This is a genomic window from Enterobacter cloacae complex sp. GF14B, from assembly GCF_004136805.1.
GTDB lineage: Bacteria > Pseudomonadota > Gammaproteobacteria > Enterobacterales > Enterobacteriaceae > Enterobacter > Enterobacter hormaechei_C.
The window spans coordinates 1-43,402 of the sequence record NZ_QFRV01000041.1 but is presented as its reverse complement, the minus strand read 5'-3'; the positions used below and the strand labels follow the sequence as shown (position 1 = coordinate 43,402).

The 43,402-nt window shown below is 55.9% G+C and carries 44 protein-coding genes and 1 riboswitch; of the genes, 26 read left to right on the top strand and 18 right to left on the bottom strand.

Annotation, left to right across the window (positions count from 1 at the left end; all coding sequences use genetic code 11):
• The 3 genes from DD606_RS14695 to mntR form a co-directional block, all read right to left on the bottom strand.
• The coding region (locus DD606_RS14695) for an HlyD family secretion protein (protein ID WP_129258800.1) at nt 1–372 on the bottom strand (372 nt) is incomplete at its 3' end.
• Nucleotides 373–473: 101 nt separating this feature from the next.
• On the bottom strand, nt 474–1,583 hold the full coding sequence (locus DD606_RS14690) for an anion transporter (RefSeq protein ID WP_129258798.1): 1,110 nt from the start codon (nt 1,581–1,583) through the stop codon (nt 474–476).
• Entirely contained in the window at nt 1,580–2,053 is a 474-nt protein-coding gene (gene mntR, locus DD606_RS14685; RefSeq protein ID WP_022650657.1) for a manganese-binding transcriptional regulator MntR, read from the bottom strand. The genes DD606_RS14690 and mntR overlap by 4 nt, the downstream gene beginning before the upstream one ends.
• Before the next feature lie 183 nt (nt 2,054–2,236).
• Between mntR and mntS the strand changes: the two genes are divergently transcribed.
• Together mntS and DD606_RS14675 are read left to right on the top strand one after the other, a co-directional pair.
• Nucleotides 2,237–2,365 (top strand): manganase accumulation protein MntS, encoded by a 129-nt coding sequence (gene mntS, locus DD606_RS14680; RefSeq protein ID WP_017384915.1) that lies wholly within the window; start codon nt 2,237–2,239, stop codon nt 2,363–2,365.
• A gap of 269 nt (nt 2,366–2,634) precedes the next feature.
• Nucleotides 2,635–4,218: a phosphoethanolamine transferase gene (locus tag DD606_RS14675; protein WP_129258796.1), complete on the top strand. Its 1,584-nt coding sequence runs from the start codon at nt 2,635–2,637 to the stop codon at nt 4,216–4,218.
• A gap of 115 nt (nt 4,219–4,333) precedes the next feature.
• Here the strand turns inward: DD606_RS14675 and ompX are convergent, their stop codons facing one another.
• Nucleotides 4,334–4,852 carry an outer membrane protein OmpX gene (gene ompX, locus DD606_RS14670; protein ID WP_003858450.1) on the bottom strand — a complete coding sequence of 173 codons (519 nt, stop codon included), beginning with the start codon at nt 4,850–4,852 and terminating at the stop codon, nt 4,334–4,336.
• Between the two features lie 354 nt (nt 4,853–5,206).
• Between ompX and rhtA the strand changes: the two genes are divergently transcribed.
• From rhtA to ybiO, 6 genes are all read left to right on the top strand, one after another.
• The gene (gene rhtA / locus DD606_RS14665; RefSeq protein ID WP_022650655.1) at nt 5,207–6,094 is read left to right on the top strand and encodes a threonine/homoserine exporter RhtA; all 888 of its coding nucleotides are present in this window, start codon (nt 5,207–5,209) and stop codon (nt 6,092–6,094) included.
• A gap of 298 nt (nt 6,095–6,392) precedes the next feature.
• Nucleotides 6,393–6,896, top strand: a complete 504-nt coding sequence (gene dps / locus DD606_RS14660; protein ID WP_000100801.1) for a DNA starvation/stationary phase protection protein Dps — start codon at nt 6,393–6,395, stop codon at nt 6,894–6,896.
• A gap of 361 nt (nt 6,897–7,257) precedes the next feature.
• Nucleotides 7,258–8,001: a glutamine ABC transporter substrate-binding protein GlnH gene (gene glnH / locus DD606_RS14650; protein WP_003858455.1), complete on the top strand. Its 744-nt coding sequence runs from the start codon at nt 7,258–7,260 to the stop codon at nt 7,999–8,001.
• Nucleotides 8,002–8,094: 93 nt separating this feature from the next.
• A complete protein-coding gene (gene glnP, locus DD606_RS14645) occupies nt 8,095–8,754 on the top strand; it encodes a glutamine ABC transporter permease GlnP (RefSeq protein ID WP_003858462.1) in 660 nt (219 codons plus the stop codon).
• A complete protein-coding gene (gene glnQ, locus DD606_RS14640) occupies nt 8,751–9,473 on the top strand; it encodes a glutamine ABC transporter ATP-binding protein GlnQ (RefSeq protein ID WP_003858465.1) in 723 nt (240 codons plus the stop codon). Before glnP ends, glnQ begins: the two co-directional genes overlap by 4 nt.
• Nucleotides 9,474–9,593: 120 nt before the next feature.
• Nucleotides 9,594–11,804, top strand: coding sequence for a mechanosensitive channel protein (gene ybiO, locus DD606_RS14635; protein ID WP_023315681.1), 2,211 nt, complete (start codon nt 9,594–9,596; stop codon nt 11,802–11,804).
• A gap of 43 nt (nt 11,805–11,847) precedes the next feature.
• Here ybiO and rlmF read toward each other — a convergent pair whose 3' ends face one another.
• A complete protein-coding gene (rlmF, locus tag DD606_RS14630) occupies nt 11,848–12,759 on the bottom strand; it encodes a 23S rRNA (adenine(1618)-N(6))-methyltransferase RlmF (protein WP_023315680.1) in 912 nt (303 codons plus the stop codon).
• A gap of 242 nt (nt 12,760–13,001) precedes the next feature.
• On the opposite strand from rlmF, the gene mcbA reads away from it, so the two are divergent.
• The 3 genes from mcbA to ybiJ all read left to right on the top strand — a co-directional run bounded on the left by mcbA (nt 13,002) and on the right by ybiJ (nt 14,201).
• Entirely contained in the window at nt 13,002–13,265 is a 264-nt protein-coding gene (gene mcbA, locus DD606_RS14620; protein WP_023315679.1) for a DUF1471 family periplasmic protein McbA, read from the top strand.
• A gap of 123 nt (nt 13,266–13,388) precedes the next feature.
• Nucleotides 13,389–13,655, top strand: a complete 267-nt coding sequence (locus DD606_RS14615) for a DksA/TraR family C4-type zinc finger protein (protein ID WP_003858472.1) — start codon at nt 13,389–13,391, stop codon at nt 13,653–13,655.
• Nucleotides 13,656–13,940: 285 nt separating this feature from the next.
• Nucleotides 13,941–14,201, top strand: coding sequence for a DUF1471 family protein YbiJ (gene ybiJ / locus DD606_RS14610; protein WP_003858474.1), 261 nt, complete (start codon nt 13,941–13,943; stop codon nt 14,199–14,201).
• Between the two features lie 116 nt (nt 14,202–14,317).
• On the opposite strand, the gene ybiB is transcribed toward ybiJ, so the two are convergent.
• The gene (gene ybiB / locus DD606_RS14605; protein ID WP_023315678.1) at nt 14,318–15,280 is read right to left on the bottom strand and encodes a DNA-binding protein YbiB; all 963 of its coding nucleotides are present in this window, start codon (nt 15,278–15,280) and stop codon (nt 14,318–14,320) included.
• A 255-nt stretch (nt 15,281–15,535) separates the two neighbouring features.
• Between ybiB and DD606_RS14600 the strand changes: the two genes are divergently transcribed.
• The 5 genes from DD606_RS14600 to DD606_RS14580 all read left to right on the top strand — a co-directional run bounded on the left by DD606_RS14600 (nt 15,536) and on the right by DD606_RS14580 (nt 20,907).
• Nucleotides 15,536–16,072, top strand: coding sequence for a fimbrial protein (locus tag DD606_RS14600; RefSeq protein ID WP_003858476.1), 537 nt, complete (start codon nt 15,536–15,538; stop codon nt 16,070–16,072).
• Between the two features lie 69 nt (nt 16,073–16,141).
• Nucleotides 16,142–16,816, top strand: a complete 675-nt coding sequence (locus DD606_RS14595; protein ID WP_023324355.1) for a molecular chaperone — start codon at nt 16,142–16,144, stop codon at nt 16,814–16,816.
• A gap of 26 nt (nt 16,817–16,842) precedes the next feature.
• Nucleotides 16,843–19,386: a fimbria/pilus outer membrane usher protein gene (locus DD606_RS14590; protein ID WP_139158318.1), complete on the top strand. Its 2,544-nt coding sequence runs from the start codon at nt 16,843–16,845 to the stop codon at nt 19,384–19,386.
• Nucleotides 19,387–19,408: 22 nt separating this feature from the next.
• Entirely contained in the window at nt 19,409–20,398 is a 990-nt protein-coding gene (locus tag DD606_RS14585) for a fimbrial protein (protein ID WP_003858481.1), read from the top strand.
• 5 nt (nt 20,399–20,403) lie between these two features.
• Nucleotides 20,404–20,907: a fimbrial protein gene (locus tag DD606_RS14580; protein ID WP_003858483.1), complete on the top strand. Its 504-nt coding sequence runs from the start codon at nt 20,404–20,406 to the stop codon at nt 20,905–20,907.
• On the opposite strand, the gene dinG is transcribed toward DD606_RS14580, so the two are convergent.
• Together dinG and rhlE are read right to left on the bottom strand one after the other, a co-directional pair.
• Nucleotides 20,894–23,071, bottom strand: coding sequence for an ATP-dependent DNA helicase DinG (dinG, locus tag DD606_RS14575; RefSeq protein ID WP_129258793.1), 2,178 nt, complete (start codon nt 23,069–23,071; stop codon nt 20,894–20,896). The two genes, DD606_RS14580 and dinG, sit on opposite strands and share 14 nt — an antisense overlap.
• 97 nt (nt 23,072–23,168) lie before the next feature.
• Nucleotides 23,169–24,551, bottom strand: a complete 1,383-nt coding sequence (gene rhlE, locus DD606_RS14570; protein WP_003858487.1) for an ATP-dependent RNA helicase RhlE — start codon at nt 24,549–24,551, stop codon at nt 23,169–23,171.
• 204 nt (nt 24,552–24,755) lie between these two features.
• Here rhlE and cecR point away from each other — a divergent pair, with 204 nt between their 5' ends.
• From cecR to DD606_RS14545, 5 genes are read left to right on the top strand one after another with little or no spacing between them, the layout of a single operon-like run.
• On the top strand, nt 24,756–25,433 hold the full coding sequence (gene cecR, locus DD606_RS14565; RefSeq protein ID WP_003858489.1) for a transcriptional regulator CecR: 678 nt from the start codon (nt 24,756–24,758) through the stop codon (nt 25,431–25,433).
• The gene (gene hlyD / locus DD606_RS14560; RefSeq protein ID WP_129258791.1) at nt 25,430–26,425 is read left to right on the top strand and encodes a secretion protein HlyD; all 996 of its coding nucleotides are present in this window, start codon (nt 25,430–25,432) and stop codon (nt 26,423–26,425) included. Before cecR ends, hlyD begins: the two co-directional genes overlap by 4 nt.
• Nucleotides 26,418–28,157 carry an ATP-binding cassette domain-containing protein gene (locus DD606_RS14555; RefSeq protein WP_129258789.1) on the top strand — a complete coding sequence of 580 codons (1,740 nt, stop codon included), beginning with the start codon at nt 26,418–26,420 and terminating at the stop codon, nt 28,155–28,157. Before hlyD ends, DD606_RS14555 begins: the two co-directional genes overlap by 8 nt.
• Nucleotides 28,147–29,280, top strand: coding sequence for an ABC transporter permease (locus tag DD606_RS14550; RefSeq protein WP_129258788.1), 1,134 nt, complete (start codon nt 28,147–28,149; stop codon nt 29,278–29,280). The genes DD606_RS14555 and DD606_RS14550 overlap by 11 nt, the downstream gene beginning before the upstream one ends.
• Before the next feature lie 9 nt (nt 29,281–29,289).
• Nucleotides 29,290–30,396, top strand: a complete 1,107-nt coding sequence (locus tag DD606_RS14545) for an ABC transporter permease (RefSeq protein ID WP_003858497.1) — start codon at nt 29,290–29,292, stop codon at nt 30,394–30,396.
• On the opposite strand, the gene DD606_RS14540 is transcribed toward DD606_RS14545, so the two are convergent.
• Nucleotides 30,358–30,768: a YbhQ family protein gene (locus DD606_RS14540; RefSeq protein WP_129258786.1), complete on the bottom strand. Its 411-nt coding sequence runs from the start codon at nt 30,766–30,768 to the stop codon at nt 30,358–30,360. The genes DD606_RS14545 and DD606_RS14540 overlap by 39 nt on opposite strands.
• 133 nt (nt 30,769–30,901) lie before the next feature.
• On the opposite strand from DD606_RS14540, the gene DD606_RS14535 reads away from it, so the two are divergent.
• The 3 genes from DD606_RS14535 to DD606_RS14525 are packed head-to-tail and all read left to right on the top strand — an operon-like array spanning nt 30,902 to nt 33,860.
• A complete protein-coding gene (locus DD606_RS14535) occupies nt 30,902–31,663 on the top strand; it encodes an endonuclease/exonuclease/phosphatase family protein (protein ID WP_023315668.1) in 762 nt (253 codons plus the stop codon).
• Nucleotides 31,660–32,898, top strand: a complete 1,239-nt coding sequence (gene clsB, locus DD606_RS14530; protein WP_003858503.1) for a cardiolipin synthase ClsB — start codon at nt 31,660–31,662, stop codon at nt 32,896–32,898. The genes DD606_RS14535 and clsB overlap by 4 nt, the downstream gene beginning before the upstream one ends.
• The gene (locus DD606_RS14525; RefSeq protein WP_003858505.1) at nt 32,898–33,860 is read left to right on the top strand and encodes a YbhN family protein; all 963 of its coding nucleotides are present in this window, start codon (nt 32,898–32,900) and stop codon (nt 33,858–33,860) included. Before clsB ends, DD606_RS14525 begins: the two co-directional genes overlap by 1 nt.
• Before the next feature lie 94 nt (nt 33,861–33,954).
• On the opposite strand, the gene DD606_RS14520 is transcribed toward DD606_RS14525, so the two are convergent.
• The 6 genes from DD606_RS14520 to moaA form a co-directional block, all read right to left on the bottom strand.
• The gene (locus DD606_RS14520) at nt 33,955–34,662 is read right to left on the bottom strand and encodes a Bax inhibitor-1/YccA family protein (protein ID WP_003858508.1); all 708 of its coding nucleotides are present in this window, start codon (nt 34,660–34,662) and stop codon (nt 33,955–33,957) included.
• Nucleotides 34,663–34,720: 58 nt separating this feature from the next.
• Entirely contained in the window at nt 34,721–35,173 is a 453-nt protein-coding gene (moaE, locus tag DD606_RS14515) for a molybdopterin synthase catalytic subunit MoaE (protein WP_003858509.1), read from the bottom strand.
• Between the two features lies 1 nt (nt 35,174).
• Nucleotides 35,175–35,420 carry a molybdopterin synthase sulfur carrier subunit gene (moaD, locus tag DD606_RS14510; RefSeq protein ID WP_129258785.1) on the bottom strand — a complete coding sequence of 82 codons (246 nt, stop codon included), beginning with the start codon at nt 35,418–35,420 and terminating at the stop codon, nt 35,175–35,177.
• Nucleotides 35,413–35,898 (bottom strand): cyclic pyranopterin monophosphate synthase MoaC, encoded by a 486-nt coding sequence (gene moaC / locus DD606_RS14505; protein WP_003858511.1) that lies wholly within the window; start codon nt 35,896–35,898, stop codon nt 35,413–35,415. Before moaC ends, moaD begins: the two co-directional genes overlap by 8 nt.
• Nucleotides 35,899–35,901: 3 nt before the next feature.
• Nucleotides 35,902–36,414, bottom strand: a complete 513-nt coding sequence (moaB, locus tag DD606_RS14500) for a molybdenum cofactor biosynthesis protein B (RefSeq protein ID WP_003858514.1) — start codon at nt 36,412–36,414, stop codon at nt 35,902–35,904.
• 24 nt (nt 36,415–36,438) lie between these two features.
• On the bottom strand, nt 36,439–37,428 hold the full coding sequence (moaA, locus tag DD606_RS14495; protein WP_003858516.1) for a GTP 3',8-cyclase MoaA: 990 nt from the start codon (nt 37,426–37,428) through the stop codon (nt 36,439–36,441).
• A riboswitch (molybdenum cofactor riboswitch) is annotated at nt 37,416–37,549 on the bottom strand. It overlaps the preceding gene by 13 nt.
• 226 nt (nt 37,550–37,775) lie before the next feature.
• On the opposite strand from moaA, the gene yvcK reads away from it, so the two are divergent.
• Nucleotides 37,776–38,684: a uridine diphosphate-N-acetylglucosamine-binding protein YvcK gene (gene yvcK / locus DD606_RS14490; protein ID WP_023299636.1), complete on the top strand. Its 909-nt coding sequence runs from the start codon at nt 37,776–37,778 to the stop codon at nt 38,682–38,684.
• 79 nt (nt 38,685–38,763) lie between these two features.
• Here yvcK and uvrB read toward each other — a convergent pair whose 3' ends face one another.
• Nucleotides 38,764–40,779, bottom strand: a complete 2,016-nt coding sequence (gene uvrB / locus DD606_RS14485) for an excinuclease ABC subunit UvrB (RefSeq protein WP_003858519.1) — start codon at nt 40,777–40,779, stop codon at nt 38,764–38,766.
• Nucleotides 40,780–41,527: 748 nt separating this feature from the next.
• Between uvrB and DD606_RS14475 the strand changes: the two genes are divergently transcribed.
• The gene (locus DD606_RS14475; protein ID WP_045894950.1) at nt 41,528–42,250 is read left to right on the top strand and encodes an ABC transporter ATP-binding protein; all 723 of its coding nucleotides are present in this window, start codon (nt 41,528–41,530) and stop codon (nt 42,248–42,250) included.
• Here DD606_RS14475 and bioD read toward each other — a convergent pair.
• Both bioD and DD606_RS14465 read right to left on the bottom strand, forming a co-directional pair.
• Complete coding sequence (bioD, locus tag DD606_RS14470) at nt 42,213–42,914, bottom strand: dethiobiotin synthase (RefSeq protein WP_072250287.1); 702 nt, start codon at nt 42,912–42,914, stop codon at nt 42,213–42,215. The two genes, DD606_RS14475 and bioD, sit on opposite strands and share 38 nt — an antisense overlap.
• Nucleotides 42,907–43,402: methyltransferase domain-containing protein (locus DD606_RS14465; RefSeq protein WP_129258783.1), on the bottom strand; the 496-nt coding region annotated here is incomplete at its 5' end. The genes bioD and DD606_RS14465, both read right to left, overlap by 8 nt.

Here is a 43,402-nt window from a genome sequence, read left to right as displayed (position 1 = left end):
CATCTGCGCCTGGGCCTGATGCAGCTGCGCCAGCGCCAGCCCAAGCTGGGCCTGAGCCTGATCGCGCTGGGCGGTGGTATCACGCGGATCGATCACCACCAGCACATCCCCTTTTTTCACGCGCTGGTTATCCCGTACGCGAAGTTCTGTGACGTAGCCTGCCGTTTTTGGGGCAATGGTCACTACGTCGCCATCGGTAAAGGCGTCGTCGGTGGTCTCTTCGTTACGGGTTAAAAACCACCAGACCAGCGCCACAATCACCATCACGATGACCACGATACCAAGGATAATTAACGGTTTTTTCCCCGGGCGCTTGCGCTCGTTATTGTTTTGATCCTGCTCGTCAGCAGGTGGGTTTTGATCTTCTGCCATAGTTCAGCAACGGTCCTGTCAGTGAGCGGCATCACACTATGCCGTTCACTAAAGCTAGGACGTTGCTATACATTTGCCAGGAAAAACTGACAAATTGCGCACTATATGAGAAGGAATAGTCCGAAACCGACCGCCGCTGACCAGAACAGCATCGGGATTGACCATAAATGGAAGCGCCACCAGATGCGGCGATCGTTGGCCATCCGCAGGGCGATGAGGTTAGCCAGCGAGCCGGGCAGCAGCCCAAAGCCGCCGACGTTGACCGCCCACGCCAGCAGTACCGTAGGGGGAACATAGTTAAGCAGCAAAATGGTGGACGGCACGTTACTGATCACCTGCGAGAGACCAATCGCCGTCAGCCATAATCCCGGCTGCGACAGACCGCTGACGCTATGGAGAACGTTCTGCAATACCGGGAGCTGGATCAGCAGATGGACGTCAATAAACATCGCCATAAACACCAGCAGCAGCGTCCAGTCAACGCTCACCAGCACCCGCCGGGCGAGGAACAGGAAGCCGCACGCCACCAGCAGCGCGCCAGCCAGCGCCTGGTTTAACTCCAGCGCGATAAGAAAAACGATATACAGCCCCAGGCAGCTCCAGACGAGACGCGGCTGCCACTGGGGGCCGGTTGTACCACTGTGGTACTGCAACGATTTATTCGGGAAAGCAAACCAGCCCACCGCCAGCAGCGACGCCACGATCGCCAGCGCCAGCGGCGCCATCTGCCCGGTAAATGCGGTAAACGACAGGCCGGAGCGTCCCCACAGCAGAATGTTCTGCGGGTTACCGATCGGCGTGAGCAGCGAGCCCGCATTGACGGCCAGCGCTTCAAAGATAATCAGACGGGTAACCGGTATTTCGCACAGTTTACGCAGCGTGAGCGTAAGCGGCACCACGATAAACAACGCCACGTCATTAGTGAGAAACGTCGACAGCAGCGCCGCCGAAAAGACCATGAACAGGGCCAGCTTGCGCTCGGTGGCGAAGCGGCGCACCATTTTGCGCCCCAGCACGTCAAAATAGCCGCTCAGCTCCACGCCTTTGGTGAGCATCATCAAACCGCTCAGGGTAATAATGGTGCGCCAGTCTATGGCCGCCGGCCAGGTGTGCGGCGTGAAGGGCACAAAGACGCTGAGCCCAACGCCAGTGATAAGTAAAAGATGGAAAAAGCGATCGCGTTTCAGGGCCTGCAAGCCGGGGATGTTCATTCAGCGGAGGGACCGTATTTGAGCGTAAATTCGCGGAACTTCACCAGCGTCTCTTCGCTGACGTGGTGTTCCATACCTTCGGCATCCCGACGGGCAATTTCCGGGCTGACGCCCAGCACCAGTAAAAAATTCTCGACGATCTGATGGCGCTCGCGGCTCTCCTGCGCCAGTTTTTCGCCTTCAGCGGTGAGAAACACCCCGCGCCAGGGGATCATCTCGATCAGCCCGACCGACGCCAGACGTTTTAACATTTTGGCAACGGTTGGCTGCGACACCCCAAGGCGTGCGGCCATATCCACCTGGCGCGCTTCTCCAACCTCACGAATCAGATCAGAGATCAGTTCGACATAATCATCAATCAGCTCCCGGCGATGCGCCTCGCGCACCTGGCGGAAGCCTTCCACATGCTCTTCAACGTTCACCAGTTGCGTCGTTTTTTTTGTTGTTGGCTTACCTGCGCGACGGTTCATTGTGCTTCCTCAATGGGGTTGACGCTTCCAGCGCCCTGTAACGGAGCGCACATTGTAAACCATAGCTCTACAAGCACAAAAAATTAACGAATTAGCCATAGCTATACAATATAGCCTGTGCTATATCTGTATGTAATGCAGTCACCCTTCACGGATCGAAGGGATCAGGAATCAGGAGGTCTTATGAATGAATTCAAGAGGTGTATGAACGTGTTTACCCACTCTCCTTTTAAAGTGCGCCTGATGCTGTTGAACATGCTGTGCGATATGTTTAACGCCAAACCCCAGCAGGACGACAACTCTTCCCACTAAGCGGCGTCGCGGTAAGCCGCTTCATTTTCCTGTCACACTTTCGCTGTAAGCTGGCCTGTTCCCGATTATTTTTGCGTATTTGCAGCCCCCTTCGCAAAACATCTGTTTAGCAACTGTTGACCTTAATTCACGCTCGCACTATCTTCTTGCAGCCCTGCACAATTTGCGGCTCGCTGAAGCGGACCTCTCATTCCCTTTCCACGCACTGTCCGGCAGGCTTTGACCCTTGACGCCAGGGTGAGCACATGGCGTTTTCGTGATAGTGATCTATGAACGTAACCCTGATTGATACACTTGTTACCCGCAGCCGGGGCTTAAGCCCGTGGACGGGATTCTATTTTTTGCAATCGCTGTTGATTAACTTTGCTCTTGGCTACCCCTTTAGCCTGCTTTATGCCGTCGGGTTCACCTGTATTCTTCACCTTCTCTGGCGAAGCGCACCGCGCATGCAGAAGGTGCTTATCGGGATCTGTTCTCTGGTTGCTGCCGCCTATTTCCCGTTTGGCCAGGCCTATGGCGCGCCAAACTTTAATACCCTGCTGGCGCTCCACTCCACCAATATGGAAGAGTCCACAGAGATCCTGACGATCTTTCCGTGGTACAACTACGTGGTTGGCCTTTTCATTTTTGCCCTCGGCGTGATTGCGGTTCGCCGTAAGCCCGTCGGGAAAAAAGCATGGGGTAAAATTGAAAGCCTGTGCCTGGCCTTTAGCGTGGTGACGTTTTTTGTTGCGCCGGTACAAAATCTGGCCTGGGGCGGCGTGTTTAAGCTTAAAGATACCGGGTATCCGGTGTTTCGCTTCGTCAAAGACGTGGTGGTGAATAACGAGGAAGTGCTCGACGAGCAGGCACGTATGGCCGAGCTTTCCACCATGAAAGACACCTGGAACGTGCTGGCGGTGAAACCGAAGTATCACACCTACGTGGTGGTGATCGGAGAAAGCGCGCGTCGCGATGCGCTCGGCGCGTTTGGCGGTCACTGGGATAACACGCCGTTTGCCAGCGCCGTTAACGGTACGCTGTTTACCGACTACGTGGCGGCCAGCGGCTCGACGCAGAAATCACTCGGTCTGACGCTCAACCGCGTGGTGGATGGAAAACCGCAGTTTCAGGATAATTTTGTCACCCTGGCCAACCGGGCAGGTTTTCAGACATGGTGGTTCTCTAACCAGGGACAGATCGGCGAATATGATACCGCCATCGCCAGCATCGCGAAGCGTGCCGACGAGGTACAGTTCCTGAAAAGCGGTGATTTCGAAGCCGATAAAAACACAAAAGATGAAGCGTTGCTAAAAATGACGGCGCAGGTCTTTGCTACTCAGCGCACCCAGCCGCAGCTGATTGTCCTGCACCTGATGGGGTCACACCCGCAGGCATGCGATCGTACCGGGGGAAAATATACGGAGTTTGTGCAATCCAAAGAGACGTCCTGCTACCTCTACACCATGACGCAAACCGACGATCTGCTCAGCAAGCTGTACGGGCAGCTGCGCAACAGCGGCGACAGCTTCTCGATGGTCTATTTCTCTGACCACGGCCTGGCGTTTAAGGAGCGCGGTAAAGAGGTGCAGTATCTGGCCCACGATGACAAGTTCCAGCAGAACTTCCAGGTACCGTTTATGGTGCTGTCGAGTGATGACAAAACGCATCGCATTATAAAAGCGCGCCGTTCCGCGAACGATTTCCTGAAATTCTTCTCACAATGGACGGGGATTAAGGCAAAAGAGATAAAAAATGATTACCCGTTTATCTCCGGGAAGAAGGGCCCACCAGTCTACATTACCAACTTTAAGTTACAGAAAGTCGACTATAACCATCTTGGGACGGATATTTTCGATATTAAGAGTAAGTAATTTCTGCCGTTTCGTGCGGGCTAATGCCCTCACCCTGGCCCTCTCCCACGGGGAGAGGGTACAAACAAAAAAATCCGCCTCAAAGGGCGGATTTTTTACTGGCTCACCGAAGTGATTAGAAGCGGTAACCTACGCCCGCGATCCAGGTGCCAACGTCAACATTGCGGATACGGCTCTGCTCATAGGAGAAGTCCAGAGCAACGTTTTCGATTGGGTTGAACTGCATACCTGCGCCATAGGAGAAACCATAGTCGCTGTTGCTTGCAGTACGGTTCAGACCCTGGTTTTCGGTCTGCTGGAATTTACCGTAGCCAACACCTACAACACCGTAGATGCTTGCCCAGTCATTCAGGCGGTAAGCAGGACCCGCGGTGATGCCGTAGTACTGACCTTTATTGTAAGAGCCATTTTCAGTACGATCTTTCTCGGTGTAAGTGAAAGAACCGATCACACCCAGCGGGTTGTTGTCTTGCTCGTAACGGTACTTCAGGTTGAAACCGTTGGTTTTGTTCATCACGCCCTGCATATCGCTCTGAGCGTAACCACCGGTTACAGTAGAAGTTGCCGCTACAGCGGTACCTGCGGAAACAGCCAGAACAGCTGCCAGTGCTGAAAGACATGCAATTTTTTTCATAACCACCTCAAATGTGCTTCAAGTAAGTCCGTAAGTTTTAAATATATCAAAAAATTCTGTGAAACTCTTTGTCATTCACGATGTCTAATGCGACCTTTCCTGTAACAGAACATTTCCAGCACCAGCTATCTCGTTCAAATAACTCCAGATTTTCACCTGTAAATGCTAATAGTGCGCGTCATCGCCATTTAGTTCATCCAGATTATTCCTAATCTTTCAGGCGATAAAATCATCAACGTTTTCTCATTTTACGGATTTTCCCTGGATTTTTTTCAACAGTAGCTCAACCGTTGCAGCATATTTCCATTACACTGCGACTTTTACCTCTTTTGACAAAAATTGACAGGAGAAAGGATGCCAGGTTTACCCCGTAAATCGTCGGTCTGGATGCCGGTGGCAGTCATACTTATCGCGATGATGTCCATACAAAGCGGCGCGTCGCTGGCAAAATCGCTGTTTCCGCTGGTTGGTGCGCCCGGCGTCACGGCGCTGCGTATCGCATTAGGCACCCTGATCCTCGTGGTTATCTTTAAACCCTGGCGGCTACGGTTTAAAAAGGAGCAGCGACTGCCACTGCTTTTTTATGGGCTGGCACTGGGAGGGATGAACTACATGTTCTATCTCTCTATTCAGACTATCCCGCTGGGGATCGCGGTCGCGCTTGAATTTACCGGCCCGCTGGCGGTTGCCCTCTTCTCTTCTCGTCGTCCGGTAGATTTTATCTGGGTCATACTGGCCGTGCTGGGGCTATGGTTCCTGCTGCCGCTCGGGCAAAGCGTTTCACAAATCGATTTGACAGGGGCAGCTCTGGCGCTGGGCGCGGGGGCGTGCTGGGCGGTGTATATTCTCACTGGCCAGCGTGCGGGCGAAGAGCACGGCCCCGCGACGGTCGCCTTAGGCTCACTAATTGCCGCCGTAATCTTTGTCCCAATCGGAATGGCACAAGCGACAGACTCAATATGGCAGTGGTCAATCCTGCCGGTTGGTCTGGCGGTTGCCATTCTCTCTACGGCCCTGCCCTACTCTCTGGAGATGATCGCCCTGACGCGCCTGCCCACACGCATTTTTGGTACGCTCATGAGCATGGAGCCCGCGCTGGCCGCCATCTCAGGAATGATTTTCCTCGGTGAAACCCTGACCCTGGTACAAACGCTGGCGCTCTGTTCCATTATCGCGGCGTCAATGGGCTCCACCCTGACCATGCGCCCGGAACCTAAAGTGCAAAAAATCGATCTCAACTAGGCCTTAAATTCTGCATGGCTAACCCGCCATGCAGAATATACGCCTCGTCAGTACTTCAAATAATTTCTTACAAACTATCTTGTATTGCCAAAATATTTCACCTGCCCGGCTTCCCGAAGAATGAATTAAGATTGATCTGTATCAACTTTAATAAACTACTTATTTTTCAATCAGTTGATAATACAATCTTACTTTCACTATTAAACCAATAGGCAGAGCCAAACCGCAGAGAAAAAATCCGGTGCTATACTTAGTCCCGTAATTACCTGGGACACAAACATCAAGAGGATATGAGATTATGAGTACCGCTAAACTGGTGAAAACGAAAGCGTCTAATCTGCTTTATACCCGTAACGATGTATCGGATAGCGATAAAAAAGCGACCATTGAGCTGCTGAATCGCCAGGTGGTCCAGTTCATCGATCTTTCGCTGATCACCAAACAGGCTCACTGGAATATGCGCGGTGCAAACTTTATTGCCGTTCATGAAATGCTGGATGGCTTCCGCACAGCACTGGTGACTCACCTGGATACCATGGCCGAACGTGCCGTACAGCTGGGTGGCGTGGCACTGGGTACCACACAGGTGATCAACAGCAAAACGCCATTGAAAAGCTATCCGCTGGATATCCATACCGTTCAGGATCACCTCAAAGAGCTGGCGGACCGCTACGCGATTGTGGCGAACGATGTTCGTAAAGCGATTGGCGAAGCCAAAGATGAAGATACTGCTGATATCTTCACTGCCGCATCACGCGACCTGGATCAGTTCCTGTGGTTCATTGAGTCCAACATCGAATAATCCCTGCGGATTTTCCGAATAACCCTCGCCCCTGGCGGGGGTTTTGCACATTTATGGTGCGCACTTTTGCCCGCAACGGCCGCAAAAGTGAATAAAATGTAATAATCACCTCACACAACCGTTAACGGAAGATTGTTTTTTCGTCAGATTCTGCGCTAAATATCCCCCTGTCAGAAGACCTTAACGAAGCGCACCAAAACGGTGCTCCATTCTGGTGCAACCTGGCAGGATTGCCACGCTTTTCGTGCAATGCGTGACATCATCCCCTTTGCAAAACAACAGCTTGTAAAACTGGCATGATTTTTTCATTGTGCCTGAGGTTCTCGCAGGGGATCGCCCCGTGGATATAAAAGGAAATGCTATGAAGTCTGTATTAAAAGTTTCACTGGCTGCACTTACCCTGGCGTTTGCGGTGTCCTCGCAGGCTGCCGACAAACTGGTTGTGGCGACGGACACGGCGTTCGTACCGTTTGAATTTAAACAGGGTGATAAATACGTTGGTTTTGACGTGGATCTGTGGGCCGCTGTCGCAAAAGAACTCAAACTGGATTACACCCTGAAGCCAATGGACTTCAGCGGCATTATCCCGGCACTGCAAACCAAAAACGTTGACCTGGCGCTGGCAGGCATCACCATTACCGAAGAGCGTAAAAAGGCCATCGATTTCTCTGACGGCTACTACAAAAGCGGCCTGCTGGTGATGGTGAAAGCGGATAACAACGATGTGAAAAGCGTGAAAGATCTCGACGGTAAAGTGGTCGCCGTGAAGAGCGGCACTGGCTCAGTTGATTACGCGAAAGCCAACATCAAAACCAAAGACCTGCGTCAGTTCCCGAACATCGACAACGCTTACATGGAACTGGGCACCAACCGCGCAGACGCGGTGCTGCACGATACGCCTAACATCCTTTACTTCATCAAAACTGCCGGTAACGGCAAGTTCAAAGCGGTAGGTGATTCTCTGGAAGCTCAGCAGTACGGTATTGCATTCCCGAAAGGCAGCGACGACCTGCGTAATAAAGTGAACGGCGCGCTGAAAACCCTGAAAGAGAACGGCACCTATAACGAAATCTACAAAAAATGGTTCGGTACCGAGCCTAAATAATTTCACCTGACTTCAGGTTTGTAACGCCCGGTGGCGCTTACGCTTACCGGGCCTACGTTTTTCGTTTTTCACCACGGTATACAGGAATACATCATGCAGTTTGACTGGAGCGCCATCTGGCCTGCCATTCCACTCTTGCTTGAAGGCGCTAAAATGACCCTGTGGATTTCGGTCCTCGGTCTGGTTGGCGGGTTGATTATCGGTCTTGTCGCCGGTTTCGCCCGCACCTACGGTGGCTGGATTGCAAATCACATCGCACTGGTTTTCATCGAAGTGATCCGCGGCACACCCATTGTGGTGCAGGTCATGTTCATCTACTTCGCCCTGCCGATGGCCTTCACCGACCTGCGCATTGACCCGTTCAGCGCCGCCGTTGTCACCATCATGATCAACTCCGGCGCCTACATTGCGGAAATTACCCGCGGTGCGGTGCTGTCGATTCATAAAGGGTTCAGTGAAGCTGGCCTGGCGTTAGGTCTTTCCCGTCGCGAAACCATCCGTCACGTGATCCTGCCGCTGGCGCTGCGCCGCATGCTGCCGCCGCTGGGTAACCAGTGGATCATCAGCATCAAAGACACCTCGCTGTTTATTGTTATCGGCGTGGCCGAGCTGACCCGTCAGGGCCAGGAGATCATCGCGGGTAACTTCCGCGCCCTGGAAATCTGGAGTGCGGTCGCCGTTGTCTACCTGATTATCACGCTTGTCCTGAGCTTTGTTCTGCGTCGTCTTGAAAGAAGGATGAAAATCCTGTGATTGAATTTAAAAACGTTTCCAAGCACTTTGGCCCAACCCAGGTGTTGCACAATATCGATTTGAACATCAGGCAGGGCGAAGTGGTGGTGATCATCGGGCCGTCCGGTTCCGGTAAATCCACCCTGCTGCGCTGCATTAACAAGCTTGAGGAGATCACCAGCGGCGATTTGATCGTCGATGGTCTGAAGGTTAACGATCCGAAAGTGGACGAGCGCCTGATCCGCCAGGAAGCGGGCATGGTGTTCCAGCAGTTCTACCTGTTCCCGCACCTCACGGCGCTGGAAAACGTGATGTTTGGTCCTCTGCGCGTGCGCGGGGCCAGCAAAGCGGCAGCGGAAGCGCTGGCAAAAGATCTGCTGGCGAAGGTTGGTCTGGCGGAGCGTGCCCACCACTATCCTTCCGAGCTGTCCGGCGGCCAGCAGCAGCGCGTGGCCATTGCCCGTGCGCTGGCGGTGAAGCCAAAGATGATGCTGTTCGATGAGCCAACGTCGGCTCTCGACCCGGAGCTGCGTCACGAAGTGCTGAAAGTTATGCAGGATCTGGCGGAAGAAGGCATGACGATGGTCATCGTTACCCACGAAATCGGCTTTGCCGAAAAAGTGGCGTCCCGTCTGATCTTCATTGATAAGGGCCGCATCGCGGAAGACGGTAATCCGCAGACGCTGATTGCGAACCCACCAAGCCAGCGCCTTCAGGAGTTCCTGCAACACGTCTCCTGATAACCACACACAGAGCCGGGCATGCCCGGCTTTTTTATGCCGGATTGTTCCCAAAAACTCCCCTCCGCTCCGCGCGCTCTATACTTATCATTTTGCACGATATTTTTGTCGGAGGACGCCGTGCCGTGGATCCTGTTACTCCTGTTTAGCCTGTTTAGCGCGCCGTCGCTCGCCGTAACCCTTCCCGGCGTCACCACCGGAGCCACCGCCACCCAGCAAAATGCGCCGCCAGAACCGGATGCTGAAAAGAAAAAAGCTGCCTACAGCGCGCTTGCCGACGTGCTTGAGAACGACACGTCCCGGCAGGAGCTGATCGATCAGCTGAGGAAGGTGGCCGCCACGCCGCCTCAGGATCCGGTTCCTGCTATTGCGCCGCCGGAAGCCGAAGAAGAAAAAACGGTGCTGGAAAACGTCACCGACATCAGTCGCCGCTACGGGGAAGCCCTGTCGTCGCGTTTTGCCCAGCTCTATCGCAACCTGGTTGGCACCTCACATAAGCCTTTTAATCCTCACACCTTTTCCGCCGCCGCCACCCAGTTTGCTATTCTGGCTGGTGCCGTCTTCATTTTTTACTGGCTGTTGCGCCTGTCTGTCTGGCCGCTTTACCGGAAAATGGGACAGTGGGGACGCAAAAAGAATCAGCATAAAAGCAGCTGGCTGCATCTTCCGGCAATGATTACCGGGGCGTTCGTCATCGATTTACTGCTGCTGGCCCTGACGCTGTTTGTCGGTCAGCTGCTGGCTGACCGCCTTAATACCGGAAACAAAACCATCGCGTTTCAGCAGGGACTGTTCCTCAATGCGTTTGCCCTGATTGAGTTCTTTAAAGCCCTCCTGCGGTTGATCTTCTGCCCACGCGTGCCGGACCTTCGCCCCTTCGCCATTTCGGATCAGAGCGCCAAATACTGGGCGGTGCGGCTTAGCGTGCTGAGCGGGTTGATTGGTTATGGCTTGTTGGTTGCCGTGCCGATTATTTCCAACCAGGTTAACGTGCAGTTCGGGGCGCTGGCGAACGTGCTGATCATGCTGTGCATTACCGTCTGGGCGCTGTACCTCATCTTCCACAATAAAAAAGCGATCACCGACAGCCTGCTGCACCTGGCCGATCGCTCCCTCTCCTTTTTCAGCCTCTTTATTCGCGCCTTTGCGCTGGTGTGGCACTGGCTGGCCAGCGCCTATTTTATTGTGCTCTGTTTCTTCTCCCTGTTCGACCCGGGCAATAGCCTGAAATTTATGATGGGGGCGACGTTCAAAAGCCTGGCGATTATCGGCATCGCGGCCTTTGTCTCTGGCCTGCTTTCCCGCTGGCTGTCGAAAACGATCACCCTGTCGCCGCAGGTTCAGCGTAACTACCCGGAACTGCAAAAGCGGGTGAATGGCTGGATGACCGTATCCCTGAAGGTGGCGCGTATTCTGACGGTCTGCGTGGCAATTATGCTGCTGCTGAACGCGTGGGGGCTGTTTGATTTCTGGAACTGGCTGCATAACGGCGCGGGGGAAAAGACCGTTGATATTCTTATTCGTATCGCGCTGATCCTGTTTTTCTCCGCCGTCGGCTGGACGCTGCTGGCAAGCCTTATCGAAAACCGTCTGGTGTCGGATGTCCACGGCAGGCCGCTACCGAGCGCCCGCGCCCGCACGCTGCTAACCCTGTGCCGCAACGCGCTGGCGGTGATCATCAGTACCATCACCATCATGATTGTGCTGTCGGAAATCGGCGTGAATATCGCCCCGCTGCTGGCGGGTGCCGGTGCGCTGGGGCTGGCGATCTCCTTCGGTTCTCAGACGCTGGTGAAGGATATTATCACCGGCATTTTTATCCAGTTTGAGAACGGGATGAATACCGGGGATCTGGTGACCATCGGTCCGCTCACCGGCACGGTCGAGAGGATGTCCATTCGCTCCGTCGGCGTGCGTCAGGATACCGGCGCGTACCACATTATTCCGTGGTCATCGATCACCACCTTTGCCAACTTTGTGCGCGGCATTGGTTCGGTGGTGGCGAATTATGATGTCGATCGTCACGAAGATGCAGATAAGGCGAAGCAGGCGCTGCGGGATGCGGTGAACGAACTGATGGAGATGGAGGATATTCGCGGGCTGGTGATTGGTGAACCATCGTTCGCGGGCATCGTCGGGCTGACGAACACTGCCTTTACCCTGCGCGTGTCGTTCACCACCCAGCCGCTGAAGCAGTGGACGGTGCGCTTCGCCCTCGACAGCATGGTGAAAAAACACTTCGATCTGGCGAACGTGAGAGCGCCGGTGCAGACGTATCAGGTATTGTCGCCGCCCGCTTCGCCGCTCCCTCCGCAGGAGCCGACGCTGTAAACGAGCCGGGTGGCGGCTTCGCCTTACCCGGCCAGAGAAACGATTATTTGCGGCGTTTGTTATCGTCCATAAAGGACCAGGCAATAAAGCGGCTCTGCTTCTGGCCCTGCGCCATCTCTTTTTTAACCACTTTCACCGCGCCGACGTCGGTCAGCGCGCGGTAAAGCGGCGGCAGGTTATCGCCACGGGAGACCAGCGTGGTAAACCATTTCACCTGACGACCGAAGCCCTTACTCTCGGCAATCATGCGCAGAATAAATGCCACTTCCCCGCCCTCGCACCACAGCTCCTGCTGCTGGCCGCCAAAGTTCAGCGCGCCATCTTCAGCCTGGCCCAGGTTACGCCGTTTGCGTTCACTTCCCGCACGAGCAGAGGCGGCGGAGTCGTGGAATGGCGGGTTGCACAGGGTGGCATCATATTGTTCGTTCTTATGAATAATGCCGTTGAAAATAGCAGCGGCATCCTTCTGACGACGCAGACGAACGGCCCGGCTTAACCCCGGGTTAGCGTTGATAATGGCCTGCGCGCTGGCGAAGGCCTCAGCACCGATCTCGCTGCCGGTAAACCGCCACTGATATTCATGTGCGCCTATCAGGGGGTAGATCAGGTTCGCGCCCGTACCGATATCAAGCACGGTGGCCTGTTTTGGCACCACGCCGCCATTGTCATCCGCCAGCAGATCGGCAAGATGATGGACGTAATCCGCACGTCCTGGCACCGGTGGGCAGAGAAAGCCATCCGGGATGTCCCAGTGCGTAACGCCATAAAAATGGGCCAGCAGCGCTTTGTTCAGCGTCTTAACCGCCAGCGGATCGGCAAAGTTTACCGACGGTTCACCGGCTGGTGTCTGAACAATAAAATCCTGCAATTCGGGGCAGCTCAGGCACAGGGCTTTCATGTCGTAGCGGCTACGGTGGCGGTTACGCGGGTGCAATCCCGGCTTTTGGGAAGTCATGGCATTCTCCTTTAAACAGCCGCGTAAGATACCCTGTGACGGCGCGGGGGTAAATAACTGTCTGAGACGCACAAAAAAACGACAAAAATCAGTGACCTGTATGTCTATGATCTGTCAACAAATTGTCAGAATTTATCGTTCAAAAAATAAGCAGATCATCATCAAATTTTTGCGCTAAATCACACGCGTCAGGCTTCTAAACTTAAGAGGAATCACCTGTTGTTTCCCCTGAGGATGTGATTATGAAAAAATATCTGACCTTTATTATTGCGGGTGCGCTGGCAGGCGCATCGTTCTCAGCCTGGTCCGTTCAACCTCTGACAGACAGCAACGATACCAGCCAGCTACGTGCGGCGGGGACGGTCTCTGTCAGCCGGGCAAGCAACCTTGATGACCTTCAGAACAAGCTGGCCGAAAAAGCGCGTCAGGAAGGGGCTAAAGGCTTCGTGGTGAACGCTGCCGGTGGCGATAACCATATGTACGGCACCGCGACCATCTATAAATAATCGATTTCCTTCCCACACTGCATCTGCCAGGCAGATGCAGTTCTCATTCCCTTCCTTCGCCTTGACTGTGCGTTTTTTAACCCCATATTAAGATGAATGGCTTAAACAGATCAGGAGAACATGATGGCTTCCGGCTGGGCGAATGACGACGCCGTTAACGAACAGATCAACAGTACTATTGAAGATGCGGTCGCGCGTGCTCGCGGTGAAATTCCACGCGGCGAAAGTTTGACGGAATGCGAAGAGTGCGGAGATCCGATTCCTGAGGCACGGCGTAAAGCCATTCCTGGCGTACGGCTATGTATTGCCTGTCAGCAGGAGAAAGATTCGAAAAATGCGACACATTCAGGATATAATCGCAGAGGATCGAAAGACAGCCAGTTACGTTGACTTTCCTTTACCGAAGTTAACCGCGCCAGCCGTTTACTTTACGCTCACGACTTTTAGCGATACGCGTAGCAAATCGTGCCCTTCCGATGGCTTCTGTAAAGCGCATCCACAAGAAGTGTCAATTCCGCTTCTGAATTTATTAATAATCAATAAGTTATTTGTCATTCAATTTTTTTGAGCAACCACGTCAATTCTCTTCGATTTTATCTTCCGCTAAAAACCGTGATACTTATCACATCGACGGAACATCGTCCCTTTAACAGAATAACCTGCGAGAATTCACCTATGAAAACCATCAAATATGCTGTTGCCGCTGTTGCCCTGTCCGCTCTCTCTTTCGGCGCTTTCGCCGTAGAGCCAGTCTCCTCTACTCAGGCACAGGATCTGAACAAAATCGGGGTGGTGAGTGCTGAAGGCGCGACCACGCTGGACGGTCTGGAAGCCAAACTGGCGGAAAAAGCAGCCGCTGCCGGCGCAAGTGGATACACCATCACGTCCACTAACGGTAATAACAAACTGAGCGGTACTGCGGTTATCTACAAGTAATCGAACGAATTATGCTCCACCCTCACCATACCCTCTGGTGAGATGCTCCAACCCTCATTGACCCTGTTGTTGTTACCCTTGTTTGCCCGTCCGCCACTGGACGGGCTTTTTTTTGCTTAAAACGACTGTGCCACGCGCTGCAATCCGGCTTCCACGGATGCCACTTCCCCTGCCGCCAGCAGGCAGCAGGCCATTTGCAGCTTGATCGACTGAGGAACCGGCACCTTTCCGGCCAGACACTGTACGATCCAGTGCGCGGTGACCTGCGGATCTTTTGACTCGGGCAAGATCACATCGCAGTTCTCTTCCCCACGTTCCAGTACGACCCGCGTCCCGGCAGGCTCAATCAGCATCAGCTGTGGACAACGCTGCGGGTTGGCATAAACCTCCCCTTCCGTCCCGTGCATCAGCAGCGCCCGCCCGCCGATTTCGGCAAAAAATTGTCCGACCCGCGTCACGTACTCCGGATGGGAGACGCTGGAAAGACGTAGCGCGGCGTCTTCGGCAAACGGCGTCGCCAGCTTCGCCAGGGTGTGGGCGCTGTTACGTACTCCCATTCGCCATCGCATGTCCAGCTGCTTTTCCAGCGGCGGGCAGAGCGCGCGCACGGGAATATAGACCGGCTGGTTCCCCTCCAGTTTGGCCTGCGCCTGGCCAGCATGGAGAGTAGGTTCGATGCCTAATAATTCCAGAATGGTTTCTGTCAGCACGCGCGTTGGATCTTCGCTCACGCCATGCACCACCACCGGGAAACCGAGTTTCTGCAACAGAATAGCCAGCAGCGGCGTGAGGTTTGCCTGCTTACGCGCGCCATTGTAGGTCGGGATCACTATCGGCATCGGCTTCGTGACGGGCGGGGTTAAACGCATCGTCTGCGACTGCATGGCCTCATAAAAACCCCGCATCTCCGCCTCACCTTCCCCTTTGATGCGCAACGCAATCAGAATGCCGCCCATTTCCAGCTCCGGCACGTCGCCATTCAGCATATGCGTGTACAACGCACGGGCCGTTTCCTGGTCCAGATCGCGAGCATGGTTTTTCCCACGCCCTACCTCTTTGATAATTTTGCGGTAATCCACGACATTTCTCCTGACAGCATCATCTTGTTAACAATATAGCCCGATGGACACGCACCCGATAGTGTTTTGTGATCATTATCAACCTGCTGTTTTCAGATAAAAAAATAAACTCAAGCATTATTTGCAATATTTGTGATTGGGACAAAAGATTCGTCTCTGTCCTTTTTTTGATTAAATAAACATCGAAAAGTCATTAAAGGTCAACGGTGAAAACGTCCAGGCAACGTTTTTGCCAGAAACATATCGGGATTTACTATGAACAAGGTTGCATTAGGGTTGTTTATCGCCGCAACGGTGGGATGTTCTGCATCTGCATTTGCGGCAACCAACGGTGAAGGGCAGATTAATTTCACCGGAGAAATTATCGATTCTGCTTGCCAGGTCGTGAATGGATTAAGTAATCCATTAGATGTTCAGTTGGGAAAAGTATCTAAAACGGTATTTACCGGTGCAGGCTCTACCAGCACATTAACGAAGTTTGATATTAAGTTAACCAATTGTCCGGAAACCGTAACCTCGGCAGCGATTAACTTCGGTGGTACCCCGGATGCGGATAATAATGCCGCGCTGGCGTTAACGCCCGATACCGATGCGGCTACCGGTGTGGCTATTCAGCTGGTTGACACGTCCGGGCAGCCTGTCAGCCTGTATACCCCTTCGAAGCAATATCCTTTAGCCTCCGGCACGGCGGTTAACGATCTGGAGTTCGGTGCGCGTTATATTCAAACCCAGGCGGCAGTCACCGCGGGCCCTGCTAACTCTGTATCAACCTTCACCGTTATTTATAACTGATCTTATCAATCCTGAGATATTAATGCTTTTGCGAGCATTAATATCTCATCTTTTTATTGAGAAATCTTTATGCGCCACGGTTATTTACTGAGCATTCTTTTACTGGTAGCAGCCTCGGCACAGGCGGGGGTCGTGATTAATGGCACCCGGCTGGTCTATCAGGGAGATAAAAAGGAATCATCTCTCGGTCTTTCAAACCCGGATACCACGGATTATCTGGTGCAGTCCTGGGTCGATTCTGGCGGTAAAAACCAGGCCAAAGCCCCGTTCCTGATCACCCCGCCGCTTTTTCGACTGGATGCGAAAGAGGATAACGTCCTGCGCGTAGTCCGTACGGGAGGAAATTTACCGGAAGACAGGGAATCTCTGTACTGGCTGAATATTAAAGCGATCCCGTCCTCGAAGCATGTCGAAGGGGTAAATACGCTGCAAATTGCCATTAATACCCGCATTAAATTGCTCTATCGCCCGTCAGCGGTAAAAGGCAGACCAGAAGATGTGGCCGATAAACTTGAATGGCATCGCGAAGGGAATGATTTAGTGGTGAATAATCCCACACCTTTCTTTATGAATTTTCAGACCGTCACCCTGAATGGACAGAAAGTCAAAAAAGCCACCTGGGCTGTGCCGAAAACTGAAACGCATTTTGCTTTACCTGGCAACGTCGGAGGTTCTACCGTCGCGTATTCCATTATTACCGATTACGGCAGCATCAGTCAGACATGGTCTAAACCCGTTCATTAATCGTATTACCCGGTAATAAAATCATCATGTACAGCCATAAAAAGCCGTTCACCTGCCGATTTTCGTCATTGCTGATGGCTATTTGTTGCCTGGCAATGGCGATCTTTGCGCAGCAGGTTTTGGCTGATGATTATTTTAACCCTGCCCTGCTGGACATTGATAACCCGCAGCAGGGAAAGACCGATCTGTCTGTCTATGAAAAAGGTCCCGGCCAGGCACCAGGTAAATATCAGGTCGCGATCTTTATCAATAACAATAAAATTGATACCCGCGACGTGACCTTCAACTTAGTTAAAGATCCACAGGGCACCAGCACGCTCCAGCCTTGTTTTACACTGGACGAATTAAAGAGCCTCGGGATCAAACCGCAAAAATATCCGCAGCTGAGAGCAGAAGGTCAGTGCGCCGATCTACACGCCATCCCTTCGGCATCCGCGACCTTTCGCGTGCGCAATCAGCAGCTGCTGCTGAGCATTCCGCAAAAGGCGCTCGGTCAGGTACCTCGCGGTTACATCGACCCGAAAGAGTTTGACGAAGGGATCAACGCGGGCCTGCTTAATTACAGCGTCAACGCCAGCCAGAGCCATGCGCGCCAGCAGGGTGAAGAGAATAGCAGCAGCCAGTACGTTAACCTGCGTCCCGGCTTCAACATCGGGGCATGGCGCGTTCGTAACTACTCCACCTGGAATCGCAGCACCACGGGTCATGAGGAGGAACAGAAATTCACCTCCGTTTATACCTATGCGCAACGCGATATTGTGGCGATGAAAAGTGACGTGACGGTGGGCCAAAGCACCTCACCTTCCGACGTTTTTGACAGCGTCCCCTATACCGGCGTGGAGCTAAAATCCGACAGCGACATGCTGCCGGACAGCGAGAAAGGCTATGCCCCTATTATTCGCGGCAGCGCCCACAGTAACGCGCAGGTGGTGGTACGCCAGAACGGTTACATCATTTATCAGAACACGGTCGCCCCCGGCGCGTTCGAAATTAACGATCTCTACCCCACCGGCAGCAGCGGCGATCTCCAGGTCACGGTGAAAGAAACAGACGGCAGCGAAAGCCACTTCGTGGTGCCGTTTGCCTCCGTGCCGGTATTGCAGCGTGAAAAAAACCTGCGCTACAGCGTAACCGCCGGGCGTTATCGCTCTTATGACAAAGACGTTGAAAAGACCCCGTTTGCCCAGGGAAGCGCCATCTACGGTTTACCCTTCGGCTTCACGGTCTACGGCGGCGTGCAGCAGAGTAACCATTATCAGTCACAGGCGATTGGCGCCGGGAAAAACATGGGCGATCTGGGGGCGTTCTCCATTGACGTAACCCGCGCCAGAGCTCTGTTGAAAAAACAGCAGTCCAGCAAGGGCCAGTCATGGCGCATCCGTTACAGCAAAGATTTCGCCGGTTCGGGCACCAACTTTACCCTTGCGGGCTATCGCTATAACAGCAAAGGGTTTTACACCCTGGACGACACCATGGAGTCATATACCCGCTCCGACAACTGGTCTGCACCGCAGCAGCGCCGCGCCCGAACCGAAGCCACCATCGACCAGACGCTGCCGGAAGGCTGGGGATCCGTCACCCTGAGCATGGTGAAAGAGACGTACTGGAGTCAGAGCCAGAACATGACCTCGATGAGCGTCAGCTACAACAATAGCTGGCACGGGGTGAGCTACAGCCTCAGCTACAGCATGAACAAAAACACCCAGGACAGCGATGAAGACGGTAACGAGGTGACAAACGACAACCAGTTCTCGCTGAGCGTCTCGGTGCCGCTGGACCGCTGGATGCATAACACCTGGGCCACCTACAACCTGAACAACACCAAAGACGGCACGACGCAGAACATCGGCCTGAACGGCACGGCGCTGAAAGAGGACAACCTGAACTGGAACATCCAGGAAGGGCTGAGCAGCACCGGCAGCGGCAACTCCACCAGCATCAACGCCGATTATAAAGCGACCTATGGTGAAGTGAGCGCAGGCGTCAGTCAGGATAAATATCAGCAGACCGTGAACGTCGGTTTGCAGGGCGGCGTGGTTGCCCATGCGAACGGAATAACCCTGAGCCAGCCGCTCGGTGACACCATCGCGCTGGTGAAAGCGCCGGGCACGCACGGAACCCATATCACAAACCAGACGGGCGTCGAGACCGATTTCCGCGGCTACACCGTCGTGCCGTTTGTTACCGCGTATCGCCACAACACCATCGCGCTGGATACCGAAACGCTACCGGACAACGCCGACGTCACCCACGCGGCGCAGATCGTGACGCCAACCCGCGGGGCCGTGGTGCGCGCCAGCTTTAACACCCGCGTGGGTAACCGCGTCCTGATGACGCTTACGCAAAAGGGTAAACCGCTGCCCTTCGGCGCAACGGTCACCACCGAGGATAAGGACAGCGAATTTATTGTCGGCAATGACGGCCAGACCTACCTCTCTGGTCTGCCGCAGCAAGGGCATCTCAACGTTTCCTGGGGACAGGGGGCGAACGAGCACTGCGTCGCTGACTATGCGCTAACGGATGAGAAAGAGAAAACCAGCATCATTAACGCTGCCGCGCAGTGTCACTGATCCACCGTTCAGGCTAACGATTATGCAAATGATTAAACAGTGCTTTTTCTTACTGGTTCTGGGAACCGCCGCGTTATTTATGCCGCATGCGAAGGCGACCTGCACCACGCCGGATCTGCCCAAAATGATTAACATGGCCTCCATTTCTGTCCCGACGACGCTGGCGGTTGGTGCAACCATTCCGGGTACAGAGCAGAGCGTTCATGTTGCCGGGCACTGCGATCAGAGTATCGACAGCGGACTGGAAATTGTCTCGTGTTACTACGGTACCGGAGCGGAAATTCCGGGGCTGAAGGGAGTATACGAATCCGGCGTACCGGGTGTCGGGGTCGCATTGATGAACGATCAGGGTCAGCGAATCAGCGGAGCAGGCGGAGTACAGTGCGATTCACGCGGAACGCCTGTTGGCTATGTTTCTGGCGATGGCACACAGTCGTTTAACTTTGACGTCACGCTTGAACTGGTCAAAACAAGCGACGCCGTGACCTCCGGCACGCTGGTGCAGTCTCAGACCGAATTCGGCATTGGCGTTTTCGGTCACGAAGGGATCGGCAGCCCTAACCATATTGCGTATGCAGGTAACGTCATTTTGCATCAGGTCACCTGCTCTGTTTCGCCAAAAAATCTCACCGTTAATTTGGGTGATTTTCCCGTCAGTGATTTTATGAGCGTGGGTTTTTTATCCAGCCCCGCTCAAACGTTTAATATCACCGTTAACTGTGACACAACCGTTCAGCCTGAGCTAAAAATCACCAGTGCTAACGGCTACGAGACGGCATTCGAGGGGGTGATCAAACTGACGAAGCAGACAGGCATGGCAACGGGCGTCGGGGTGAGAATGCTGTTTGATGACCGCATTGCGACCTTTGATACCTACGTCAACACTCAAAGCCAGGCCGTTGCCAATGAAACGCTGGAGATCCCCTTTCAGGTTCGCTACGAGCAGATCAACGATGTGGTGACGCCCGGCCCCGCCAACACCGTAGCAACCATCACTCTCGCCTATAAGTGACCAACATGAAAAAGACAATCGCGTTTCTGACGATGGGCTTACTGGCCCAGGCCCACGCAGACGATATTCAGATCCAGATGACGGGAAATATTTACGCCAATACCTGCATCATTGACAGCGCCAGCCGCAACCTGACGGTGGACTTAGGCCAGACGGTGTCGGGCAGTTTTAAAGACGTGGGGGATACCGGCGAGTGGAAAGACTTTTCCCTGTCAGTATCGCACTGTCCTGCCACGCTGGCGCTTGCCACGGCCTTTTTCTATGGCCAGGCAGACAGCGTGCATCCGACCAAATTTGCCAATATCGGCAGCGCAAAGGGGCTGGCGCTGGAGCTGGCAGACCGGCAGGACAAAATACTGATTGCCCCGCAGGCCGCCTTTAACGCCGCCATCAATCCGAGCGACCACACGGCAACCTTTCCCCTGTCCGCGCGCTACTACGCCACCTCAATGCCCGTCACTGCCGGGACGTTCAGCAGCGTGATTCAGGTGACATTCACTTACCAGTAGGACCGCGCCTCTTTGCACGGATGCTTTTTGTACGCCCGGCAGAGGGTTTTGCCGGGCGTTTTTTTGCCTCCGGCACTTCTGGCTGCTCAATCGGGAAGATCGGCAGCGCATTCAGCAGCCGTTGGCCGTAGTTTTTGGTGAGCAGTCGTTTGTCATAAATCACCACCTCGCCCCAGCAGCCGTGGCTACGGATCAAGCGCCCGACCTGCTGAATAAGGTTAAACGACGCCGCAGGCAGGCTTTGCACTTCAAACGGATAACGGTTCAGGCTTTTCAGCCATTCGCCTTCGGTGATCACCACCGGGCTGTCGATGGGCGGGAAGGCAATTTTGTGGATATGCACCTGCGTCAGGTAGTCACCTTTCAAATCAAGCCCTTCCGCAAAGGACTGTAACCCCACCAGCACGCTGCGCTCGCCGTTATCAATGCGTTTACGGTGGGTTTCCACCAGCCGATAGCGCGGCTGATCGCCCTGCACCAGCAGGAGCAAGCGCAGATCGGTGACGTGCTCCAGGAAGCGTTGCATCGCGCGGCCGCTGGCAAACAGCACCAGCATACCGGGGTATTTTTTACTCTCAACCTGCTCGCGGAAGTAGGCCGCCATTTCCGCAATATGCTGCTCTTCGTTATCGATAAGCGGCTCATAGTTCATGCGCGGGATCACCAGCTTGCCCTGCTCACAGTGGTTGAACGGCGAGTCCAGGGCCACAAAACGGTCCCCCGCTTTCTCTTTCAGGCCGCTCATTTCCTGCAACCTTGAGAAGCTGTTCAGTGAACGCAGGGTCGCCGATGTCACTACCACGTGCGGCACGCTGCGCCAGATCAGCTTTTCCAGCTGATCGGCCACGCGGATGCCCACGCAGTGGAAGAAAAGATGTACCTGCCCGTCTCGCACTTCGCGGGTGGCCCACTTTGTCACCGGCGCGCCGGACGCCTGCGCCATTGAGGCCAGCCGCCAGAGTTTGCTCTGCGCCTCAAACATGCCCAACGCACGGTTCATTTGCAGCAGAATGCGGTGCAAACGCACCACGTCATGGGTACCGGTTTTCTCGCTGAGATCGTTTAAGAACATCTCCGCCAGCCCGCGCAGCTTTTCAAGGTGCTTCGCCAGCTGCTGACAAATTTCCATCACTTCCTGCGGCAACTCCCCCATCGCAAAGCGGTGTTCCGCCTCCTGGGTGGCGGGGAGATACAGGTTAAGAATGTTATTCAGCGAGGCGATGAGGCCGTACACCTCTTCACAGTGCTCGCTCAACCGCTCCGGAACTGCCAGCGGCGGCGTGGTTTTCGGGCGGAACTGCTCCATGCAAGTTGCCACCAGCTTACAGAACAGATCCAGTTGCAGGCGAAACCACGGGGCGGTAATTTCCGCGCTCATCTCCAGCGCATCCCGCGCCACGTCGGGCAGATGATGACCTTCATCGAGCACCAGCAGCAGGTTTTTGGGCTCCGGCAGGACCGCTTCACTCTCCAGTGCGGCCATCACCAGCGCATGGTTGGCGACAACCACCTCCGCTTCCTGAATCTCACGCCGAGCAACAAAGAAAGGGCATTCGCGGTAGTAGTGACAGTTGCGGTTCAGGCAGCTCGCTTTATCGGTGCTGAGCCTGCGCCACAGGTCGTCGCCGATCGCCTGGCTGGTGTGATCCCGCAGGCCGTCCCACCTGTAGCTGTCGAGATCGGCCTTCAGCTTTGCGCACTGCTCCTGCTCCGCCTTGTTATTTGGCGTCAGCTCGTCATCAAGAAACGCGAGCAGATCCTGCTGGGCGGGTTCACTGCTGGCCAGCGCCGCCAGATTGCGCGGGCAGACGTAGCGCCCGCGACCAAAGGCGGCGGTGAAGCGTAAATCGGGGATAATTTTGCGCAGCAGCGGCAAATCTTTGCTGAAGATCTGATCCTGCAAGGCCACGTTGGCGGTGCTGACCACCAGCGTTTTGTCCTCCTCCCGCGCGATGGCGATGCCGGGAATGAGATACGACAGGGTTTTCCCGACGCCGGTCGGGGCTTCAATCGCCAGATGTCGCCCGTCGTCCCCGGCGAGCGTTTTTGCCACGTCGGCAATCATCTGCCGCTGCGGCGCTCGGGGGATAAAATCGGGGATCTGCTGCTGTAGCGCCTTATACCAGGCGCCTATTTGCGCTTTCAGCGCAGCGGTCAAAGCCATCGGTAAACCTGAAATACTGTATAAACAGCCACTATTGTGGCACTTTCTCTCCGCTGCCGCAAAAAGAAAAGCCCGGCTTTACGACCGGGCTTCCAGATTACTGCGGGTTAGCAGGTTTACGCGGGCGGCGTCGGCGCTGCCCCTCGCCTGCCGGTTTCCCTTCGCCGCTACGCCACGGGTTTTCACCGGCTGGTTTGCTGTCGTTATTACGACGCGGCGGTTTGCCCGAAGATTTCGGCGCGCCACCTTCTGAACGACGCGGCTGCTGACCGCGACCACCGCCGCCCTGACCGCGTCCGCCACCCTGACGACCGTTCTGAATTGGCTCGGCTTTGATCGACGGGTCCACTTCATAGCCCGGGGTTTCAATGCGCGGGATCTCTTTCTTCAGCAGGCGTTCAATGTCGCGTAGAAGCTTGTGTTCATCCACGCAAACCAGAGAGAGCGCTTCCCCGGTTGCCGCCGCACGGCCGGTACGGCCGATACGGTGAACGTAATCTTCCGGCACGTTTGGCAGCTCGTAGTTCACCACGTGCGGCAGCTCTTCGATATCCAGACCGCGTGCGGCGATGTCGGTCGCCACCAGCACGCGAATGTCGCCAGATTTAAAGTCCGCCAGCGCGCGGGTACGCGCGCCCTGGCTCTTGTTGCCGTGGATCGCCGCGCTGCGGATGCCGTCTTTATTCAGCTGTTCCGCCAGGTGGTTGGCGCCGTGCTTGGTGCGGGTAAAGACCAGCACCTGCTGCCAGTTGCCCTGGCCGATCATCTGGGAGAGCAGTTCCCGCTTGCGCTTCTTATCTACAAAGTGCACGTGCTGCGTCACCTGCTCGGAGGCGGTGTTGCGGCGCGCGACTTCCACTTCCAGCGGGTTATGCAGCAGCTTTTCCGCCAGCGCCTTGATCTCGTCGGAGAAGGTCGCGGAGAAGAGCAGGTTCTGACGACGCGTCGGCAGCTTCGCCAGCACGCGACGAATGTCGTGGATGAAGCCCATGTCCAGCATACGGTCGGCTTCGTCCAGCACCAGGATTTCGATGTTATCGAGCTTCACCGCGTTCTGGTGTTCCAGATCCAGCAGACGTCCCGGTGTTGCCACCAGCACGTCCACGCCGCCGCGCAGCTTCATCATCTGCGGGTTAATGCTTACCCCGCCGAAAACTACCAGCGAACGAATGTTGAGGTAGCGGCTGTATTCACGCACGTTCTCGCCAATCTGGGCCGCCAGCTCGCGGGTTGGGGTGAGGATCAGCGCACGCACCGGACGACGGCCTTTGGCGTGCGGCTGGTTTTTTACCAACAGCTCCAGCAGCGGCAGGGTAAAGCCCGCGGTCTTACCGGTACCGGTCTGCGCGCTTGCCATCAGGTCACGGCCCTGCAAAACGGCCGGAATGGCCTGCTGCTGGATAGGGGTTGGCTCAACGTAGCCCTGCTCTGCGATGGCGCGCAGAATTTCCGGGTTCAGACCAAGGGAATCAAAAGACATAAAAACTCCGAACCGCCCCGACCATCACAGGTGTAGTTTTCAGGGAGATATAACGAATAGAAGGACAAAAACCACAATGTCGCGAAGGTGCGGAGTGTAGCAGCTTTTGTGACGTGGCGCATAAAATATCCCCGGCGATGACTCGACGTTTGCGCAAATCAGGCATAATCTTAATCAATCGATTGATTAATTTTTAATGCTGCTATGAATACAACCCCAACGACAACCAAAGGCGAACAGGCGAAAAGTCAGCTTATCGCCGCCGCGCTGGCGCAGTTTGGCGAGTATGGTCTGCATGCCACCACGCGGGATATCGCCGCTCAGGCCGGGCAGAATATTGCGGCCATCACCTACTATTTTGGCTCAAAAGAGGATTTATACCTCGCCTGCGCCCAGTGGATCGCGGATTTTATCGGCACCAGCTTTCGCCCGCACGTGGAAGAAGCCACCGCGCTGTTCAGCCAGCCAGAGCCTGACCGGGCTGCCATCCGCCAGCTGATCCTTAACGCCTGTCACAACATGATCCGCCTGCTGACGCACGACGATACGCTGAACCTGAGCAAATTTATCTCCCGCGAGCAGCTCTCCCCCACTGCCGCGTACCAGCTGGTGCACGATCAGGTGATCGCCCCGATGCACAGCCATCTGACCCGGCTGATCGCCGCCTATACCGGACGGGACGCGAGCGATACCGACACCATTTTGCATACCCACGCCCTGCTGGGCGAAGTGCTCGCCTTCCGTCTGGGGCGTGAGACCATCCTGTTACGTACGGGCTGGACACAATTCGATGAGGATAAAGCCGCGCAAATTAGCCAGGTCATTACCTGTCACGTTGATCTGATCCTGCAAGGCTTAACGCAAAGGAGCCAGAAGTCATGAAAAAACCTGTCGCCATCATTATGGTGGTTGTTGTCTTGCTTGCCGCGGGAACAGGCGGCTGGCTGTGGTATCAGAGCCAGCAGGATCGTGGCCTGACGCTGTATGGCAACGTGGATATCCGCACCGTCAACATGAGCTTCCGCGTTGGCGGACGGCTGGCCTCGCTGAACGTTGACGAAGGCGATGCCATCAAAGCCGGGCAGACGCTGGGGATGCTGGACAAAGCCCCGTTTGAGAACGCGCTGATGCAGGCAAAAGCAGGCGTCTCCGTCGCACAGGCGCAATACGACCTGATGCTGGCGGGCTATCGTGACGAAGAGATCTCCCAGGCGGCCGCTGCCGTTAAGCAGGCAAAAGCCGCCTATGACTATGCGCAGAATTTTTATAACCGTCAGCAAGGCTTATGGAAAAGCCGTACTATTTCCGCCAACGACCTGGAAAATGCGCGCTCATCCCGCGACCAGGCACAGGCGACGCTGAAATCTGCCCAGGATAAGCTAAGCCAGTACCGCACCGGTAACCGTGCGCAGGACATTGCCCAGGCGAAGGCCAGCCTTGAGCAGGCGCAGGCGCAGTTAGCCCAGGCGGAGCTGGATCTGCACGACACCACGTTAATCGCCCCGTCTGACGGCACGCTGATGACCCGCGCCGTGGAGCCGGGCAGCATGCTCAGCGCGGGCAGCACCGTGTTAACGCTCTCCTTAACCCGTCCGGTGTGGGTGCGCGCTTACATTGATGAGCCGAATCTTGGCCAGATGCAGCCGGGCCGCGAACTGCTGCTCTATACCGACGGTCGCCCGGACAAGCCGTATCACGGCAAAGTGGGCTTCGTCTCTCCTACCGCCGAGTTCACGCCAAAAACCGTTGAAACCCCGGACCTGCGTACCGACCTGGTGTATCGCCTGCGCATCATCGTCACCGATGCGGACGACGCGCTGCGTCAGGGCATGCCTGTTACCGTGACCTTAAACGACGGGGAACGACATGAATGACGCGGTTATCCAGCTCAACAATCTGGTCAAACGCTTCCCGGGAATGGCTAAACCGGCGGTCGCACCGCTGAATTGTACGATTCAGAAAGGCTATGTGACCGGGCTGGTGGGGCCGGACGGCGCGGGTAAAACCACGCTGATGCGGATGCTGGCGGGATTGCTGAAGCCGGATGAAGGCAGTGCCAGCGTGCTTGGCCTCGATCCGATCAAAGACGACGCGGCGCTCCACGGCATACTCGGCTATATGCCGCAGAAGTTTGGTCTGTACGAAGATCTGACGGTAATGGAAAACCTCAACCTGTACGCCGACCTGCGCAGCGTCACCGGCGAAACCCGGGAGAAAACCTTCGCCCGCCTGCTGGAATTTACCTCGCTCGGCCCGTTCACCGACCGGCTGGCGGGCAAGCTCTCCGGCGGGATGAAGCAGAAACTGGGGCTGGCCTGCACGCTGGTGGGCGAACCGAAGGTGCTGTTGCTGGATGAACCCGGCGTCGGCGTGGACCCGATTTCCCGCCGTGAACTGTGGCAGATGGTGCACGAGCTGGCGGGTGACGGCATGCTGATCCTCTGGAGTACCTCATACCTTGATGAAGCAGAACAGTGCCGCGACGTGCTGCTGATGAATGAAGGCGAACTGCTCTATCAGGGCGAACCCACCGAGCTGACGCAAACCATGGCCGGGCGAAGTTTTCTGCTGCACAGCGCGCAGGAATCCAACCGCACGCTGCTGCAACGGGTGCTGAAGCTGCCCCAGGTGAGCGACGGGATGATTCAGGGCCGTTCGGTGCGCGTGATCCTCAAAAAAGAGGCCACCGCCGACGATATCCGGCGTGCGCAGGGGATGCCTGAGATCGACATGACAGAGACCGCGCCGCGCTTTGAAGATGCGTTTATCGATCTGCTGGGCGGGGCGGGAACCTCAGAATCACCGCTTGGCGCCATTCTGCACACGGTGGAAGGTACGCCGGGCGAAACGGTCATTGAAGCGAAATCGCTCACCAAAAAATTCGGCGATTTCGCCGCCACCGATAACGTCAATTTTGCCGTGAAGCGCGGCGAGATATTTGGCCTGCTCGGGCCGAACGGCGCAGGAAAATCCACCACCTTTAAAATGATGTGCGGTCTGCTGGTACCGACGTCCGGCAAAGCGCTGGTGCTGAACATGGATCTCAAAGTCAGCTCCGGCAAGGCGCGCCAGCACCTGGGCTATATGGCGCAGAAGTTTTCGCTCTACGGCAACCTGACGGTGGAGCAAAATCTGCGATTTTTCTCCGGCGTCTATGGCCTGCGGGGACGGGCGCAGAACCAGAAGATCGGCCGCATGTGCGACGCCTTCGGCCTGACCGATATCGCCTCGCAGGCGACCGACGCGCTGCCGCTTGGCTTCAAACAGCGGCTGGCGCTGGCCTGCTCACTGATGCACGAGCCGGATATCCTGTTTCTTGATGAACCTACGTCAGGCGTGGATCCCCTCACCCGCCGTGAATTCTGGTTGCATATCAATAGCATGGTGGAAAAAGGCGTGACCGTGATGGTCACCACCCACTTTATGGACGAGGCGGAGTATTGCGACCGTATCGGGCTGGTCTATCGCGGCAAGCTGATTGCCCACGGCACGCCGGATGACCTGAAAGCGCAGGCCGCCGACGACTCGCAGCCAGACCCGACCATGGAGCAGGCGTTTATCACCCTCATCCACGACTGGGATAAGGAGAATACTCATGCGCAGTAACGCCCTCTCCTGGCGCCGGGTGCGCGCCCTGTGCGTTAAAGAGACGCGTCAGATCGTGCGCGATCCCAGCAGCTGGCTGATTGCGGTGGTGATCCCCCTGCTGCTGCTGTTTATCTTTGGCTACGGCATTAACCTGGACTCCAGCAAGCTGCGGGTCGGGATTTTACTCGAACAGCAGAGCGAAGAGGCGCTGGACTTTACCCACGCCATGACCGGTTCGCCCTACATTGACGCCACTATCAGCGACAATCGTCAGGAGCTGATCCAGAAGATGCAGGCCGGGAAGATTCGCGGTCTGATCGTCATTCCGGTGGATTTTGCCGCCAACATGGCGCGGGCGAATACCGATGCGCCGATCCAGGTCATCACTGACGGCAGCGAGCCAAACACCGCGAACTTCGTGCAGGGCTACGCGGAGGGGATCTGGCAGCTCTGGCAGATGCAGCGCGCCGAAGACCGGGGGGAGGAGTTTGAACAGCTGATTGACGTGCAGACGCGCTACTGGTTTAACCCCGCCGCCATCAGCCAGCACTTTATTATTCCGGGCGCGGTAACGATTATTATGACGGTGATCGGCGCGATCCTCACTTCGCTGGTGATCGCCCGCGAGTGGGAGCGCGGCACCATGGAGGCGCTGCTCTCGACCGAAGTGACGCGCGTCGAGCTGCTGCTGTGCAAGCTTATTCCCTACTACTTCCTCGGCATGCTGGCGATGCTGCTCTGCATGCTGGTGTCCGTCTTTATCCTCGGCGTGCCGTACCGCGGCTCGCTGGTGGTGCTGTTCTTTATCACAAGCCTGTTTTTACTCAGCACGCTGGGGATGGGGCTGCTCATCTCCACCATCACCCGCAACCAGTTTAACGCCGCGCAGGTGGCGCTGAACGCCGCTTTCCTGCCGTCAATAATGCTCTCAGGGTTCATCTTCCAGATAGACAGCATGCCTGCCGTCATCCGCGCCGTGACCTACATTATCCCGGCGCGCTACTTCGTGAGCACGCTGCAAAGCCTGTTCCTGGCGGGGAATATTCCGGTAGTGCTGATTATCAACACGCTGTTTTTAATGGCGTCGGCGGTGATGTTTATCGGGTTGACGTGGATGAAAACCAAACGGCGGTTAGATTAAGGAGCGCGCATGTTTCACCGTTTATGGACACTGATCCGCAAAGAACTGCAATCCCTGCTGCGCGAGCCGCAGACCCGCGCCATTCTGGTGCTGCCGGTGCTGCTTCAGGTTGTACTGTTTCCGTTTGCCGCCACGCTGGAGGTCACTAACGCCACCATCGCCATTTACAACGAAGACAATGGCAAGCATTCCGTCGAGCTGACGCAGCGTTTCGCCCGCGCCAAAGCCTTTACCCATGTCCTGCTGCTGCAAAGCCCGCAGGCTATCCAGCCCACCATCGACACGCAGAAAGCATTATTGCTGGTGCGCTTCCCGGCGGATTTCTCCCGCAATCTGGACACCTTCCAGACCGCGCCGATGCAGCTGATCCTCGACGGGCGTAACTCCAACAGCGCCCAGATTGCGGCCAACTACCTCCAGCAGGTGGTGAAGGACTACCAGCAGGAGCTGATGGACGGCAAACCTAAGCCCAACAACAGCGAGCTGGTGGTGCGCAACTGGTACAACCCGAATCTGGACTACAAGTGGTTTGTGGTGCCGTCGCTGATCGCCATGATCACCACCATTGGCGTGATGATTGTCACCTCGCTGTCCGTGGCACGCGAACGTGAGCAAGGTACGCTGGATCAGCTGCTGGTCTCGCCGCTCGCCACCTGGCAGATATTTGTCGGCAAGGCGGTGCCGGCACTGATTGTCGCGACGTTCCAGGCCACCATCGTGCTGGGGGTGGGAATATGGGCGTACCAGATCCCGTTTGCCGGATCGCTGGCGCTGTTTTACTTCACGATGGTGATTTACGGCCTGTCGCTGGTGGGGTTTGGGCTGCTGATTTCCGCGCTATGCTCAACGCAGCAGCAGGCGTTTATTGGGGTGTTTGTCTTTATGATGCCGGCGATTTTGCTTTCTGGGTACGTTTCGCCAGTGGAGAACATGCCGGTGTGGTTACAGGATTTGACGTGGATAAACCCGATTCGTCACTTCACGGATATCACCAAGCAAATCTATCTGAAGGATGCGAGTCTGGATATTGTGTGGGGAAGTTTGTGGCCGCTACTGGTCATCGCGGCCACTACGGGCTCAGTGGCCTATGCGATGTTTAGACGAAACATCGCGTAGCTTTTTCTCTTTGGTGAGCAACGACACCACCGCGGGTCCTGCGAGGATGGCCAGACCCGCCAGGGCCAGCAGCAGGTTGTTTTGCAGCACGCGTGACAACAGCCACAGGACGATCATTGCCGCACCAAAATACCAGGTGGTGGTGAGCTCTTCGAGCACATCTCCCACTTCACGCCAGCGCGCGTCGTGGTGACGCTGTAAAAACAGCATCGACAGCAGGGTCACGCCGTAAACCACGCATAACCCTAAGCCAACACGCACCAGCGTGCCGCTCATCCAGCCCATCACCAGTACGGCCACGACCAGTAAATGCAACATTATCTGCCAGCAACTCAAACCGGTTGCGACACGAACGCGTTGTTGCCACTTCATGGCTTCTCTCCTGAAGGATTTTTCTCTGCTAATTCAGACTACCGCACTTTACGGAAAATTCCGTAACGCCGCATCTTTTTGTGACGCCTACTACACTTTATTTTCATCGGGATAGTCACCCAGGAAGGTGTTTATGAGCAAAAAAACGCAGCATTTCTCGCTTAAGGTGCTGACGATAAACATTCATAAGGGATTCACAGCATTTAACCGCCGCTTCATTTTACCGGAGCTGCGCGACGCGGTACGCACCGTCAGCGCCGATATTGTCTGCCTCCAGGAGGTCATGGGCGCGCATGAAGTGCACCCGATGCATTTCGAAAACTGGCCCGACACGCCCCACTACGAGTTTCTGGCGGATACCATGTGGAGCGATTACGCCTACGGGCGCAATGCGGTCTACCCGGAGGGGCATCACGGTAACGCGGTGCTGTCGCGTTTTCCTATCGAGCATTATGAGAACCGGGACGTCTCCGTTGGCGAGAGTGAAAAACGCGGGCTGTTATACTGTCGTATCACCCCCCCAGAGCTCGATTTTCCCATTCATGTAGGCTGTGTTCATCTTGGGCTGCGTGAAGCCCACCGTCAGGCCCAGCTACAGATGCTGGCAGACTGGACAAATGCGCTGCCGGAGGGCGAGCCCGTGGTGGTGGCCGGTGATTTCAACGACTGGCGACAGCGTGCCAACCATCCGCTGAAGGTGAATGCGGGGCTGGAGGAGATTTTCACCCGCGCACGCGGTCGTCCCGCGCGAACGTTTCCGGTGCGCTTCCCCCTGCTGCGCCTTGACCGCATCTACGTAAAAAATGCCCACGCCAGCAGCCCGACGGCGCTGGCTTTACTCAACTGGCGACATCTCTCCGACCATGCCCCACTCAGCGCGGAGATCCACTTATGAAATGCACATGGCAGGAAGGTAACCGTATTACGCTGCTGGAAAATGGCGATAACTATTATCCGGCGGTTTTTGAGGCGATTAGCCACGCACAGCAGAAAGTCTTTCTGGAAACGTTTATCTGGTTTGAAGACGACGTGGGCAGGCAGTTGCACAGCGCACTGCTGCATGCCGCTCGTCGCGGTATAAAAATCGAGGTCCTGCTCGACGGATATGGTTCGCCGGATCTCAGCGACGAATTTGTTAACGAGCTCACCGCCGCAGGGGTGGTGTTCCGCTATTACGATCCCGGCCCGCGTCTGTTCGGCATGCGCACCAACCTGTTCCGCCGTATGCACCGCAAAATTGTGGTGGTGGATGAAACGGTGGCCTTCGTGGGCGGCATTAACTACTCCGCCGAGCATATGTCGGATTACGGTCCCGAAGCGAAACAGGACTACGCGATCCGTATCGAAGGGCCGGTAGTGCAGGACATCCAGCTGTTCGTGCTGGAAAACTTACCCGGCAAGGAGGCCGTCCGCCGCTGGTGGCGACGCCGTCACCGCCCGGAGGAGAACCGCAAGCCTGGCGAGGCGCAGGCCCTGTTCGTCTGGCGTGATAACGAGGAGCATCGGGACGATATCGAGCGTCATTACCTGAAGATGCTGGCGAACGCGAAGCGCGAGGTGATTATCGCTAACGCCTATTTCTTCCCCGGTTACCGGATTTTGCATGCCATGCGCAACGCGGCCCGACGCGGCGTGAGCGTGAAGCTTATCGTGCAGGGTGAGCCCGATATGCCGATTGTGAAGGTGGGCGCGCGTCTGCTCTATCGCTATCTGGTCAAAAGCGGCGTGCAGATCTATGAATATCGCCGCCGCCCGCTGCACGGCAAAGTCGCCGTGATGGACGATCACTGGGCGACTGTCGGCTCCAGTAACCTCGATCCACTGAGCTTATCGCTTAATCTGGAAGCGAACCTCATCATCCACGATCGCCAGTTTAATCACACCCTGCGCGATAACCTTCAGGGTCTTATTAATAAAGACTGCGTGCGTGTGGATGAGTCCATGGTGCCGAAACGGAGCTGGTGGAACGTGGGCATCGGCGTGGTGGTGTTCCACTTCCTGCGCCACTTCCCGGCCATGGTGGGCTGGCTGCCCGCGCATACGCCGAAACTGGCGCTGGTGGATCCGCCTGTGCAACCCGAAATGGAAACCCAGGACCGCGTAGAGGCGGAAGATGGAGGGAAAACCTGATGTCGAAATCTCATCCTCGCTGGCGGCTGGCGAAAAAAATCCTGACCTGGCTGTTCTTTATTGCCGTCGCGGTACTGCTGGTGGTGTATGCCCAGAAGGTGGACTGGGAAGAGGTGTGGAAAGTTATTCGCAACTACAACCGGACAGTCCTGCTGGGTGCCGTTGGGCTGGTGATTGTGAGCTACCTGATGTACGGCTGCTATGACCTGCTGGGACGCGCCTACTGCGGGCATAAGCTTGCCAAACGGCAGGTTATGCTGGTGTCATTCATCTGCTACGCCTTTAACCTGACGCTGAGCACCTGGGTGGGCGGGATTGGTATGCGCTATCGCCTGTACTCCCGCCTTGGCTTACCGGGCGGCACCATTACGCGTATTTTCTCCTTAAGCATCACCACCAACTGGCTGGGGTATATTCTGCTGGGCGGGGTGATTTTCACCATCGGCGTGGTGCAGCTGCCTGCGCACTGGTACATCGATGAGGCCACTCTGCGCATTCTGGGCATCGTACTGCTGCTGATCATCGCGGCCTACCTGTGGGCCTGCGCCTTTGCCAAACGTCGTCACATGACCATTAAAGGCCAGAAGCTGGTGCTGCCGTCATGGAAGTTTGCCGTCCTGCAAATGGTGGTTTCCAGCGCCAACTGGATGGCGATGGGGGCTATTATCTGGCTGTTAATTGGCGAAGATGTGAATTACTTCTTCGTGCTGGGCGTGTTGCTGGTAAGCAGTATTGCCGGGGTGATTGTGCATATTCCGGCGGGTATTGGCGTACTGGAAGCGGTGTTTATCGCGCTGCTTGCGGGGGAGCATGTGTCTCACGGGACGATTATCGCCGCCCTGCTCGCGTACCGCATGATCTACTACTTCCTGCCGCTGGCGCTGGCAACGGTCTGTTATCTGGTGCTGGAGAGTCGGGCGAAGAAGCTGCGCGCGAAGAACGAGAAGGCGATGGCAAAATAAAAGCAAAACGGCAACTTCGTTGCCGTTTTTAGGGTTTGTTCCCTCTCCCTGTGGGAGAGGGTCAGGGTGAGGGCATCAGACAGCGCCACCCTCACTAACGACGGTTGCCGAAGATACGCAGCAGCATCAGGAACAGGTTGATGAAGTCCAGATAAAGCGTCAACGCGCCCAGAATCGAGTATTTGCGCAGGTTTGAACTGTCACGAACATCAATTTGTTCACCGATGTTTTTCAGCTTCTGGGTGTCGTAGGCGGTTAAGCCCACGAAGATCACCACCCCGATATAGGTCACCGCCCACATCAGCGCGTCACTTTTCAGCCACAGGTTCACCAGCGACGCCAGCACAATCCCAATCAGCCCCATAAACAGCATGTTGCCGAAGCCGCTCAGGTCACGTTTGGTGGTGTAACCGTACAGGCTCATCACACCGAACATCCCGCCGGTCACCACAAAGGTGCTGGCGATGGAGGAGTAGGTGTAAACGATGAAAATACTGGAAAGCGTCAGCCCGGTCAGCGCCGAATAGAGCATAAACAGCGTGGTCGCCATACCCGAGCTGAGCTTGTGCACCAGCCCGGAGAGCACAAATACCAGCGCCAGTTGCGCAATAATCAGCCCAAAGAAGGTGATTTTGCTGGAGAAGATAAACATCATCAGTTCAGGCGTGTTTGCCGCATACCACGCGATAAACGCGGTAAGCAGCAGGCCAACCGTCATCCAGCCATATACCTGAGCCATGTAGGTTTGCAGCCCGCTACGGGTCTGCTGAACTATCGAATCGGAACGCGGAAATCGGTCCATGATTCACTCCTGATTAAGTAAACACACATGTTAAGACTAACACATCCACGTAAACCTGTTACCAACGGCTGGCGGCATGCTTATCGCTGTCGCGTGATTCCACCCAGCGCTCACCTTCCGGCGTCGCTTCACGTTTCCAGAACGGCGCTTTGGTTTTAAGATAATCCATGATGAACTCCCCCGCCGCAAACGCACTCCCGCGATGGGCGCTGGTGACGCCGACAAACACAATCTCTTCGCCGGGCCACATTTCGCCGATGCGATGGATAACCGTAACGCGTCCCAGCGGCCAGCGGCCTCGCGCCTCTTCGACAATGGCCGCCAGTGATTTTTCGGTCATCCCCGGATAGTGCTCCAGCGTCAGCGCTTTTACGCTGTCGCCGAGGTTGTGGTTACGCACTTTTCCGGTAAACGTCACGACCGCGCCGTCTTCATCGCGCTCTGCCAGCCAGCTGTATTCGGTACCGACGCTAAAGCGCTCAGGGCCGACCAGAATTCGGGTTTCCGTCATCTTAACCCCCTGTTACCGGCGGGAAGAAGGCCACTTCGTCCCCATCGGCCAGCGGTTGGGTCAACTCCACCAGCGTCTGATTCACGGCGGCCAGCAGTTTGCCTTCATCCAGCGCCAGCGCCCAACGGTCGCCTTGCGCCGCCAGATGCGCGCGCAGGGCGGCGACGTTTTCGAAAGAGCCGTCCAGCGTCAGGCTGTCGGTATTGACCAGCTCACGGACCTGGGCAAAAAAAAGCACCTTAATCATGGCTTTCTACCTTAAAATCGCCGGATTTGCCGCCGCTTTTTGCCAACAGACGCACCGGGCCAATCACCATATCTTTCTGCACCGCTTTACACATGTCGTAGATGGTCAGCGCCGCCACGGAGGCCGCCGTCAACGCCTCCATCTCCACGCCGGTTTTCCCGGTTAAGCGGCACAAGGACTCGATACGCACGCGATTATGCGCCGGCTGCGCCTGCAAATTTACCTCCACTTTGCTGAGCATCAGCGGATGGCAGAGCGGAATGAGGTCCCAGGTACGTTTAGCGGCCTGAATACCAGCGATACGGGCGGTGGCAAACACATCACCCTTGTGATGGCTGCCGTCGATAATCATCGCCAGCGTCTCCGGCAGCATGGTGATGAACGCTTCAGCACGCGCCTCGCGCACCGTTTCGGCTTTGGCGGAGACATCCACCATATGCGCTTCGCCAGCGGCGTTTATGTGGGTCAGTTGTGACATAGCTTATTTCTTTAAATGGGGATGGAAGTTACACGGACGGGTACGAGCATCCAGCTGCGGGGCAATAATGTTTTCCCACGCGGTGCGGCAGGCTTTGGTCGACCCCGGCATGGCGAAGATCAGCGTCTTGTTCGCCACCCCCGCGACAGCACGGGACTGAAGCGTAGAGGTACCAATCTCTTCAAACGAGAGCATGCGGAACACTTCGCCGAAGCCTTCCACTTCGCGATCGAACAGCGGGAGCAGCGCTTCCGGCGCCTGGTCGCCTGCGGTAAAGCCGGTGCCGCCAGTGATCAGCACCACCTGGACGTCATCGTTCGCAATCCACTGTGAGACCTGAGCGCGAATGGCGTAACGGTTTTCTTTGACGATCGCTTTATCAACAATCTGGTGTCCGGCTTCGTGTGCCGCCTCGCGCAGCCAGTGGCCGGAGGTATCATCCTCTTCACCACGACGTTCGGAAACGGTAAGAATAGCAATGCGTGTCGGGATAAATTCCGCGCTTACTTGACTCATCTTCTGGTTCCTTCTAAAGCCTGATTACCCGCCGATATAGGACAGGTTCTGAGTAATGCCGGTGTTGCCCTGATGCAGGAAATGGGTCTGCTTTTTGTGCGTCAGCGCCTCGGAAATGCGTGCTTCAAGCGCGTCCTGTTGAGCGTCATCTTCCAGCAAATCGCGCAGATCGACGCCGCCATCCCCGAACAGGCAAAGATGGAGCTTGCCAACGGAGGAGACACGCAGGCGGTTGCAGCTGGCACAGAAGTCTTTTTCATAGGGCATGATCAGGCCGATTTCGCCTTCATAATCCGGATGACAAAAAACCTGCGCCGGGCCATCGCTGCGCTGGCGGATCTGATGGATCCAGCCGCGTTTCAGCAGCTCGTCGCGCAACACCATGCCGGAAATATGGTGACGGCGGAACAGCTCGCTGCCCTCGCCCGTTTCCATCAGCTCGATAAAACGCAGTTGAATGGGACGGGATTTAATCCACGCCAGGAAGGTGTCCAACTGATGGTGGTTTACGTCGCGCATCAGCACCGTGTTGACTTTGACTTTTTCGAACCCGGCGGTAAACGCCGCATCGATGCCGTCCATCACCTGGCGGAACTTGTCCTGACCGGTAATGGCGTGAAACTGCCGGGCATCAAGGCTGTCCACGCTGACGTTGATCGCCGTCAGCCCCGCATCGCGCCAGTACGCCACGTCACGCGCCATGCGGTAACCGTTGGTGGTCACCGCGATCTGGCGGATACGTTCGTTTTCACGCACGGCGGCAATAATGTCAGGGAAATCACGACGCAGGGAGGGCTCTCCCCCGGTAAGACGCACTTTTTCCGTGCCGAGTTCCGAGAACGCACGCGTAACGCGGCGTACTTCATCCACGGAGAGAAAGCCATTATTGGTGACGCTGCCCGGCTTGTAGCCATCGGGCAGGCAGTAGGTGCAACGGAAGTTGCACACATCGGTAATCGACAGACGCAAGTAGTAAAACTTACGCGCGAAAGCATCAGTAAGTTGTGAAGCCATGTACACCTTTCCAGATCGGGAGGCACAGTCATTTCTTTCTGTACCCTGGTGGCAAATCCGCCACGGCCAGGGCGCCATATCTCTCGACACAGGCGCCAGGGCTAGAGTGTATGTTTTCAGTTTTGAAAACGTGGTTATGGCGATAGTAGCGTGGAAATCGCCACTTCGCCATTGTCGCTTTTCGCTATATAAATTTATACATAACGATGTTATCGTGCATTTTCACTACAGAATACGCAAAAACAGCGCTTTCGCATTGATATACGTCATTATGGATTGTGAGAGGCATCGTCTTTTAGGAGTAGTTGCGTTACTGTGACGCAAGCTTAACAGGATAAGGAATAGGTATGCGCAATCGCACTTTTGCGGATCTGGACCGCGTGGTCGCTCTTGGCGGAGGTCACGGGCTGGGACGGGTTATGTCGTCGTTATCGTCACTGGGCTCGCGCCTGACGGGCATCGTGACAACAACGGACAACGGCGGCTCAACCGGGCGGATCCGACGTGCTGAAGGCGGGATAGCCTGGGGCGACATGCGCAACTGCCTCAACCAGCTCATCACTGAGCCAAGCGTGGCCTCGGCGATGTTTGAGTACCGTTTTGGCGGGAATGGCGAACTTTCAGGCCATAACCTTGGAAATCTGATGTTAAAGGCGCTGGATCACCTGAGCGTGCGCCCTCTGGAAGCGATCAATTTAATTCGTAACCTGCTAAAAGTGGATGCGTTCCTGATCCCAATGTCCGAACAGCCGGTAGATTTGATGGCGATCGATGCTGACGATCACGAAGTGTATGGTGAAGTGAATATCGACCAGCTTCTTCTGCCGCCAAAAGAGCTGATGACCTACCCCAGCGTACCCGCAACGCGTGAAGCGGTAGAAGCGATTGGCGAGGCCGATCTGATCCTGATTGGGCCGGGAAGTTTTTACACCAGCCTGATGCCGATCCTGCTGGTGAAAGAGCTGGCGCAGGCGCTGCGCAGAACGCCTGCGCCCATGGTCTATATCGGTAATTTAGGCCGCGAACTCAGCCCGGCGGCGGCAAGCCTGTCGCTGGCGGATAAGCTGGACCTGATGGAACAGTACGTTGGTAAGAAAATTATCGATGGTGTCGTGGTCGGACCGAAAGTGGATGTATCAGGGATTGGCGATCGCGTGGTGGTACAGGAGCCGCTGGAAGCCAGCGATATTAAATATCGCCACGACCGCCATCTGCTACGCGAGGCGCTGGAGAAGGCGATTCAGGCATTAGGTTAGGTTCGTTTTGTGCGGCCTGATGCCCTCACCCCGGCCCTCTCCCACAGGGAGAGGGAGAAAACGCCACCGGGCAAAAAATTCACGATGCCGCAATAAACAGATCCCGCAGCTGATGCAGCTGATCGCGGATTTGGGCGGCCTCTTCGAACTCCAGGTTCTGCGCATGCTGCATCATCTGCCCTTCCAGCTCGTGGATCTTCTGCTGCAACGCTTTCGGCGTCAGCGCGACGGTATCCTCTTCCACCACTGAACGGGCCTTGCCGCGGCCTTTCGCTTTGGTCTTCGCAATGTTCTGACCCAGCGCCAGGATATCCACCACCTTCTTGTTCAGCCCCTGCGGCGTGATGCCGTGCTCTTCGTTATAGCGCTGCTGCTTCTCGCGACGACGTTCCGTTTCGCCAATCGCTTTGGCCATCGACGGGGTGATTTTATCCCCGTACAGGATCGCCTTCCCGTTGACGTTACGCGCGGCGCGGCCAATGGTCTGGATCAGCGAGCGCTCGGAACGCAGGAAGCCCTCTTTGTCCGCGTCCAGAATCGCCACCAGCGACACCTCCGGCATATCCAGACCTTCTCGCAGAAGGTTAATTCCTACCAGCACGTCGAACTCGCCCAGACGCAGATCGCGGATGATCTCCATACGCTCCACGGTATCGATATCCGAGTGCAGATACCGCACCTTCTCGCCGTGTTCTTCCAGATACTCCGTCAAATCTTCCGCCATACGTTTGGTGAGCGTGGTAACCAGCACGCGCTCGTTGATGGCGGAACGGGCACGTATTTCCGAGAGCAGATCGTCCACCTGCGTCGCCACCGGACGCACCTCGATAATCGGATCCAGCAGCCCGGTCGGACGCACCACCTGGTCCACCACGTCATCACCGGATTTTTCCAGCTCGTAGTTGCCCGGCGTCGCCGATACGTAGATGGTCTGCGGAGCAAGCGCCTCAAATTCTTCAAACTTCATCGGACGGTTGTCCAGCGCTGACGGCAGTCGGAACCCGTACTCAACCAGCGTCTCTTTACGCGCGCGGTCACCGCGGTACATCCCGCCGATCTGGGGGATCGTAACGTGGGATTCGTCGATCACCAGCAGGCCGTCCGCCGGAAGGTAGTCAAACAGCGTCGGCGGCGCTTCGCCCGGCCCGCGCCCGGAGAGGTAGCGCGAGTAGTTTTCGATGCCGGAGCAGTAGCCCAGCTCGTTCATCATCTCCAGATCGAACTGGGTACGCTGGCTCAGGCGTTGCTCTTCCAGCAGCTTATTGTTCGCCAGCAGCACCTTGCGGCGGTCCGCCAGCTCAATTTTGATCTCTTCCATCGCCTGCACGATACGCTCGCGTGGCGTCACGTAGTGCGTTTTCGGGTAGATGGTGAAGCGCTGGATCACCGACTCGACGTGACCGGTCAACGGATCGAACAGTGACAGGCGTTCAACCTCTTCGTCGAACAGCTCCACGCGCAGCGCCATGTCGTCCGATTCCGCCGGGAAGATATCAATCACCTCGCCACGCACGCGGAAGGTCCCGCGCTGGAACGCCTGATCGTTACGGGTGTACTGCAACTCCGCCAGACGGCGCAAAATCGCCCGCTGATCGATGATCATCCCCTGCGTCAGGTGCAGCATCATCTTGAGATAGAGATCCGGATCGCCCAGGCCGTAGATCGCCGACACCGAGGCCACCACCACCACATCACGACGCTCCAGCAGCGCCTTGGTCGCCGACAAACGCATCTGCTCGATATGTTCGTTCACCGAGGCATCTTTCTCGATAAACGTGTCGGAGCTGGGAACGTAGGCTTCCGGCTGGTAGTAGTCGTAGTAGGAGACGAAATACTCCACCGCGTTTTCCGGGAAGAACTCTTTCATCTCACCATACAGCTGCGCCGCCAGCGTTTTGTTCGGCGCGAGGACCATCGTCGGACGCTGGAGATCGGCAATGACGTTGGCAATGGTGAAGGTTTTGCCCGAACCGGTAACCCCCAGCAGGGTCTGGTGCGCCAGCCCGTCCTCCAGCCCCTCTTCCAGGCGACGAATAGCCTCGGGCTGATCCCCGGAAGGACGGAAAGCAGAATTCAGTTTAAACGGTTTACTCATGGGCGACGACCTGATGACAGAATAAGCGGCAGGTGAGTAATTTTACTCGTTGTGGCCAGGATTGCCAGTAAAAAACACTGGATGAAAAACCAGTAGCGTGTCAGGATATTTAGCGTAGCGCAGAGAGGATTAGTGCGTTCGCGAGCCAAATTTCGACTGTGACAAAATAAAACACCAGCCTCAGGGGGTTATCCCCAGAACTATTACTTTTTTAACATTTGTCAAGGGCGGTTATGAAAGTTTTATGGCAACAGGTGTCGCTGGCGTTGAGGGAATTGCTTTTATCTAATTCGTTAAAAAATAAAGACTAATTTATTAAGCCGCGTTTCCCATCAATTTGGTCGTAACCCGCGTATTCTCTCGCTTATCGCGTGTTTTCTAACTCTAATGCACAAGGTTATCCACAGGAATAGTGGATAACTGCCTCCAGCCCGTACAGCATGCACTTCAGCAAATTCCCGGTTTTTCCCACGAAGCGGCAGTAAAAAATTTTTATCACTCTTTTTTGCCTGGAAAACGTTCATTTTTTCATAAGCAACTGGCGAGATCTTAATCACAATTCTGTCATTTCTCCTGCACCACGATTCGACATACGCGGCACCGGGAATGTGCATTTCGTATAAACCTACAGCTTTTGATAGTGAGTTATTCCTAAAAATGGCCTTTTTTAATCATTATGAAGTTCCTGGCAGGCGTTTTGCAGACATCACTCTGTGCATCACCCCCACATATTTTTAAGGAGAGAAAGATGTTGAGTCTGCGTGCTGTAAATCAGTTTTACGGAAGCCAACATACGCTATGGAACGTGAATATCGATTTCCCGCAAGGCATCTGTACGGGCATTGTTGGCCTGCCTGGCATGGGTAAATCCACGCTCATGAACTGCATTACCGGAAAGGTGCCCGTTGAGAGCGGCACCATCATCTGGCATGAGGCTGGCGCGCCGCCGCGTAATTTGCTCAGCCCTGCGTCAGCATTCACGGCGCCGCCGACGATAGGCTACGTCCCGCAGGATCGGCGGATATTTTCCCAGCTGACCGTCGATGAAAATCTGCATATCGCTATGCGGGCGACGGGGAAACCCGACCCGACATCAAAAAATGACGTGTACGCCCTGTTTCCGGAGCTCTATCCGCTGCGACAGAGCCGTGCCTCTGCGCTGTCCCCCGACGACCAGTATCAGCTGGCTCTCGCCAGTGCGCTGGTTAATCGCCCGCGCGTGTTGATTCTGGATGAGCCCATGTATGGCGCAGGGCACGGTTTCGCGCGCAGGCTGGGGCAGTTGCTGGTGCGGCTGAATCGGGAGCTGGGAATGACGGTGCTGTTAGCTGAGCAACAGCTGTCGTTTATCCGCCGGGTAGCGGATCGTTTCTGCATGCTCTATCGCGGGCGTAACGTGGCACAGGGCCACGTTAACGAGCTGGATGACGACCTTATTGCGCACTGGATGGCGCGGAACATAAGGCGCTAAGGTCAAGATAGCGTCCGGTTTCCGCCTGCTCTGCGCCGTCGGCAAGCCACGGGATCTCGCCGAGAAACGGCGCAGGCAGCCCCCGCTTCAGCGTCGCCAGATACTCAGCATGACGTTTACCCGGCGCAACCACGTCATTGGCAATCCACCCTGCCAGACGCAACCCGGCCTGCTGCACGGCCTGAGCGGTCAGCATGGCGTGATTGATACAGCCAAGCTTCACGCCGACCACCAGAATGACCGGAAGCTGCTCGGCCTGCACCCAGTCAGCAAATGTCTGCTCGTCGGACAGCGGGGTAAACCAGCCGCCAGCCCCCTCCACCAGCACCCAGTCGGCCTGCGTTTCCAGGTCGCGTAACCCGGAAGAGAGCACCGAAAAATCAATCGGACGATCTTCATCGGCGCTGACGATGTGCGGCGAGGTGGGTTCAGCAAAGGTATAGGGGTTCACCGCAGAATAGGCCAGCGCAAGGCTGCTATTACGCTGTAGCGCCAGCGCATCGGTATTGCGTAAGCCTTCCGGCGTCATCTCGCTGCCGGAGGCTACGGGCTTATACCCGGCAGTTGTTTTCCCCAGCAGACGCGCCGCCTGCAACAGCGCGGCGCTGGCAACCGTTTTACCGACTTCAGTGTCCGTGCCGGTAACAAAATAACGTTCAGTCACGTTCAATAATCCCATGAAAAAGATGATAAGAGAGCGGGAACCGGCCCCGCTCCTGCGGCCAGGCCAGCTCGAGACGCTGGAGTTGGCCGCGGGTAAGGGGTTTCTTCTCCCGTCCGGCGTGCAGGTGCGTCGCGCCTATGCCCTTAAGCGATCGCATGGCGCTTAACGCATCGCTAAATTCGAGGGTGACGGTCTGGACCACGCTGCGATAGCGCCAGCCTGCCAGCGCCTGAGTGACCTGTTCGTGCGAGAGAAACCGGTTGGCATGAGGCTGTGCATCCACTGCCCTCCACGCCTGATTCAGCTCCGGCAACGAACTTTCCAGCAGGGTGGTAAAGGCCACCGCTCCGCCGGGCCGCGCCACGCGGTATAACTCGCGTAGGGCCTGCGGCAGGCTGGCGCACCACTGCACCGCCAGATGGCTCCAGACGAGGTCAAACAGCGCATCCTCCAGCGGGATGGCCTCGATATCGGCCACCAGATAACGG

What these genes read in the sequence shown, in the direction of transcription:
- yvcK (WP_023299636.1), top strand. Translation starts at nt 37,776, where the DNA reads ATGCGCAATCGCACTTTTGCGGATCTGGACCGCGTGGTCGCTCTTGGC.
- DD606_RS14690 (WP_129258798.1), bottom strand. Translation starts at nt 1,583, where the DNA reads ATGAACATCCCCGGCTTGCAGGCCCTGAAACGCGATCGCTTTTTCCAT.
- rhtA (WP_022650655.1), top strand. Translation starts at nt 5,207, where the DNA reads ATGCCAGGTTTACCCCGTAAATCGTCGGTCTGGATGCCGGTGGCAGTC.
- moaD (WP_129258785.1), bottom strand. Translation starts at nt 35,420, where the DNA reads ATGATTAAGGTGCTTTTTTTTGCCCAGGTCCGTGAGCTGGTCAATACC.
- DD606_RS14540 (WP_129258786.1), bottom strand. Translation starts at nt 30,768, where the DNA reads ATGAAGTGGCAACAACGCGTTCGTGTCGCAACCGGTTTGAGTTGCTGG.
- DD606_RS14675 (WP_129258796.1), top strand. Translation starts at nt 2,635, where the DNA reads ATGAACGTAACCCTGATTGATACACTTGTTACCCGCAGCCGGGGCTTA.
- glnH (WP_003858455.1), top strand. Translation starts at nt 7,258, where the DNA reads ATGAAGTCTGTATTAAAAGTTTCACTGGCTGCACTTACCCTGGCGTTT.
- ybiJ (WP_003858474.1), top strand. Translation starts at nt 13,941, where the DNA reads ATGAAAACCATCAAATATGCTGTTGCCGCTGTTGCCCTGTCCGCTCTC.
- rlmF (WP_023315680.1), bottom strand. Translation starts at nt 12,759, where the DNA reads ATGACTTCCCAAAAGCCGGGATTGCACCCGCGTAACCGCCACCGTAGC.
- moaB (WP_003858514.1), bottom strand. Translation starts at nt 36,414, where the DNA reads ATGAGTCAAGTAAGCGCGGAATTTATCCCGACACGCATTGCTATTCTT.
- DD606_RS14585 (WP_003858481.1), top strand. Translation starts at nt 19,409, where the DNA reads ATGCAAATGATTAAACAGTGCTTTTTCTTACTGGTTCTGGGAACCGCC.
- DD606_RS14475 (WP_045894950.1), top strand. Translation starts at nt 41,528, where the DNA reads ATGTTGAGTCTGCGTGCTGTAAATCAGTTTTACGGAAGCCAACATACG.
- DD606_RS14595 (WP_023324355.1), top strand. Translation starts at nt 16,142, where the DNA reads ATGCGCCACGGTTATTTACTGAGCATTCTTTTACTGGTAGCAGCCTCG.
- dps (WP_000100801.1), top strand. Translation starts at nt 6,393, where the DNA reads ATGAGTACCGCTAAACTGGTGAAAACGAAAGCGTCTAATCTGCTTTAT.
- clsB (WP_003858503.1), top strand. Translation starts at nt 31,660, where the DNA reads ATGAAATGCACATGGCAGGAAGGTAACCGTATTACGCTGCTGGAAAAT.
- mntR (WP_022650657.1), bottom strand. Translation starts at nt 2,053, where the DNA reads ATGAACCGTCGCGCAGGTAAGCCAACAACAAAAAAAACGACGCAACTG.
- DD606_RS14555 (WP_129258789.1), top strand. Translation starts at nt 26,418, where the DNA reads ATGAATGACGCGGTTATCCAGCTCAACAATCTGGTCAAACGCTTCCCG.
- mntS (WP_017384915.1), top strand. Translation starts at nt 2,237, where the DNA reads ATGAATGAATTCAAGAGGTGTATGAACGTGTTTACCCACTCTCCTTTT.
- cecR (WP_003858489.1), top strand. Translation starts at nt 24,756, where the DNA reads ATGAATACAACCCCAACGACAACCAAAGGCGAACAGGCGAAAAGTCAG.
- DD606_RS14535 (WP_023315668.1), top strand. Translation starts at nt 30,902, where the DNA reads ATGAGCAAAAAAACGCAGCATTTCTCGCTTAAGGTGCTGACGATAAAC.
- DD606_RS14615 (WP_003858472.1), top strand. Translation starts at nt 13,389, where the DNA reads ATGGCTTCCGGCTGGGCGAATGACGACGCCGTTAACGAACAGATCAAC.
- hlyD (WP_129258791.1), top strand. Translation starts at nt 25,430, where the DNA reads ATGAAAAAACCTGTCGCCATCATTATGGTGGTTGTTGTCTTGCTTGCC.
- DD606_RS14550 (WP_129258788.1), top strand. Translation starts at nt 28,147, where the DNA reads ATGCGCAGTAACGCCCTCTCCTGGCGCCGGGTGCGCGCCCTGTGCGTT.
- DD606_RS14520 (WP_003858508.1), bottom strand. Translation starts at nt 34,662, where the DNA reads ATGGACCGATTTCCGCGTTCCGATTCGATAGTTCAGCAGACCCGTAGC.
- glnP (WP_003858462.1), top strand. Translation starts at nt 8,095, where the DNA reads ATGCAGTTTGACTGGAGCGCCATCTGGCCTGCCATTCCACTCTTGCTT.
- DD606_RS14545 (WP_003858497.1), top strand. Translation starts at nt 29,290, where the DNA reads ATGTTTCACCGTTTATGGACACTGATCCGCAAAGAACTGCAATCCCTG.
- DD606_RS14525 (WP_003858505.1), top strand. Translation starts at nt 32,898, where the DNA reads ATGTCGAAATCTCATCCTCGCTGGCGGCTGGCGAAAAAAATCCTGACC.
- DD606_RS14590 (WP_139158318.1), top strand. Translation starts at nt 16,843, where the DNA reads ATGTACAGCCATAAAAAGCCGTTCACCTGCCGATTTTCGTCATTGCTG.
- DD606_RS14600 (WP_003858476.1), top strand. Translation starts at nt 15,536, where the DNA reads ATGAACAAGGTTGCATTAGGGTTGTTTATCGCCGCAACGGTGGGATGT.
- uvrB (WP_003858519.1), bottom strand. Translation starts at nt 40,779, where the DNA reads ATGAGTAAACCGTTTAAACTGAATTCTGCTTTCCGTCCTTCCGGGGAT.
- rhlE (WP_003858487.1), bottom strand. Translation starts at nt 24,551, where the DNA reads ATGTCTTTTGATTCCCTTGGTCTGAACCCGGAAATTCTGCGCGCCATC.
- moaA (WP_003858516.1), bottom strand. Translation starts at nt 37,428, where the DNA reads ATGGCTTCACAACTTACTGATGCTTTCGCGCGTAAGTTTTACTACTTG.
- mcbA (WP_023315679.1), top strand. Translation starts at nt 13,002, where the DNA reads ATGAAAAAATATCTGACCTTTATTATTGCGGGTGCGCTGGCAGGCGCA.
- DD606_RS14580 (WP_003858483.1), top strand. Translation starts at nt 20,404, where the DNA reads ATGAAAAAGACAATCGCGTTTCTGACGATGGGCTTACTGGCCCAGGCC.
- dinG (WP_129258793.1), bottom strand. Translation starts at nt 23,071, where the DNA reads ATGGCTTTGACCGCTGCGCTGAAAGCGCAAATAGGCGCCTGGTATAAG.
- moaC (WP_003858511.1), bottom strand. Translation starts at nt 35,898, where the DNA reads ATGTCACAACTGACCCACATAAACGCCGCTGGCGAAGCGCATATGGTG.
- moaE (WP_003858509.1), bottom strand. Translation starts at nt 35,173, where the DNA reads ATGACGGAAACCCGAATTCTGGTCGGCCCTGAGCGCTTTAGCGTCGGT.
- ompX (WP_003858450.1), bottom strand. Translation starts at nt 4,852, where the DNA reads ATGAAAAAAATTGCATGTCTTTCAGCACTGGCAGCTGTTCTGGCTGTT.